The 55601-nt window shown below is 68.5% G+C and carries 57 protein-coding genes and 2 pseudogenes (2 of these 59 cut by a window edge); 32 read left to right on the top strand and 27 right to left on the bottom strand.

The features are described 5' to 3' along the window. From ACFVKT_RS06175 to ACFVKT_RS06125, 11 genes and pseudogenes are all read left to right on the top strand, one after another. Positions 1 to 206: the end of a sensor histidine kinase gene (locus ACFVKT_RS06175; protein WP_385727984.1), read on the top strand. 1099 nt of this gene lie to the left of the window's left edge; only the last 206 of its 1305 coding nucleotides appear in the window; its start codon lies off the left edge, out of view; the stop codon is at positions 204 to 206. Positions 207 to 291: 85 nt separating this feature from the next. Then, positions 292 to 855 (top strand): PepSY domain-containing protein, encoded by a 564-nt coding sequence (locus tag ACFVKT_RS06170; RefSeq protein WP_385727982.1) that lies wholly within the window; start codon positions 292 to 294, stop codon positions 853 to 855. Between the two features lie 357 nt (positions 856 to 1212). Then, a pseudogene (locus ACFVKT_RS06165) lies at positions 1213 to 2062 on the top strand (response regulator transcription factor). Next, complete coding sequence (locus ACFVKT_RS06160) at positions 2059 to 2376, top strand: hypothetical protein (RefSeq protein ID WP_385727980.1); 318 nt, start codon at positions 2059 to 2061, stop codon at positions 2374 to 2376. Before ACFVKT_RS06165 ends, ACFVKT_RS06160 begins: the two are co-directional and overlap by 4 nt. A 148-nt stretch (positions 2377 to 2524) precedes the next feature. Then, a complete protein-coding gene (locus ACFVKT_RS06155; RefSeq protein WP_385727978.1) occupies positions 2525 to 2827 on the top strand; it encodes a hypothetical protein in 303 nt (100 codons plus the stop codon). Positions 2828 to 2854: 27 nt separating this feature from the next. Beyond that, positions 2855 to 3340 carry a hypothetical protein gene (locus ACFVKT_RS06150; protein WP_385727976.1) on the top strand — a complete coding sequence of 162 codons (486 nt, stop codon included), beginning with the start codon at positions 2855 to 2857 and terminating at the stop codon, positions 3338 to 3340. 25 nt (positions 3341 to 3365) lie between these two features. Further along, complete coding sequence (locus ACFVKT_RS06145; RefSeq protein WP_385727974.1) at positions 3366 to 3551, top strand: hypothetical protein; 186 nt, start codon at positions 3366 to 3368, stop codon at positions 3549 to 3551. A gap of 26 nt (positions 3552 to 3577) precedes the next feature. Next, positions 3578 to 4216: a TetR/AcrR family transcriptional regulator gene (locus ACFVKT_RS06140; RefSeq protein ID WP_385727972.1), complete on the top strand. Its 639-nt coding sequence runs from the start codon at positions 3578 to 3580 to the stop codon at positions 4214 to 4216. 49 nt (positions 4217 to 4265) lie between these two features. Next, on the top strand, positions 4266 to 5528 hold the full coding sequence (locus ACFVKT_RS06135) for an MFS transporter (protein ID WP_385727970.1): 1263 nt from the start codon (positions 4266 to 4268) through the stop codon (positions 5526 to 5528). A 211-nt stretch (positions 5529 to 5739) separates the two neighbouring features. Further along, positions 5740 to 6129, top strand: a complete 390-nt coding sequence (locus ACFVKT_RS06130) for a VOC family protein (RefSeq protein WP_385727968.1) — start codon at positions 5740 to 5742, stop codon at positions 6127 to 6129. Between the two features lie 362 nt (positions 6130 to 6491). Further along, on the top strand, positions 6492 to 6830 hold the full coding sequence (locus ACFVKT_RS06125) for a transposase (RefSeq protein WP_385727966.1): 339 nt from the start codon (positions 6492 to 6494) through the stop codon (positions 6828 to 6830). Positions 6831 to 7754: 924 nt separating this feature from the next. Here ACFVKT_RS06125 and ACFVKT_RS06120 read toward each other — a convergent pair. Continuing rightward, the gene (locus tag ACFVKT_RS06120) at positions 7755 to 9719 is read right to left on the bottom strand and encodes an RICIN domain-containing protein (protein WP_385727964.1); all 1965 of its coding nucleotides are present in this window, start codon (positions 9717 to 9719) and stop codon (positions 7755 to 7757) included. A 370-nt stretch (positions 9720 to 10089) separates the two neighbouring features. Between ACFVKT_RS06120 and ACFVKT_RS06115 the strand changes: the two genes are divergently transcribed. The 3 genes from ACFVKT_RS06115 to ACFVKT_RS06105 all read left to right on the top strand — a co-directional run bounded on the left by ACFVKT_RS06115 (position 10090) and on the right by ACFVKT_RS06105 (position 11373). Beyond that, positions 10090 to 10422: a thiamine pyrophosphate-dependent enzyme gene (locus ACFVKT_RS06115; protein WP_385727963.1), complete on the top strand. Its 333-nt coding sequence runs from the start codon at positions 10090 to 10092 to the stop codon at positions 10420 to 10422. Beyond that, complete coding sequence (locus ACFVKT_RS06110) at positions 10419 to 10607, top strand: hypothetical protein (protein ID WP_385727962.1); 189 nt, start codon at positions 10419 to 10421, stop codon at positions 10605 to 10607. The genes ACFVKT_RS06115 and ACFVKT_RS06110 overlap by 4 nt, the downstream gene beginning before the upstream one ends. Positions 10608 to 10854: 247 nt before the next feature. Beyond that, a complete protein-coding gene (locus ACFVKT_RS06105; RefSeq protein WP_385727961.1) occupies positions 10855 to 11373 on the top strand; it encodes a hypothetical protein in 519 nt (172 codons plus the stop codon). 586 nt (positions 11374 to 11959) lie between these two features. Here ACFVKT_RS06105 and ACFVKT_RS06100 read toward each other — a convergent pair. Next, on the bottom strand, positions 11960 to 12175 hold the full coding sequence (locus ACFVKT_RS06100) for a DUF6243 family protein (protein ID WP_385727960.1): 216 nt from the start codon (positions 12173 to 12175) through the stop codon (positions 11960 to 11962). An 863-nt stretch (positions 12176 to 13038) separates the two neighbouring features. Then, a complete protein-coding gene (locus tag ACFVKT_RS06095; RefSeq protein ID WP_385727959.1) occupies positions 13039 to 13590 on the bottom strand; it encodes a hypothetical protein in 552 nt (183 codons plus the stop codon). 123 nt (positions 13591 to 13713) lie between these two features. Between ACFVKT_RS06095 and ACFVKT_RS06090 the strand changes: the two genes are divergently transcribed. After that, on the top strand, positions 13714 to 14061 hold the full coding sequence (locus ACFVKT_RS06090) for a DUF6924 domain-containing protein (RefSeq protein WP_385727958.1): 348 nt from the start codon (positions 13714 to 13716) through the stop codon (positions 14059 to 14061). A gap of 50 nt (positions 14062 to 14111) precedes the next feature. Here the strand turns inward: ACFVKT_RS06090 and ACFVKT_RS06085 are convergent. Beyond that, positions 14112 to 14345: pseudogene (locus ACFVKT_RS06085) on the bottom strand (IS630 family transposase); the annotation flags it as partial. A gap of 254 nt (positions 14346 to 14599) precedes the next feature. After that, entirely contained in the window at positions 14600 to 15133 is a 534-nt protein-coding gene (locus ACFVKT_RS06080) for a TetR/AcrR family transcriptional regulator (RefSeq protein ID WP_385727955.1), read from the bottom strand. A 100-nt stretch (positions 15134 to 15233) separates the two neighbouring features. Here ACFVKT_RS06080 and ACFVKT_RS06075 point away from each other — a divergent pair, with 100 nt between their 5' ends. The 3 genes from ACFVKT_RS06075 to ACFVKT_RS06065 all read left to right on the top strand — a co-directional run bounded on the left by ACFVKT_RS06075 (position 15234) and on the right by ACFVKT_RS06065 (position 18545). Next, positions 15234 to 16196, top strand: coding sequence for an NAD-dependent epimerase/dehydratase family protein (locus tag ACFVKT_RS06075; protein WP_385727954.1), 963 nt, complete (start codon positions 15234 to 15236; stop codon positions 16194 to 16196). A gap of 601 nt (positions 16197 to 16797) precedes the next feature. After that, positions 16798 to 17967 carry an MFS transporter gene (locus tag ACFVKT_RS06070; RefSeq protein WP_385727952.1) on the top strand — a complete coding sequence of 390 codons (1170 nt, stop codon included), beginning with the start codon at positions 16798 to 16800 and terminating at the stop codon, positions 17965 to 17967. Further along, on the top strand, positions 17964 to 18545 hold the full coding sequence (locus ACFVKT_RS06065) for a TetR/AcrR family transcriptional regulator (RefSeq protein ID WP_385727950.1): 582 nt from the start codon (positions 17964 to 17966) through the stop codon (positions 18543 to 18545). The genes ACFVKT_RS06070 and ACFVKT_RS06065 overlap by 4 nt, the downstream gene beginning before the upstream one ends. Positions 18546 to 19112: 567 nt before the next feature. Here ACFVKT_RS06065 and ACFVKT_RS06060 read toward each other — a convergent pair. Further along, positions 19113 to 19682, bottom strand: coding sequence for a dienelactone hydrolase family protein (locus tag ACFVKT_RS06060; protein WP_385727948.1), 570 nt, complete (start codon positions 19680 to 19682; stop codon positions 19113 to 19115). A 58-nt stretch (positions 19683 to 19740) separates the two neighbouring features. Here ACFVKT_RS06060 and ACFVKT_RS06055 point away from each other — a divergent pair, with 58 nt between their 5' ends. Further along, the gene (locus ACFVKT_RS06055) at positions 19741 to 20322 is read left to right on the top strand and encodes an ArsR/SmtB family transcription factor (protein WP_385727947.1); all 582 of its coding nucleotides are present in this window, start codon (positions 19741 to 19743) and stop codon (positions 20320 to 20322) included. A gap of 243 nt (positions 20323 to 20565) precedes the next feature. Here the strand turns inward: ACFVKT_RS06055 and ACFVKT_RS06050 are convergent, their stop codons facing one another. Further along, positions 20566 to 21423, bottom strand: a complete 858-nt coding sequence (locus ACFVKT_RS06050) for an alpha/beta fold hydrolase (RefSeq protein ID WP_385727945.1) — start codon at positions 21421 to 21423, stop codon at positions 20566 to 20568. 100 nt (positions 21424 to 21523) lie between these two features. On the opposite strand from ACFVKT_RS06050, the gene ACFVKT_RS06045 reads away from it, so the two are divergent. After that, positions 21524 to 21934 carry a winged helix-turn-helix transcriptional regulator gene (locus ACFVKT_RS06045; RefSeq protein ID WP_385727943.1) on the top strand — a complete coding sequence of 137 codons (411 nt, stop codon included), beginning with the start codon at positions 21524 to 21526 and terminating at the stop codon, positions 21932 to 21934. A gap of 486 nt (positions 21935 to 22420) precedes the next feature. Here the strand turns inward: ACFVKT_RS06045 and dmpG are convergent, their stop codons facing one another. From dmpG to mhpD, 3 genes are read right to left on the bottom strand one after another with little or no spacing between them, the layout of a single operon-like run. Beyond that, positions 22421 to 23425 carry a 4-hydroxy-2-oxovalerate aldolase gene (gene dmpG, locus ACFVKT_RS06040; protein WP_385727942.1) on the bottom strand — a complete coding sequence of 335 codons (1005 nt, stop codon included), beginning with the start codon at positions 23423 to 23425 and terminating at the stop codon, positions 22421 to 22423. Continuing rightward, a complete protein-coding gene (locus ACFVKT_RS06035) occupies positions 23422 to 24354 on the bottom strand; it encodes an acetaldehyde dehydrogenase (acetylating) (protein ID WP_385727940.1) in 933 nt (310 codons plus the stop codon). The genes dmpG and ACFVKT_RS06035 overlap by 4 nt, the downstream gene beginning before the upstream one ends. Next, positions 24351 to 25160, bottom strand: coding sequence for a 2-keto-4-pentenoate hydratase (mhpD, locus tag ACFVKT_RS06030; RefSeq protein ID WP_385727938.1), 810 nt, complete (start codon positions 25158 to 25160; stop codon positions 24351 to 24353). The genes ACFVKT_RS06035 and mhpD overlap by 4 nt, the downstream gene beginning before the upstream one ends. A gap of 74 nt (positions 25161 to 25234) precedes the next feature. Between mhpD and ACFVKT_RS06025 the strand changes: the two genes are divergently transcribed. Next, positions 25235 to 25957 carry an IclR family transcriptional regulator gene (locus tag ACFVKT_RS06025; protein ID WP_385728190.1) on the top strand — a complete coding sequence of 241 codons (723 nt, stop codon included), beginning with the start codon at positions 25235 to 25237 and terminating at the stop codon, positions 25955 to 25957. 332 nt (positions 25958 to 26289) lie between these two features. Here ACFVKT_RS06025 and ACFVKT_RS06020 read toward each other — a convergent pair whose 3' ends face one another. The 4 genes from ACFVKT_RS06020 to ACFVKT_RS06005 form a co-directional block, all read right to left on the bottom strand. Continuing rightward, a complete protein-coding gene (locus tag ACFVKT_RS06020) occupies positions 26290 to 26799 on the bottom strand; it encodes a hypothetical protein (protein WP_385727936.1) in 510 nt (169 codons plus the stop codon). Between the two features lie 110 nt (positions 26800 to 26909). After that, positions 26910 to 27485: an RNA polymerase sigma factor gene (locus ACFVKT_RS06015; RefSeq protein ID WP_385728187.1), complete on the bottom strand. Its 576-nt coding sequence runs from the start codon at positions 27483 to 27485 to the stop codon at positions 26910 to 26912. 254 nt (positions 27486 to 27739) lie between these two features. Beyond that, complete coding sequence (locus ACFVKT_RS06010) at positions 27740 to 28732, bottom strand: NAD(P)H-dependent flavin oxidoreductase (protein ID WP_385727934.1); 993 nt, start codon at positions 28730 to 28732, stop codon at positions 27740 to 27742. Between the two features lie 261 nt (positions 28733 to 28993). Then, positions 28994 to 30862, bottom strand: coding sequence for an AMP-dependent synthetase/ligase (locus tag ACFVKT_RS06005; protein ID WP_385727933.1), 1869 nt, complete (start codon positions 30860 to 30862; stop codon positions 28994 to 28996). 289 nt (positions 30863 to 31151) lie between these two features. Here ACFVKT_RS06005 and ACFVKT_RS06000 point away from each other — a divergent pair, with 289 nt between their 5' ends. Both ACFVKT_RS06000 and ACFVKT_RS05995 read left to right on the top strand, forming a co-directional pair. Next, on the top strand, positions 31152 to 31277 hold the full coding sequence (locus ACFVKT_RS06000) for a hypothetical protein (protein WP_385727931.1): 126 nt from the start codon (positions 31152 to 31154) through the stop codon (positions 31275 to 31277). Further along, positions 31274 to 31903 carry a TetR/AcrR family transcriptional regulator gene (locus ACFVKT_RS05995; RefSeq protein WP_385727929.1) on the top strand — a complete coding sequence of 210 codons (630 nt, stop codon included), beginning with the start codon at positions 31274 to 31276 and terminating at the stop codon, positions 31901 to 31903. The genes ACFVKT_RS06000 and ACFVKT_RS05995 overlap by 4 nt, the downstream gene beginning before the upstream one ends. A gap of 206 nt (positions 31904 to 32109) precedes the next feature. Here ACFVKT_RS05995 and ACFVKT_RS05990 read toward each other — a convergent pair whose 3' ends face one another. Then, positions 32110 to 32742 carry a TetR/AcrR family transcriptional regulator gene (locus ACFVKT_RS05990; protein ID WP_385727927.1) on the bottom strand — a complete coding sequence of 211 codons (633 nt, stop codon included), beginning with the start codon at positions 32740 to 32742 and terminating at the stop codon, positions 32110 to 32112. 281 nt (positions 32743 to 33023) lie between these two features. Between ACFVKT_RS05990 and ACFVKT_RS05985 the strand changes: the two genes are divergently transcribed. The 7 genes from ACFVKT_RS05985 to ACFVKT_RS05955 all read left to right on the top strand — a co-directional run bounded on the left by ACFVKT_RS05985 (position 33024) and on the right by ACFVKT_RS05955 (position 39500). Further along, positions 33024 to 33896 (top strand): alpha/beta fold hydrolase, encoded by an 873-nt coding sequence (locus ACFVKT_RS05985; RefSeq protein WP_385727925.1) that lies wholly within the window; start codon positions 33024 to 33026, stop codon positions 33894 to 33896. Then, positions 33893 to 34921, top strand: coding sequence for a VOC family protein (locus ACFVKT_RS05980; protein ID WP_385727923.1), 1029 nt, complete (start codon positions 33893 to 33895; stop codon positions 34919 to 34921). Before ACFVKT_RS05985 ends, ACFVKT_RS05980 begins: the two co-directional genes overlap by 4 nt. A gap of 540 nt (positions 34922 to 35461) precedes the next feature. After that, positions 35462 to 36427 (top strand): ABC transporter substrate-binding protein, encoded by a 966-nt coding sequence (locus ACFVKT_RS05975; protein ID WP_385727921.1) that lies wholly within the window; start codon positions 35462 to 35464, stop codon positions 36425 to 36427. Next, positions 36424 to 37197, top strand: a complete 774-nt coding sequence (locus ACFVKT_RS05970) for an ABC transporter permease (RefSeq protein WP_385727919.1) — start codon at positions 36424 to 36426, stop codon at positions 37195 to 37197. The genes ACFVKT_RS05975 and ACFVKT_RS05970 overlap by 4 nt, the downstream gene beginning before the upstream one ends. After that, positions 37161 to 37970 (top strand): ABC transporter permease, encoded by an 810-nt coding sequence (locus ACFVKT_RS05965; RefSeq protein WP_385727917.1) that lies wholly within the window; start codon positions 37161 to 37163, stop codon positions 37968 to 37970. The genes ACFVKT_RS05970 and ACFVKT_RS05965 overlap by 37 nt, the downstream gene beginning before the upstream one ends. 24 nt (positions 37971 to 37994) lie before the next feature. Continuing rightward, the gene (locus tag ACFVKT_RS05960) at positions 37995 to 38798 is read left to right on the top strand and encodes an ABC transporter ATP-binding protein (RefSeq protein WP_385727916.1); all 804 of its coding nucleotides are present in this window, start codon (positions 37995 to 37997) and stop codon (positions 38796 to 38798) included. A 9-nt stretch (positions 38799 to 38807) separates the two neighbouring features. Continuing rightward, positions 38808 to 39500, top strand: a complete 693-nt coding sequence (locus ACFVKT_RS05955; RefSeq protein WP_385727914.1) for a response regulator — start codon at positions 38808 to 38810, stop codon at positions 39498 to 39500. Positions 39501 to 39559: 59 nt separating this feature from the next. Here the strand turns inward: ACFVKT_RS05955 and ACFVKT_RS05950 are convergent, their stop codons facing one another. After that, positions 39560 to 40762 carry a sensor histidine kinase gene (locus tag ACFVKT_RS05950; protein ID WP_385727912.1) on the bottom strand — a complete coding sequence of 401 codons (1203 nt, stop codon included), beginning with the start codon at positions 40760 to 40762 and terminating at the stop codon, positions 39560 to 39562. A 434-nt stretch (positions 40763 to 41196) separates the two neighbouring features. Between ACFVKT_RS05950 and ACFVKT_RS05945 the strand changes: the two genes are divergently transcribed. Next, positions 41197 to 42756 carry a subtype B tannase gene (locus ACFVKT_RS05945; protein WP_385727910.1) on the top strand — a complete coding sequence of 520 codons (1560 nt, stop codon included), beginning with the start codon at positions 41197 to 41199 and terminating at the stop codon, positions 42754 to 42756. Positions 42757 to 42840: 84 nt separating this feature from the next. On the opposite strand, the gene ACFVKT_RS05940 is transcribed toward ACFVKT_RS05945, so the two are convergent. From ACFVKT_RS05940 to ACFVKT_RS05890, 11 genes are all read right to left on the bottom strand, one after another. After that, positions 42841 to 43692 carry a class I SAM-dependent methyltransferase gene (locus ACFVKT_RS05940; protein WP_385727909.1) on the bottom strand — a complete coding sequence of 284 codons (852 nt, stop codon included), beginning with the start codon at positions 43690 to 43692 and terminating at the stop codon, positions 42841 to 42843. A gap of 143 nt (positions 43693 to 43835) precedes the next feature. Next, complete coding sequence (locus ACFVKT_RS05935; RefSeq protein ID WP_385727907.1) at positions 43836 to 44750, bottom strand: alcohol dehydrogenase catalytic domain-containing protein; 915 nt, start codon at positions 44748 to 44750, stop codon at positions 43836 to 43838. A gap of 1 nt (position 44751) precedes the next feature. After that, positions 44752 to 45657, bottom strand: a complete 906-nt coding sequence (locus tag ACFVKT_RS05930) for an N-acetylglucosamine kinase (protein ID WP_385727905.1) — start codon at positions 45655 to 45657, stop codon at positions 44752 to 44754. A 163-nt stretch (positions 45658 to 45820) separates the two neighbouring features. Continuing rightward, a complete protein-coding gene (locus ACFVKT_RS05925) occupies positions 45821 to 46855 on the bottom strand; it encodes an SIS domain-containing protein (protein ID WP_385727903.1) in 1035 nt (344 codons plus the stop codon). Positions 46856 to 47107: 252 nt separating this feature from the next. Next, positions 47108 to 47878 carry a GntR family transcriptional regulator gene (locus tag ACFVKT_RS05920; RefSeq protein WP_385727901.1) on the bottom strand — a complete coding sequence of 257 codons (771 nt, stop codon included), beginning with the start codon at positions 47876 to 47878 and terminating at the stop codon, positions 47108 to 47110. 110 nt (positions 47879 to 47988) lie between these two features. Next, positions 47989 to 48960, bottom strand: a complete 972-nt coding sequence (locus tag ACFVKT_RS05915; RefSeq protein WP_385727899.1) for an NAD-dependent epimerase/dehydratase family protein — start codon at positions 48958 to 48960, stop codon at positions 47989 to 47991. Positions 48961 to 48968: 8 nt separating this feature from the next. After that, the gene (locus tag ACFVKT_RS05910) at positions 48969 to 49739 is read right to left on the bottom strand and encodes a sugar phosphate isomerase/epimerase family protein (protein ID WP_385727897.1); all 771 of its coding nucleotides are present in this window, start codon (positions 49737 to 49739) and stop codon (positions 48969 to 48971) included. Continuing rightward, the gene (locus ACFVKT_RS05905) at positions 49736 to 50476 is read right to left on the bottom strand and encodes a ThuA domain-containing protein (protein WP_385727895.1); all 741 of its coding nucleotides are present in this window, start codon (positions 50474 to 50476) and stop codon (positions 49736 to 49738) included. The genes ACFVKT_RS05910 and ACFVKT_RS05905 overlap by 4 nt, the downstream gene beginning before the upstream one ends. Positions 50477 to 50527: 51 nt before the next feature. Then, positions 50528 to 52177, bottom strand: coding sequence for an extracellular solute-binding protein (locus ACFVKT_RS05900; RefSeq protein ID WP_385727893.1), 1650 nt, complete (start codon positions 52175 to 52177; stop codon positions 50528 to 50530). Positions 52178 to 52189: 12 nt separating this feature from the next. Next, positions 52190 to 53086, bottom strand: coding sequence for a carbohydrate ABC transporter permease (locus ACFVKT_RS05895; RefSeq protein ID WP_385727892.1), 897 nt, complete (start codon positions 53084 to 53086; stop codon positions 52190 to 52192). After that, positions 53083 to 54096, bottom strand: a complete 1014-nt coding sequence (locus ACFVKT_RS05890; protein ID WP_385727890.1) for an ABC transporter permease — start codon at positions 54094 to 54096, stop codon at positions 53083 to 53085. Before ACFVKT_RS05890 ends, ACFVKT_RS05895 begins: the two co-directional genes overlap by 4 nt. A gap of 103 nt (positions 54097 to 54199) precedes the next feature. Here ACFVKT_RS05890 and ACFVKT_RS05885 point away from each other — a divergent pair, with 103 nt between their 5' ends. Further along, positions 54200 to 55601, top strand: the 5' portion of a protein-coding gene (locus ACFVKT_RS05885; RefSeq protein WP_385727888.1) for a beta-N-acetylhexosaminidase. The gene runs 275 nt beyond the window's last position; only the first 1402 of its 1677 coding nucleotides appear in the window; the start codon lies at positions 54200 to 54202; its stop codon lies beyond the right edge, outside the window.

Genomic DNA, 55601 nt, shown 5'->3' with positions numbered 1-55601 from the left:
ACGACGGCCCCGGCCTGTCGGCCGACCTGGTCCGGCGTGGTGCCAGCCGCGGCGGGTCAACCGGCCTCGGACTGGACATCGCCCGTCGCGTCGCCCAATCCAGCGGCGGGCGGCTGGATTTGGCGACCGGCCCGTCCGGCGGCGCCCGGGTGACGCTGGAACTGGGCCCGCCCTCGTCCGGCCCGGTCCGGGAGGGACAGCCTTAGCCCGCTCTTAGCACTGCCGCAGCGCGGCCCTATCCCGACTCGCGCGAACCTCCAAGCACCACACGGCATTCGTAGGAGGTTCGCCATGAAACGCACGTCCATGATCCTGCTCTCTGCGGGGGCGCTGGTTGCCGCGATCACCGGCACCGCTCTCGCTGGCGGCAACCGGGACGCAACACCCACCCAGAGCACATCATCGGCCCCGACCGTACCCGGGACATCCACCGAGATGCCGACGCCGGATGCGACGGCCGATGTGACGGTGAGTCCGACCGCGAGCGCGACCGCCGGCCCGACGGTGAGCAGCGGACGCGCCGGAGAGATCGCCCTCGCACACGTGGGCGGTGGAACGATCACAGAGATCGAATCGGAAGTGGAACACGGTCGTACAGCGTGGAGCGTGAAGATCCTCAAGAACGGCAGCCGGTACAAGGTGTACGTCGACCGGAGCAACGGCGAGATCACGAGGGCGGAGGGGAGTTCGGACGACGACGGGGCTGACGACCGCAACACCGGCGACGACGACAAGGGCCGCAGCAGCAGCGACGACAACGGCCGCGGTGATGACGACCGCGCCGGGAGCGACGACCATGGGGGCCATCACAGCGACGACGAGGCCGACGACCGCAGCGGTGGCAGTGATGACTAGGTCCTGCCTTTGGTTGCGATCATGATGTGGCTCCGCGGCTGCGGATCCAGATAATCGCTGCGCGTCAGTGGAAGGCGGTGAGGTGGCTTCGGGCGACTTGTCGTAGGGGGCGGGCGCGCGGCGCGGCGTTCGGCATCGTCGCCGCGCGGCGCGCGGCGCGCGGCGCGCGAACCGACCCGCAGCGATCCGTCGTCACCTCGCGTCGGGCCCGGCGACGCCGGTCTCCCGTCACCGCTGTGTCCCCCTGTCGTGAACGCTGCGTATCCGCCGTGCGTACCTGACAGGACACAGCGGACAGGCCCAGGCCCTGCCGTGGGCCGATCGGTGAGAAGGAAGACGGGTCGTACGGGCCTACAGGTGCTGCTCATCGAGGACGACGACACGATCACCGAGCCCCTGATCGAAGGACTGGAACGATTCGGTCTGTCGGTCGGCCGTGCCGCCACGGGCGCGGAGGGTCTCGCAGGGCCCTACGGAGACGTCGTCCTGCTCGATCTGGGGCTACCGGACATGGACGGCATCGATGTCTGCCGGGGCATTCGACAGGTCTGCGAGGCCCCATCATCATTCTCAGCACGCGGGGCGAGGAAGCCGACAGAGTGCTGGGGCTGGAGCTGGGCGCCGACGACTATCTGGCGAAGCCCTTCGGCATCCGTGAACTCGTTGCCCGCATTCGAGCAGTCTGCCGCCGCACCAGGCGTCACGACACAGCAGAGGACGGGCCGGACGCTCTTCTCGGCAAGGGCGCGCGAGGCGCGTCCGACGCATGGGGCATGTTCGACGTACAGGGCGGCCTCGATATATCGGTCACGCCGGCCCCGGCCTTCACCTCGTTCCCTCAGCCCGTCGCGCGAATGGCGCGGACTCTCCCAGGCCGCTGGTCGTGGACGTTCGCACGCGTCAGGTGTGGGTGGGCCGCACCCTTCTCGCCCTGACACCGAAGGAGTTCGACCTGGTGGCGTTGCTGTGTGAGGATCCGGGCCCCGTGTACTCGCGGGGTCAGATCCTCGATCGGATCGGGGACCCCCACTACCGGGGACCGACCAAGACGCTCGACACGCATGTGGGCGCCCTGCGCCGCAAGTTGGGGCATCCGGACTGGATTCAGACACTGCGTGGAGTGGGGTTCCGGCTTGCGGTGCATGAACCGTCGCAGTCACCGGGCGGTCCCGCCCGCGCGAGCTCCCTCGGGAGAGTTCTGCGGTGACCCGCCGCCTGTTGCTCAACCACCTGAGCATTGCCGTGCTGGTCCTGCTCTGCCTCGAATTGCCTCTGGGCTTCGTCTACTCACGAGCCGAACGGGACCGCATCATCGACGCCGCCCACGGCGAGGCCGCATCGGTGTCTGCATTCGCCGAACTGTCCTTGGCGGCCGACCGGGAGAAGCGGGACTTGCCCCGTCGGGTCGCCGAGTGTGCGCGGCGCATTGGAGGACAGGTGCTCGTCGTCAGCCGGGAGGGCGAGCTGATCGCCTCCTTCCACCCCATGTCCCAGACACAGCAGCGTGGGCGAGCACTCTGAGGTCGCCGAGGCGCTGGGCGGTCAGGCTCCACCGACATACGCACCTCCAGTATCGGTGGCGTGCAGTATCTCTCCGTAGCCGTGCCCGTCGGCCACGTAACGCCTCCCGCCGCCGTGCGGGTCACCGCTCGACTCCGTCGGCTACGAGGTGACGACGCGGTACGACGCGCTCGACCGGCTCGTCGAGCTGCGCTGCCCCGGCGACCGGCAGGGCCAAGGGCACCGGCCGGTGTTCCGCATGAGGTACGGCACGGGCGGTACTGTCACCGGCGTCACCGTCGACGGCGTGCCCTACATACACGAGCTGGCACACGACGCGCACGGCCGGCGGCTGCTCGCCCGGTATGGGAACGGCGTCCTCGTCCGATACGCCTACGACCCGGAAACCAGGCGGCTGACCCGGGTACGCAGCGAGGTAGGCACCCGCGCCACGGCTGCGGACGCACCCTGACCGGGACCTTGGACCGGGACCGGGGCGGTGCTGCAGGACCACGCGTTGTCCTACGACCTGGCTGGCAACCTCACCGGCATCGACGAGCGCGTTGTCGGATGCCGCGTCGCCGGCACGCCGCACGGGCGCGACAGCCTCGTCCGGTCCTTCGGGTACGACGCGCTCTACCAGCTGCCCGCCGCCACTGGCCGCGCCTGCGCCGTCGTCGCCGGCCCGCGCCCGATCGGGGACCTGCGCCGGTGCGGCGCATACGTCGCCCCGGCCGCCGCGCCCAGCCAGGCGAACGCCCCCGACCTCACCGAGCTCTACACCGAGGAGTACAGGTGGGACCCGGTCGGCAACCTCCTCGAGCTCACCTACCGCGGCGGCCGGACATGGACCCGCGGATGGGGGCTGGGTGGCCGGGCAACCCCGGGTTCGCAGAGCGCGCCGAACAACCGGGCCGCGCTGCTCGATGACCGCGCGATGGCCGTCAGGACGTGCTGGATGTGGGCCTTCCCCTGTCCTCGGTAGCGGCGACGTCGCATGCCATATCTCCATGGGCGAACTCGTTGACCGCGCCCTCCACTCCGGAGTGGACCGCGTAGCGGGTCTTCCACTCGAGCGTCTGCTGCTCGGTGCGGACGCGGAGTTGCAGGCGGCTCGCGATGAGGTGGAGATGCCCTCCGGCGATCCGCAGGCCAGCCGTCACCCAGCTAAGCTGAACGATCTGTTCAATAAATAGACGATTTCGTGCAGCGGAGAGCACTCATGGACACGGCAGGCGAGCGGGACGGGACAGTCGGCGGCACCCCGGCGCGCCCCGGACGTCCCCGCAGCGAAAAACGACGTGCCGCGATCCTGGCGGCAGCCGGCGACCTCATGATCGAAGGTGGCCTACGAGCGGCCACCATGGAGGCGATCGCCTCCCGAGCGGGGGTGGGCAAAGCCACGGTCTACAAGTGGTGGCCTTCGCGCGGGGCTGTCGCCCTGGAGGGGTTCATGCTCCGGGCGGCCAGCTCCTGGTCCCTTCCCGAAGACGCCACCGCGCCCGAGGCGTTGCGGATTCTCACGGTGGCCGCCGTGCGCCTGTTCACCCACTCGCCGGCCGGCCCTCTCATGCGCGCGTTGGCCGCGGACGCCCAGTCGGATCCCGAGATCGCCCAGGCGCTGCGTGAGCAGTGGCTCGGGCCGCGTCGCGCCGTGGCCGCCGAGATCATCCGCGAGGGCATCGAGCGCGGCGAACTGCGCGCGAACCTGGACCTGGCCGCCACCTTGGACCTGGTCTTCGCCCCCGTCTACTACCGGCTGCTCTTCGGTCACGAGCCTCTGGACGAGGCCTTCGCCGAAAGCTGCATCGATCAGGTACTGACAGGGATCGCCGTGAGCGGGAATACCCGGGCACAGTAGCCGCCTTATTCTGAACGCAATGTTCAGTAACTAGCTGCGGAGTGCTCATATGCGGCCTCACACCACGCCTGGCACCGCGACGCCCGACACCGAGCCGTCGGGCGGACCGGTGCGAGCTCGCTCGCTGCGATGGATCACCATCACCCTGGCGTTCGCCTGCGGGGCGAGCGTCGCCAACCTCTACTACGCCCAGCCCCTGCTCAGCCTCATCGGCCGCGCCTTCGATGTCGGCCAGGGCACGGCGACCATGATCGTCACGGCAACCCAGGTCGGATACGCGCTGGGCTTGGCCCTCCTGCTGCCTCTGGGCGACCTGCTGGAGAACCGGCGGCTTGCCTCCCGCACGCTTGTGCTGACCGCGGCCGCACTGGCGGTGGCCGCTTTCGCGCCCACCTTCTGGGTCTTCCTCGCCATGTCGGCCATAATCGGCGTGACGTCGGTGGTCGCGCAGATACTGATCCCCCTGGCCGCCCACCTGGCGCCACCCAAGGAACGCGGGAAGCTCGTCGGGCAAGTCACCAGCGGACTGCTGCTGGGCATCATGCTCGCCCGATCGGTGTCCAGCTTCGCCGCCGCTGCCTGGGGCTGGCGCAGCATCTATGCCATCTCCGCAGTCGCCATGCTGATCACTTCTTTCGCCCTGGCCAAGATGCTGGTGGTCCGCGAGCCCGCCCACACCGCCCGCTACGGGGCGCTCCTGGCATCGGTCATCCAGCTGGGCCGCACCGAACCGATCCTCAGGCGGCGGGCACTCACCCAGGCGTGCCTGTTCGGGGCCTTCACCGCGTACTGGACCGCCGTCACCTACGAGCTGGTCGAACGCCACCATCTGTCGCAGTCAGGCGTCGCCGTCTTCGCACTCGTCGGCGCGGCCGGAGCCGCCGCGGCCCCGATCGCCGGACGCCTGGGGGATGCCGGACACGGAACGGTGGCGCGCGCAACCGCCCTTGTCCTGGGTCTGGCGTCCATGCTCGTGGCCGGCTTGGGCGCCTCAAGCCTGATTGCGCTGGCACTGGGCGGAGTGCTGCTGGACTTCGCCGTGCAGGGTCACCAGGTCCTCAGTCAGCGGGACATCTACGCCGTGCGCCCGGACGCGCGCGCACGGATCAACTCGGTCTACATGACCAGCGTCTTCCTCGGCGGAGCCATCTCCTCGGCAGTAACCGGGGCCGTATTCACGCTCTGGGGCTGGAGCGGCGTCACCGTCATGGCGGCCGCGCTGATCGCCGTGGGCCTGGTCATCTGGGTTCTGGAGCGACGAACCGCACGCCAGGCGACGAGCTCCCCTGCCCCCCTGTGCACATCGACCTGATCAGCTGCCATGGTCGCGGGCCGGTTTCTGGGTATCCCAGCATGTCCGGGGCCCGACGGCACGATGGATGTCCGGGAGCCTCACCCCGCGGCCATCGTCACCGCGCAGGGCTGCAGCAGTGCAGTCGGCCGCTGCCGCCTTAGCGCCGGTTGGCATACCGAGCTGTTGGGCGTACTGTTCGAACAGCTGTCTGAGTGGGTAACGTGTGGGCATGGCGGTGTTCGAGGCTTTTCAGGTGAACCTGTGGTGCGACGACGTGGAACGCTGCGTAGCGTTCTTCCGTAGCCTCGGGATGCCGGAGAAATTTCGCTTCCCGTCCGACGGCGAGCTGCACCAGGTCGAGGTGGAGGCTGCTGGCGTCCGGATCGGGTTCAGCTCGGCCCGCGTGGGCAGCGAGCTTTTTGGCATCGCCACGACGCCCGGGGAAAACACTGAGGTCGTGTTGTGGTGCAACGATGTTGACGGCCTGCATCAGACCGCGCTCGCAGCAGGAGGAGAACCGCTGGCGGGTCCGACCGACTCGCCGGATGGACGTCTTCGATTTGCCTGGCTGCGCGATCCTGAGGGTCATCGCGTGAAGTTCGTGCAGAAACGCAGCTGAGTGACTGTTGTCGGTCCGATCTTGAGGGTGTGTCGAACGGGAGTCTCGATCGGGTGACCGCAGCCGGCCGCGTGTATGAGTACAGGGCCTCTTGGTAGCTCGGGGATGCGAAGCCGACCGAGATCCAGGAGACCCTGTTGCCGCAGTTGTACGCGCTCGCGCCGTTGGAGTTCAACTCGGCTGCACCGTCGTGTGATTGTGTCGCTCACCGGTTAGGAAACGCGGCCGATCACCCGGAACGTGTTCCGCGGTATCCCTCCGACATGACGGACGCGGAGTGGGCCGTGGTCCGGCCGCTGCTGCCGGAGCCGACCTGGCTGCGGGGCCGGGGCGGCCAGCCGGAAGCGTAGTGCCACCGGGCCATGCTGGACGCGGTCCGCTACCTGGTCGACAACCGGATCAAGTGGCGGGCGATGCCGGCCGATTTCCCGCCGTGGGACCGGGGCTACGCGTTCTTCCGCCGCTGGCGCGACCACGCCCTGGTCAGGGAGGGGTCAGCAGAGGCTCCTGCTCACTTCCCGCCGAAGCGTCCTACCCCGGCACGCCGCGCAACGGCCGCCACGGTCGTCGTACGAAGCGGCCCGAGCTCGCCACCGAACTCGACGCCGGTTGGCAGTGGTCTGGTCGACGCGGCCAAGTCCGTCACCGCCCGACGCGATGCGAGGCGGCCGGCAGCCACCGCTCCCGCGTCCGCCTCCTGAAGGACGTAATGCTGTGCTCGGCAAAAGACCTGCCGTAGTGCTCCGCGCGACGTCATCACAAGAGGACGACATGGACAAGCCCGAGCGGGCGGCAGCACAGGCGGCATCCCAGATCTCCGGTTCTCTCCTGGTCGTCGACGATGAACCCACCGTCCTGGAACTCCTGCCTGCGGCTAATCGCTCCTGGGAACAGACACGGCCGGAGCCTGCAGCATCCGTTGGCATCCGACCCAGTCGCCCCAGATCAGCGCCCTGCACGCGACGATCTTCGCTGTCGAAGGACAACTACCGTTTTCAGCGAAGCAAGCCGCTTTAAGCGACTGGGATGTCCGACAGGCGACCTTCCCCAGCGGCGCTCACAGCCGCTACTGGACGGAAGGGCTTCGGGGTCGAGTAGGAACCGCGACGAGAGTGCAGTTTGGTGTCACCTTTTTTGACACCGCCAGCGCGACCGCTCTCGGATTTCGTTCGGCAACGATCCGAACCGATGCACCGCTGGAGCTCGTCCCGGCAGTCGAAGGGTGGGCCGCCCGCCGACTAGCTCCGATCGATGGCAAGGCTCATCCTCAGATCGAACTGGCCCGTCCGCCATCAGTTCTCTATCGGGAACTCGATGCAAGGCGGACTTGCCCATACCTGAACCGCATCGATGTGGGGTGGCGCCCGCGTGCCCCCTCCGGGATCCATCTGGTGGCTCCCTCAACGTTCCTGGAGCACCTCGGCTGCCCGTGCCATGCGATCACTGTCTGTTCGTTCGTTGCCAAACGGGTGGCTCAACGTCGTCTCCACGTCGTTCGAAAGCCGTCCGAGCTCCCTTCGCTCTTCCGCCCGTGCGGCAACTCGTTCGATGGCGCACCTGTAGTGGCGCTGCCCGGCGTCCTGCGCCACCGTGGGTGCCGGACGCTGGGCAGCGCCGATCCGGGCCTACTGAGGGGTGAGGGTGAAGGACTGGGCAGTACCGCCGGAGCAGGTCCACTGCTGGAGCCGGGCGCCGTCGGTGGTGGAGGCATCGGTGACGTCCAGGCATTGGGCGGGATTACTGCGTGGCGTCAGGGTGTACGTCCCGCCTGCCTGAGGAACCGCCTTCCACTGCTGATTGGTACCGCCGCCGTAGGCCCAGAGCTGGATCTTCGCTCCGTTGCCGGCGCCCGTCCCGCCGGTGACGTCCCAGACGGCGTTGGCCGCGTTACGGCTGACGACCTTGTAGTAGCCGCTGTCGGTGGGCTGGAACTGCCACTGCTGGTTGGTGCTCCCGGACACGCAGGTCCACTGCTGTACGGCGGCGCCGTTGGCGGTCGAACCAGCCGCGTCGTCAGCGCACTTGCCGCTATTGGCGTTGGCGACCGTGTACCACTTCGTCGGGTCCACAGGCCCGCTGGTGCCCCCGCCGACGTCGGGCCAGATGTACGTGCCCACCGTCTTGGCGGGCAGCGTGCTGCTGACCTGCTGGCCGCCGGCCCGCAACGTGAAGGGCTGGTTGGAAGCTGTCTGGTTGACCACGACGGTCACCAGGCTGCCGTCGGGGTTGAGGAAGGCGACGTTGGTGACATTGCCACTGGTGCCGTTGTTCGTCTGGACCCGGGTGGCGCCGCGGGCGATGAACTTCGAGAACTGGCCGACGATGTAGTACTCGGGCAGTGCCCAGTACGTGTCCGGGTTGCTCGGCGACTGGATGAACATGGTCGGGTCGGGTGCACCGGACCACTGCTCCGGGCTGCGGTTCTGGTCGAGCATGGTGACCCAGTCCTGGTACATGATCGACTGATTGCGGAAGTACTGGACGATCCGGTCCGCGCCGGCGGTGCCCCACACGGCGCGCTCGGTCATGGCCACGTCCTTGGTCGGGTAGCTCGACTTGACCTGTCCCATGGCGGTCGGATCCCCGCCGTAGTCGTGGAAGGCGACGCCGTCGACCGAATTGAACGCGCTGCTGGGTGAGCCGGGATTGCCGAGGACCCCGGCGGTGTAGGACGGCCCTTCGCCGAAGTTGTGATCGAAGGCCCAGATCTTGGTCGCCGACGCGCCGTTGCCGTTCAGCTCCGTGCGCAGCGCGGTGGCAACCCTGCGTTCCTGGTCGGCGGTGAGCGTCATGCCCGGGTAGTCCGGCGGCGAGAACAGCGGTTCGTTCTGCATCGTGACGGCGTACAGCGGCAGTCCCTGGCCTGCGTAGGCGGTGACGGCCTTGCGCAAGTAGGTGGCGAGCACGGGGATGTTCGCGTCGGGAAGCGTGCCACCGATCAGGCTGTTGTTGTTCTTCATCCAGGCCGGGGGGCTCCACACACTGCCGAACAACAGCAGGTTGGGGTTGATCGCCTTCGCTTCCTTGAGGACCGAGATGATCTTGTAGTCGATGTCCTTCTGGATGGAGAACCGCGACAGGCTCGGGTCGGCCGCGCCGTCGTCGTAGGTGTAGAACTGCCGCGAGGTGAAGTCGCTCGAACCCAGCGGGATCCGGGCGATGTTGAACCCGGCACCGTTGACCGGATCGACGAGCTTGCGCAGCGCTGCGGTACGCGCGGAGGCACTCATCCGGGACAGGTTGTAGATCGTGGACTCCTCCAGCGAGGAGCCGACGCCCAGGACGGACTGGTAACGGGTGGCCGTGTCAGCGGTGATGGTGGCCGTGCCCGACGCGGTGACCGCGGTGAGGTCGGACTGTCGCGACAACTGATACTGGGTGGAGGCGAGCCCCGCCGCCGGGTTGGTGAACCAGTTCGCGTTGGCCGGGCCGAATCCCGAGGCGGTCGACTCCGAGCTGAAGTACACCTGAACGGGAGCGCCGACTGCTTGGGCCGACGGTGCGTTCACTGTGGTCAGAGCGACGGGTGCGAGCAGCGCGCCGACCGCCGTCGCCGTCAGCGCGAGCGTGGCCCGACGGCTGCGCACCACGGGACTGGCGGTCCGGGAGCGCGGTCGCCACCAATGTGGGTGTCTCAGAGGCACGGGAACTCCTGATCGGGTGGGGGATGTCGCCTGTCACTAGGTGTGAGCCGGTGAGACTCGCTCGTCCGACGCCGGGCGTGCGGTGCGGGCGCTGGATCGGGCGGGGCGTTCCGAAGGCGGGAGGCTGATGCGGCTGCGGCTGCGGCTGCGGCTGCGGCTGCGGTGGACGATCAGTGGGGTGACACAAGGGATTCACGACTTTTTACAAGCCGTGAACTTAGAGGGGTGCTGAAGTACCGTCAACCCTCGCGTCTCAACGGGCGTATCAGGTGTGGTGTCTCGGGACTGGTCGGTCGCTGTCGCCATGCGTCGCCCGGTGTCTGTGGGACAGCGCACGCTACTGGGGGCCGCCTCGGAGCGCGACGGCCGCCACGGCGCCGGTTTCCGCGATGTGCTCGCGTCGGTGCGCGACGTACGCGGCCCGTCAACACGAACCAGCCTGCGCCGCATCCTCGGCTCGTTCCGGCACGGCACCATGGCCCACGCACTGCCGCACTCCATCGTCACCGCGTTCGCCGAGCCCGGCCGGCAGATCGTGTCGATGTCCGACGACGGTGGACTGACCATGCTGCTCGGCGAGCTGCTCACCGTCGCCGAACACAACCTGCCGATCAAGGTGGTGGCGTCAACAACGGCTCACTGGGGATGATCCGGCTCGAGATGATGGTGGCCGGTTACCCCTCGGTCGACACCGACCACGGCGTCGCCGACCTCACGGACGGTCCGCAGTTCACCCTCTGGCAGCAAGTTGCGATGGTCGGGGTGGTCACGGGAGAGAACGTGGAGCATTCTGCCGTGGGCCTTCCGGGGGATCGGGCAACGCGCGGCCCGTAGGTGGGCGATCCAGGCCACCTGCTGCACCGCTCGTCTGTGACCATCCAGAAGCACCGGAAGAGAACGGCAGTGCCCGGAAGCGGCGCAGGTCGAGCTGATCGCCGGTCCCCGGGCAGGAACCCACCCGGGCCGTCACGAATGATCCGGATTAGGGAAAGAAATGCTTGATCCCATTGTGAGTTGGCACGCGCGGCCTGGAAACTCTGCTGGCGCGTCTTCGACGGTCGAGTCACGTGGTGGAGGGGTCATGAACTCAGCGGGCACCGTGCAGGTGGCGGTCAGACACATACTCAGTGACACGGTTTCGGGCGGGGTGATCAAGCCCAGGACGCGGACCATCGCCTGGTCCGACGGCCTTTACCAGCTGAAGCGCCCGGCCAAGGGCAAGCACACCGTGGAACTGGAGTGCCCCAACTGCTCGGCGTCCCTACTGGCCGAGGTACGCGACCAGACGTGGACTCGCATGGTCGGCACGGTGAACCACGTCCTCGCGCTGCTATGTCTGGTTCTCTTCGTCTCCGCCTTCGCCTACGCCGTCCACGAGGGCGGAAAGACCCTGCCTGAGGGGCAGTCGCTCCCGACTCTCTTCACTGTCAGCATCATCACCATCGCGGTGACGTTCGTAGCCGGGCCGCTGTTCTTCATCAGCCGGGCCTACAACGGCGTCAGCATGCTCGACGCGCCCAAGCCTCGCCGCCAGCACAAGATCACGCCGGTTCGAAAGGCCAGGCCGGTCACCCCCGGCGCGGCGGCCGGTCGCCGCTGATCGCGACCGGACTCGACGAACCGAAAGCTATACGCGGCCGCTCAGTTGGTCCGCCAGACAGGCCAGGTACATGGCCATGGCGGACCGGTGGTCGCGCAGACGGCATACGTCTTTTGTGAACCCGCAGGTCTGTGCTGGTGGGCCCTCCCTCCAAAAGAGCTACACCCAACTCAATCTGGCTGACCCGGACTCTCGTCATCGGGGCCCGATGCACCGACTGGTCCCACAACCGGGCCAGCTCGGACGAGTCCTGGCCGGATGGGCCGGGGAAGCAGCACCCAGGGCGTCGGCGTGGGGCGAGCTGAAGCGCACGGACCAGGCCGCGCCCCCGGCTGACCATCGAAGGTGGCCTGCAGCACCGTCCCTGCTGCGTACTCGTCGTTCTTGCTGTCGTCGGCGAACCGCGCGCAGTTACGGAAGCGTGTCGGGTTGCAGCCCGGCCAGTTCTTCTCGAAGGGTCGGGTTCGGCAGGTGGTCGGCCGAGAGCTGAGCGGGACCGGCCGCGCCCAGCACGGCAGTAGGGCCCGGACCGCGCGTCGCGGTCCGGGCCCTGCCCCATGCGGTGCCGCCCTGCGGCGGCGGTGCGTCAGCTCTGTGCGGCGTCGTCGCTCGTCCGTCCGCCGCCCTCGGCTGCGCCTACCTTTTCGCGCATCTTGCGCACCAGCTCCGCCTTCTGGTCGGCAGCACCCTGGCGGTCGAGGTTGCGGTGCGGACCGTTGTTCTGCCGTTCGGCGCGGGACAGCTTCTTGCGCTTGCCGCCGCCCATGCCCACGGGGTTGTTGATGTTCTTGCTCACGGTCACGGGTTCTCCCGGTAATGATGTCAAGTGATCTACGGATTCATCGGTGAGGGACGGGCGCGGCGACTTCGAAGGACGTCAGCAGTGGCCCATCACGCTCACTCGTAAATCAGCGTCTGGAAGAACATGACCATGACGTTACCCGGTGCCGTCGGCCTCGCACACCAGTTTTTCGCCGCCCCGGCGTTGACCCGGCCTTCAGCGAGCACCCGGGGTCAGCCGATTCCTTCCAGTCAGCCACCGGCCCATGCCCCCTCACATCACGGAGCCCCGCCAGATGGAGGGGAGCCAGCTGGGGTTCTGCAACTCCATTCCGGTCACGTCTGTCGGTAGCGGCTGAATCGTGGACCGTGGGCCTGGGTCTGCCGGACGGAGGATGGTGTCCCGCTGAGTGGTGCAGTCACCGGCCGAGCTGATCCGGTTCCTCTTGTGGAGGAAGGTGGTGGTCGTCTGGCGGGCGACGGTCGGCTGGAGCCGTCGGGCACGTGATCACCGGGCACGCACCGGTCCGTCCGCCGGTAGAGGTGAACGCGATCAGGACGGGAGCATTCGCCCCGAGCGGGCTCACGGCGATGAGGTCCCCGCTGTCCGGCATCCGCATCCACGCCATCACCGTGTCCAGGCTCGCCTTGTTGAGCCGAAGCACGATAGATGTCACCGGTGAGGGGCGCTGATCTGCGTCTTTGTGTCAGGTGCAGCAAGGCAGAGTTGTTACTGGATTTGCACGCTACTTGTCATCGGCGAGGGGCGAGGCAGGCTTGCTGTCACCGGATACGTCGCAGCCGGCGAGGGGTATGAGTCGGGTCGTTCGGGGGCCCGAAGCCGGCCGATCTGTCAACGCCGATTTTGGCTTGCCCAACGCCACTTCACAGCTGGTACGGGTCGGTGAGTCCGGTCACCGGGATACCGGAACGCCGGGAGATCAGTCCGGCGAGCTCACCTACGTCGCTGTACGTGGTGTTGAACCTCCACACAGCTTCGTGGCCGGTCACCCGCGCCGTGAACGCCACCTCGTAGGCGAAAGCGCTGCCCGCCGGGAGCGAGCCAATGGCGAACTGCGTCATCTCTCCCTCTATCGACCGGATTTCCGACCACGCCACGCTGACCACGCGTCTGCCGGCGGCATCGACGAAACCCTCCGAGAACAGGTAGAGCCCGCCACGCATGCGCTGAAACCAGACATAACCCCATGTGATGACGATCAGCAGGCCGACCACCACAACACCGCGGCCCCAAACGTTCTCCGGACCGTTGACCAGGAAGTTCATGACGACGACGAGGATCACCAGACACGCCGCCGCCCCACCGAGGCCGGGGCGGCGGCGCACCCGGTGCTCGAACTCGCCGAGGTTCGCGCGGGCGGCTCGGGCCAGCACGCGAAGCGCTGGCGTATCGGTTGGCTTGCTCGTCCCGGCCATCGGGCCATGCTAGTGCTGTGACCGGATTGGTTCTCCGGGTTGGCGGTACTGTCCGCGCATGATTCAGCCCCCCTGCACTTTGGAAGCGCTCGTTGTGCGCACCGACTTCTCGTCAGACGGTGCGTGGGGGACGCTCTGCGGGCGTCGCTGTTATCGCCCAACAAGGACGGTGTCTTCGCCAACGTCGCAGTCGTCGATGACCGGAGATACGAGGGTTTGGCATCCGACCAGGTCCTCGACCTGATCCCCGCGGAGTACTACCATCCGCTTCTTGTCTTAGCGGACTCTGAAGCCCTCGCCTCGCATGAACGGCCGCTCCGCGTGATGAACCTGCGGGGTGAGCGTGGGCATTGTGTCCGCGTTGTGGCAGCCCAGCTGTGGAGCATCGAGAACAACCTCTCGGGCGCGAACAGGGACTTCGAGGAGTTCGTCGGCGCCGTCGACGAGGACGGCGTCTTCCGAGGCTTCTGAGTCACTGGCCGCCAGGTGGTGTCAGGCTGCGGCGCGCTGGGGCGTCCACCTCAGCGGATGCCCTTCCCGATTCGGACGCGGGCGCGTTCCTGGCGTTCGGCGGCCAGGACGTCGCGGTGGCGGGCGTTGGCGTTGCGCCACCGCAGGCAGGCGTGCAATGCCCAGGTCTGCACGGTGTGGTTGGGGTGGTGGGAGTTGACGATGGTGAACTGCCGCAGTGGTCCGAAGTGGGCTTCGATCAGGTTGGCCCAGGAGGCGTAGGTCGGGGTGAAGCACAGTTGAAGGCAACCCCGTGGACCGTGGCACTGATCGCCGTGGGCGGCCTCGGATACGCGACCTACCTGAAGCGACGCGCGCCGGAACGGTACGCACTGCTGGGGCGGACGGTGCTGGAGGAGACGAAGGAGCATTGACTTGGTCTCCCTGCTGAAGGCAGGGAGATTCTGGCCTTCCGGTCCGGTGCTCTGCCTCTACGCGGCGCGAGCACCGGATTGGATTCCGTGGCTTCCTGCTTCATCGCGCTGCAGTCAGCGGCCGCTCATTCGGGGAGCAGGGGGAGGAGGTGGGGCATGATCTGCTGGAAGGGGTCCAGGGACTGGTGGGCGCGAGCGAGGATCGCGGCGCCTTCCCATGCGCTGAGCAGGAGCGTGGCGAGTCCGCGGGCCTGTTCCGCGGAGGAGACCCCGTAACCTTCCAGACCCTTTTGCAGGGCCGACACCAGCGACTCGTAGCCCTCGCGGCAGACCGCGGTGAGTGCGGTGGAGCCTGGCACCGAGTCGAGGGTGACGGTGGTGATCGGCATCCCCTCGGTGAAGCCGCTGTCCTGCAGATTGCGTGAGCAGTTCTCGAACAGCGCGGTGACCCATTGCCGGGCGGTGTGGCTGGCCTGGCAGGTGGCGTCGATGAAGGCCACCGAGTCCGCCGTGGCGATCCGGACGGCCTCGACCGCGATCTCCTCCTTGCCGCCCGGGAAGAGGTAGTAGACCGATCCGCGGGGCGCTCCGGACTCCTCGATGATCTGCGCCAGTCCTGTCCCCTTGAAGCCCTGGCGGCGCAGCAGTAGTTGCGCCACGCAAAGGATCTTTTCACGTGAATCCGACTTGGGTCTCGCCATGCCCGTAAGTATAGTGACCGACATAGCTATACCGATCACTATAGTAAGGAGCCTTGCCATGGCTACTGCCTTCGTCACCGGCGGTTCAGGGTTCGTCGGGAGCCGGCTGATCACGCGCTTGATCAAGCAGGGGTATGCCGTTCGCGCACTGGCGCGAAGTGACACCGCGGCCGGGAAGGTCGAAGACCTGGGCGCCGTCCCGGTGCGGGGGGACCTGACAGACGTGGCCGGACTGCGTGCCGCCGCAGCGGGAAGCGAGCTGGCCTTCCATTCCGCAGCCCGCGTCGCCGGCCCGGGCACCCGCAAGCAATTTTGGACCGACAACGTGGACGGCACCGCCAACCTCGTGCGCGCCGCTCACGAGGCCGGAGTGCGACGACTGGTCCACGTTGGTACCGAGGCAGCTCTCATGAACGGCCAGCCGCTGGTCGATGTGAACGAGTCGGCCCCGCTGCGGCCGGACTCGCGCGCCCCCTACGCCGCGTCCAAGGCGGCCGCTGAACAGATCGTGATCGAAGCCAACGGCAGTCTGGAGACTGTCGTACTGCGTCCGCGTTTCGTCTGGGGCGCGGGAGACACCTCGGTGCTGCCCGCGCTGGTGGATGTCGTCAACAGTGGCCGCTTCGCATGGATCGACGGTGGCCGGCACCTCACCGACACCACGCACGTCGACAACGTCGTGGAAGGGCTGATGCTCGCGGCCGAGCGTGGCCGCCCCGGCCAGGCGTACTTCGTGACCGACGGGACGCCCGTCGTCTTCCGCGACATCCTCACCGAACTGCTGGCCACCCAGGGCGTCTCCGCGCCGACCCGGTCGCTGCCCTACGGCGTCGCCAAGACGGTTGCCGCAGCCGGCGAAACACTCTGGCGCAGCCTGCGGCTCAAAGGCGCGCCCCCGCTCGACTACATGAGCCTTTGGGTGTCCAGCCGCGAGTGCACCATCGACATCACCAAAGCACGCACGGAACTCGGCTACCAGCCCATTAAGACCCAGGAGGAGGGACTGGCCGAACTGCGCTGACGCCGAACAGGAGTCAGAGGTGTCACTCAAGCGACTGCTGATCAGCACCCTGGCACCGCCCCCGGTCACCGGCCGCTGATTCCGTTGGGTGCAGATCTCAGTTCCCTGCGGGTGATCACCGGCAAGCTGGGAGCAGGCAAGTCGGCGCTGCTGAGCGTACTGGTGCGTGCGGCGCAGCTGCTGTTGCGCAGCGAGACGGAGAAGTGTGGTGGCGGCTGCCACACATACCGGCTGAGAACCGGCGCCCGGCGGTGGTCCACCCACGGCGGCGGAGCCTGGCCGAGATCGCGTACTCCCTGGCCCGGCCGGACAGCGGTGCGTCAAGGCCGCCCGCGAGGGTGCTCCCCGCTCTCGCGGGGACGGCCCCTTGCCGGAGCCGACCACACCGTCCTCGACTTTGATACGAACCGGTTTCACGGCTGTGGGGTCCCCGTACAAGGCAGCTCGTCCGGCCCGCCCGAGCGCGCTTTCCGCGCGGGCGAACCAAGCTTGAGACAGACCTGTCTGTTTCGAACAGACAGATCTGTCTCATCCGGGGTACGCTGTGGACATGACTGCAACGGACACTCGACCAGGCTGGGCAGTGTCAGCACGTCCCGGCGTGACGGTGCATATCGCGCTGCTGACCTCGATCAGCGCGATGTTCCTCGCGACCTCCAGCGCCCCGACACCGCTCTACGGCGTCTATTCCCAGCTGTGGGGTATGTCGGCGGCGGCGACATCGGTGGTGTTCGGCGCGTACGCCCTCGCGTTGCTGCTGGCCCTGCTGGTGTTCGGTCGGGTCTCCGACCACATCGGACGTCGGGCGGTCATCTGGCCTGCACTCCTCGTGCAGGTGGTGGCGATGCTCGTGTTCGCCACTGCTCAAGGAGTCGGCGAGCTGCTCGTGGGGCGTGTGCTTCAGGGTCTGTCCACGGGCGCAGGTCTCGCGGCGGTGGGGGCGGCACTGCTCGACACCGACGCCGAGCGCGGCCGGATCGCGAACTCCGCAGCGCCTCCGATCGGGTCGGCAGTCGGGGCTCTGGGATCGGCCGTGCTGGTCACATTCGGGCCCATGCCGACCCGCCTGGTGTACCTGGTGTTCGCCATCCTGCTGGTATTGCAGATCGTCGCGGTGTCGCGGTTGCCGGAGACCGCGCCGCGCACACCGGGAGCGCTGCGTTCCCTACAGCCCAGGCTGCACGCACCGCGCCGAATACTGGCGCTGCTGGGCGCCGCCGTGCCCGTGCTGTTCTCCGTCTGGGCCGTATCGGGTCTGTTCGGGGCGTTCGGCCCGCACCTCGCCGCCCTGCTCACCGGTTCGTCATCCCCCATACTCGGCGCCCTGCCCATCGCGATCGTCGGGGCGGTGGCCCCGGTGGTCGCGTTCTCCACCGCCGGGCTGGCCGGGCGCAGGTCGCTGGCATACGGCATCGCGGGCCTGCTGATGGCGGTCGTGATCACCGCGTTCTCGCTGCTGTTGGACCAGATGTGGCTCCTGCTGGCGGGTGCGGTGGTGGCGGGCACCGGATTCGGCTTCGGCTTCCGCGGGGCTATGGACCTGGTGCTGCCCGCCGTCGACGAGTCCGAGCGCGCCGGCACGTTGTCGCTGCTCTACGTCGCTTCCTACCTCGGGTTCGGCGTACCGGCCATCGTGGCGGGCATCGTGCTGCAGAGCACCGGAAACCTGACCGCGACGACGCTCGGCTACATCGCCGTCCTCGCGCTGCTCGCCGTGACGGCGGCCGGCGTCCTCCGCCTGACCGGCGACAAGGAAGGGACGAACTCGTGACCACTCGCATCACCGGCAAAGCGGCGTCGCACTCCCCCCGCGAACGCCTGCTTGCCTCCGCCGACGAACTCTTCTACAGCGAGGGTGTGCACGCCGTCGGCATCGACCGCGTGATCGAGCACGCCGGGGTGGCCAAGGCATCGCTGTACCGCCTGTTCGGTAGCAAGGAGGAGCTCGTCGTCGCGTACCTGGGCGCCCGGCACGAGCGGAATCTGGCCGAACTGCGCACCGCCGCCGGACGGCTCTCGGATCCTCATGACGGCATCCTCGCGGTGTTCGACACGCAGGCGCACTGGCTGCGGCGCCGTACGTATCGTGGCTGCGCGTTCGCGCGGGCCAGCGCCGAGCCCGCCACGGGCGTGCAGGTCCAGCGGGCCACCGACGCCTACCGTGCCGCGGTCCATGAGCTGTTCACAGAACTGGCCACCCGGGCAGACGTGCGGGATCCCGAGATGCTCGCCGCCCAGCTGGACATGCTGTTTCACGGCGCCGGTGTCGTCGTCCTCAGCAGCAGCAGGCGCAGCAGGCTGATCGCCGCCACACGAGCCGCCGCCGAAACGCTCATCGGCGCCGCCTAGCGTCGCCAACCAAAGGTCATCGGGTGCAGATCTTTGAGCCTTGGCCCACCTGCGATTTCGTATGGATTGAGTCCATCGTTGTCACGGAGCCATCGCGGCCGACCTTCCGGCCTGTCGTCGGCATCTGGCACGAGCGTGACCTGCGGGTTCTTGATTCACCACGGCTACGAGCGCGCCGGTCGTGATGATCCGGCGTCGGGACGACGCACGCCGACCCCTGACCAGGCCGAGCGCCCCACTGTTGTCAGGAGCCTGGAGGGACGTTCCGCAATGTTCGTGCGGAACGGACTCGGAGGCAGTCGTCAACCGGCGGTTGTCGACCCGCGCCCGCTGGGAGGAGCAGGGAATGTAGGGCAGTTCCGACACCGCCCGTGGGCCGCCGGCTTCGATACAGCACGCCATGTCCGCAGAAACGAAATCGAGCGGCTGATCAACCAGTTGAAGGCGAACGGGGCGGCGGCCACGCGTTTCGACAAGAGAGAGTACGTCAAGAGAGAGTGCGTCTCCCGCGGCAGCGTGGCCGTCGCATCCCGGCACCTGTGACTGTGCGCAGGACCCGTCGACGACCTAGCGCGAGCCGAGGAACTCGATCGTCCGCCGGGTCAGGAGCTTGGCGGCGTCCGGGTCGTAGGACGGCAGCGAACTGTCCGTGAACAGGTGCTGGTCCCCGGGGTACAGGAACAACTCCGCGTCGGCGCCGTCGGAGACGAGGGCGCGGGCAGCGTCGATGTCCTCGGCGAAGAACGGATCGGCTTCCTTCGCATGCACCTGCACCGGCACGCCGTTGGGCCAGGCCACGCCGAACTCCGAGACGGGGATGCAGGCCTGGAACAGGAGCGCGCCCTGTGCGCCCGCCCGCGTCTGCGCCAGCTTCTGGGCGGGCAGCACACCGAGTGAGAAGCCGGCGTAAACGGCGTCCTGCGGCAGGAGTTCGGCCGCGCGGACGCCACGCTCAATTATCTCGCCGAAGCCGAGCTCCTCGACGTAGCTCTGGCCCTCTTCGAGGGAGTCGAAGGTGCGCCCGTCGAAAAGGTCGGGCGTGTGGACCGTGTGGCCGACCGCGCGGAGCTCGTCGGCGAAAGCGACGACTCCCGCTGTCAGCCCCTGCGAGTGATGGAACAGTACGACCTCTGCCATGGCCCAAACCCCTTGCTGGTGGGTAGCGAATGATCCGGAACTCTAGAATAATCGAAGAGTGTCGAACAATCCCAGCCTCCCCGACTACGACCTCTCCGACGTCACAGATGTGACAGCCCCGGCCCAGCTCCGCGCGCTGGCCAACCCCCTGCGCAACGCCATCCTCGAGCTGCTCCTCGAACGCGCCGCGACGGTGACCGAACTGGCCTCCGCACTCGGCCGCCCCAAAAGCACGGTCGCGCACCACGTGAGCGCCCTGATGGATGCCCAGCTGCTGAAAGTCGTACGGACCCGCCGGGTGCGGGCCATCGACGAGCGCTACTACGGCCGCACCGCACGCATCTTCCGTGTCGGCGCTGTCAGCCCGACCGAGGAGGGCACCGCGCCGTACTGCAACAACGATCTCGCCACGGCCGCGGTCGAGTCGGCCCCCGCGCACCAGGCAGACGAACTCTCCTCGATCATGCGGCATGTGCGGATCCCGCGGGAGCAGGCCCACGAGTTCTGGGCGCGAGTCCTTGAGCTTGCCAACGACTACGCGCAACTGCCGCGCGGAGGCGACGTGGTGTACGGCTTCGCCGCCGGCCTCTACCCGACCGACCATCCGGCGCTGCCAGAGGCCGAGTCCGCGGCGGACTGACCTGCACTGCAGGTCGTGCCGTCCGGAGCCAAGGCCTGCAGCGGCCGGCCTTCACCACCGTGGCCCCAACTCAGACAGCAACCCCACCCTTCGAGCTGGACGTATCCGTCGTGCCGTGACGGCGATATACGTGCTGGACGGCACCCAGGCGAGGACGCTGGAGCCTGATCCGGCGGTCCTGGACAACTCACCGCTGGGACGAACGCCCGAACCGCCGGCCGTGATCCTTCGGCCCCGCTCCGTTCACTTCGGCAGATCGGCGGAGAGGAAGGGAGCAAGGAGCGCGAACAGTGCGTCGGGGCGGTCGAGGGGGATGATGTGGCCGCAGTCCCGGAGGTGGTGTCCGACCAGGTCATCGGCGATGGGACGGAGCTGGCGTTCGAGGCCGGTGCCGACGGGGTGCGAGCCGACAGCCATGGTGGGCATCGTCAAGCGAGCCGTCGCGACGGCGTCCTGTATCTGCTGCGCGCTGGTGGGCAGGGCCCGGTAATAGGAGAACGCGCAGCGCAGGGCCTCGCTGCCGGTGAACGCGTGGACGAAGGCCGCACGGATATCGTCGGGTACTCCTCGTCCGAGCGTCCCCGAGTCGAGGAACCAGTCGATGTACGGGGCCTCGTTGCGGGCCAGGACGGTCTCGGCGAGGCCGGGGACGGCGTGGAAGCCGAACCACCACGGGGCGCCGCCCGCGATGACGTGTTCTGCTCCGGGCAGGCGGCCGAGCAGTGCCTCCATCACGACGAGGCGCCGGACGAGGCCGGGGCGGCGCAGCGCGAGCAGGACCGCGGGGGCGGCGCCCGCGTCGATGCCCACCACTGCTGCCGAGGGCTCGCCGAGTGCGCCGAGCAGCCCTTCGGCGTCGACGGCGAGGGTGCCTGCGTCATAACCCTCGACGGCTCGTGTACTGGCACCGAAGCCTCGCAGGTCCGGGGCAATGACCCGGTACTGCCCGGCCAGTCGGCCCATGATGCCGCTCCAGAGTTGCCAGGTGTGCGGGAAGCCGTGCAGCAGGAGAACCGCAGGTCCGTCCCCGGCGATTGCGACGTTGAGCTGGATTCCGTTCGTCGCGATGCGGCGCAGTTGGTGTGCGGTGGTGGCGGGCATGACGACTCCTCAGACTGGTTACCATTGGTGACCACCGCACGATAGGTAACCGTCCGACCGCTGCCTAGACGGCACTTTCAGGGAAGGTGGTGAGCCGCAGGTGACCACCCAAGGAGCCCGGACCGCCGGTCGCGGGGTGCGCGGCGATCTGTTCGATCCCCAGTGCCCGACGCGGCAGTTGCTTGACCGCATCGGTACGAAGTGGATGTCCATGGCCGTCAAGACGCTCGCCGATGCCGCACCGGACGAGGTGCGCTTCGCGGAGCTGAGACGCCGGATGCCCGGCGTCTCCCAGAAGATGCTGTCCGTGACACTGCGAAACCTGACCCGCGACGGGCTGGTGTCGCGCCGGGTCGAACCGACCGTGCCGCCGCGGGTCTTCTACCGACTCACCCGACTCGGGCTGTCTCTGGAAGTCGCCCTTGCGGGGCTGCGGACCTGGGCGGAGGAGCACATGACCGAGATCGACTGCGCCAACGAAGCCGCCGACCAGGAGGTCGGCGAAGGATAGGCAGGCCGGATCCGCGCTCACCAATGGCGACTCGGCAGTCGATGCAGCCGGAGTCGCCGCCCCTGGTACCACGTAGGCGATGGGGGGGCTGTCGCCAGCACAGTGGCCGGCGGCGAAGGAACTGGCGAAGGACGACGGGGAGATGGCGTTCGAGGAACCGGCCGCCGGCGCCGGGCCTGCGGCCGCTGCGCGACCCGCACAGCGACGACGAGACGCACGACGGCGAGGACGGGCAGCCGCAGGCCCGTACCAGCGAACAGCGGTCCGGCCCGGAGCCACACCCACGCCTGCGGGCCGGACCGTTTGTACGAGTCAGGCTCAGCCAGTGGGCAGGATACGCAGGCGCGGCCTGCCCGAGTCGACGCCGATGACCAGGCAAGGAGCGGGGCGCGCCCGCCGCGGAACGGGATCCGGAACGTTCGACGTCCGAGCCGACGCGCACCGACCGGCTGCGGTCCGTCTGACAAGGGTGGCCGTCGTCGCGCGTCAGCTCCCCGCGAGGTCCAGGGCAATGTCCGTGATCATGTCCTCCTGGCCGCCGACCAGCTTGCGGCGACCCACCTCGACCAGGATCGCCCGGGTGTCCAGTCCGTACCTGCGGGCGGCGGCCTCGGCGTGCCGCAGGAAGCTGGAGTAGACGCCCGCGTAGCCGAGAGTGAGGGTCTCGCGGTCGACGCGGACCGGGCGGTCCTGAAGGGGGCGTACGACATCGTCAGCGGCGTCCATCAGGGGGAACAGGTCGCAGCCGTGTTCCCAGCCCATCGCGTCGGCGACCGCGACGAACGCTTCCAGTGGGCAGTTGCCCGCCCCTGCACCCTGTCCGGCGAGGGAGGCGTCGACGCGGGTGACGCCGTTCTCGACGGCGACGACCGAGTTGGCCACGCCCAGGGCGAGGTTGTGGTGGGCGTGGATGCCCAGTTCCGTCGCCGGGTCCAGGAGGTCGCGGTAGGCGCGGACGCGGTGACGGACGCCGTCCATCGTCAGTCTGCCGCCGGAGTCGGTGACGTACACGCAGTGGGCGCCGTAGGACTCCATCTGCTTGGCCTGACGGGCGAGTTCGGCGGGCTCGGCGAGGTGGGACATCATCAGGAAGCCCGCCACATCCATGCCCAGCTCTCGCGCGGCGGCGATGTGCTGGGCGGAGATGTCGGCCTCGGTGCAGTGGGTGGCTATCCGCACCGAGCGGACGCCCAGGGAGTAGGCCTGCTTGAGGTCGTGGACGGTACCGATGCCGGGCAGGAGGAGTGTGGTGGGGATCGCCTGACCTACGGCGCCCACGACCGCCTCGATCCACTCCCAGTCGGTGTGCGCGCCGACGCCGTAGGTGACGCTGGAGCCGGACAGGCCGTCGCCGTGGGCGACCTCGATCGCGCGGACTCCGGCGGAGTCCAGGACGCCGGCGATGGTGCGGGCCTGGTCGAGGGTGTAGCGGTGGCGGACGGCATGCATGCCGTCCCGCAAGGTGACGTCCTGGACGTACAGACGAGTCATCGGGACGCCACCTCCGGGGCGCGGCGGGCGGCGATGCGCTCGGCGGTGCACAGCGCTGCCGAGGTCATGATGTCGAGGTTGCCGGCGTAGGCGGGCAGGTAGTGGGCGGCGCCCTCCACCTCAAGGAAGACGGACACCTTCACGGCCTCGTCAGGGACGAGGGTGCGCAGCGGGTCGTCTGGGGCCACCCGCTCGAACTGCACCTTCTGCTTGAGACGGTAGCCAGGGACATACGTCTGGACGCGAGCGACCATCTCCTCCACGGAGTCCGTCACGGCCGCGTCGTCGCAGTCGCCGACCAGGCAGTGCACGGTGTCCCGCATGATCAGAGGCGGGTCGGCCGGGTTGAGCACGATGATCGCCTTGCCGCGGGCCGCGCCGCCGACCTTCTCGATGGCGGCGGATGTGGTCTCGGTGAATTCGTCGATGTTGGCTCGGGTGCCGGGGCCCGCCGAGCGGGAGGAGATCGAGGCGACGATCTCGCCGTAGTGGACCGGCGTGACCGCGTGCACGGCGGCGACCACCGGGATCGTGGCCTGGCCACCGCAGGTGACCATATTGACGTTCGGGGCGTCCAGGTGGGCGTCGCCGTTGACGGGCGGGACGACGTACGGGCCGAGGGCGGCCGGTGTGAGGTCGACGACCGTACGGCCGAGGCCGCGCAGCACCTCGTCGTGACGGCGGTGAGCGCCGGCGGACGTGGCATCGAAGACGATCGAGACGTCCTCGAAGGCGTCGAGCGCGACCAGTCCCTCCACACCCTCGTGGGTCGTGGCCACCTTGAGGCGGCGGGCTCGGGCCAGGCCGTCCGAGTCCGGATCGATGCCGGCCATCGCGGCGATCTCCAGGGATTCGGAGAGCCGCAGGATCTTGATCATCAGATCGGTGCCGATGTTCCCGGACCCGATGACGGCTACCTTCGTGGTCATGCTCCGACTCCCCCGGTGGCTTCGCCTGCGAATACGACCCCGACCGTGCCGAGGCCCTCGATGCGTGCGGCGAACTCGTCGCCCTCGGCTGCGACGGCCATGGGGCCGAGCGCGCCGGTCAGGACGATGTCGCCGGCCCTCAGCGGGTCGCCCAGGCCAGCCAGGGTGGCGGCGAGCCAGCGGGCGGCGGTGAGCGGGCTGCCCAGGCAGTCGGCGCCGGTGCCCTGGGAGACGGTCTCGCCGTTCTTGGTCAGGGACATCCGGACGCCGCGCAGGTCGACGCGGTCCAGCGAGACGGGTGTACCACCGAGGACGAACAGTCCACAGGAGGCGTTGTCGGCGACGGTGTCGACGATGGTGATGTCCCAGTCGACGATCCGGCTGTCCACGATCTCCAGCGCGGGCAGCGCGAAGGCGGTGGCACGCAGCAGGTCGGCGACGGTGGGGTCGTGGTGCGGCAGATCGGCGTCCAGCACCAGAGCTACCTCGGCCTCGACCTTGGGCTGGAGCAGCCGCCCGGCCGCGATCGGCGTACCCTCGCTGACCGCCATGTCCGCGAACAGTGCCCCGAAATCGGGCTGTGCGACCCCGAGTTGGCGCTGCACTGCGGGTGAGGTCAACCCGATCTTGCGGCCCACGAGCCGTCGGCCGGCGATCACGCTTCGCTCGACGTGGAGCCGTTGCACCGCGTAGGCGGTCTCGATGTCGCCGTCGGGGAGGAGGGCGCGGACGGGGGCGCAGGGGGTGCCGGTTCGGGTGGCTTCGGCCAGGACGTCGGCCACCTTGGTCACGAGATCGGTGCTCATGCCCACAGGTATAGGCGCCCGGTTCGGTGTGCGGCAAAATATGTTCCATGACGCGGAACAGCTCTCAGGGCAATATGCTCGACAAGGCAGTGTCTGTGCTGGACTGCTATCGGCCGAACGGTGGGGCGTTCCGCCTGACGGAACTCGCCAGGCGAACCAAGCTGCCCAAGACCACCATGTTCAGGCTCTGCGCCGACCTGGTCAGGCTCGGGCTGCTGGAACGGGACGCGGAGACCTATCGGCTCGGCGGTGTCCTCTTCGAGCTGGGGTCGCTCGTGCCGCGTCGGCACGATCTACGCGAAGCCGCGCTGCCGTTCCTCCAGGACCTCTTCGAAGCTACGCACGAGACCGTGCACCTCGGGGTGCGCGAGGGCCACGAGGTGGTCTACGTCGAGCGCATCCACGGCCACGACGTGCTACAGCTGCCGTCCCGGATCGGCGGTCGGCTCCCCCTCACGTGCACCGCGGTCGGTAAGGCCCTCCTGGCATTCTCGGGCACCGATTTGGTCGAGGAGGTGCTGGCCGGGCCGCTGCCGCAGCTGACGCCGCGGTCGATCACCGACCCGGCGAGGCTTCGGACGGCCGTCGAGCAGGCACAGGTCGCGGGCCTGGCCTACGAGGAGGAAGAGGCCGCGGCGGGGGTGAGCTGTATCGCGGCGCCCGTTTTCGACGGGCCGACCGCAGTGGCCGCGCTGTCGGTGGCGCTGCCATGCGCGCGGTTCCGGCCGGCTCAGCTGGCACCGGCGGTGAGGACGGCGGCGCTGGGGTTGTCGCGGGCTTTGCGGTCCGGCCGGTGAGCTGCTCGGGTGGGGGACGTTGGCCCAGGAAGGTGCGGGTTCCCCGTGTACGGCGGGTGCAGGTTGCCTACGGTTGCGCGGGCCCGCGCAGGGCACTGGCCGAGGAGATCAACTTGCATCACAGGCCCGTATCCACGTGGCCAAAGGCTCGCCCTGGTGCAGACCTACCTGGTGAGACGGGCATCGACTGATCCCGCCGCAACGGGTACGCGGTCTGAGCCGATTACGCGGCCGGCAATGCTTCGCAAGTCATCCCGAGCACCACGACCATGTCGTCGCAGTGCTCGGAAAACCTCATTACTCCAGCGCAGAAGAGAGCTGAAGCCCTGGCGTTATTGTCCGAGTACCTGGCTGTACTCCCTCCAGGTCTCGTCCGAGGCCGCGTTCGCGCCGCACGCGGGAATGGTGCCGTCCTTGTCCGCGGCCACGATGTAATGCTGACCGACCGTGAAGGTCAGCTGTTCCGGAAAGTCGGAGTCGCCGCTCACCAGGACCGTGTCCGTACCACCACCGCGCAGCCAGTGATCGACATGGAAGGAGACCAGGAACCCCTTCACGGAGGTGGCCGTCCCGTAGAAGAGCGTCGGGTACCCGGCCAGCTGATCGGGAACAGGTGCCTGGCACTTGGGGTAGGAGCCCCCTGCCACGGTGAGAGTCAGCGGGGCGCCGTCCGCAGTCGAGTGACCATTGCCGGAATTCGCTGTGATTCCCGCGGCGATGCCCCCGCCGATAAGCAGAGCGGCGGCCGCCGCGAGCCCGGAGAGACGTCGGCGTCCCCTTCCCGCGGTGACCTTCGCTGCGCGAGTTGTGGGGTCGATGGCGGTGCTTTCCGATTGGAGCACGGAGTCGGTTTTCAAGGCAGCCTCCACAAGACGATTGATGTCGGGTAGCGGAGCTCGTGAGGTCAGTGCCGGATCCCCAGCCCTCAGCAGGGCCAACAACTCGTCGTCATTCACTGAATGCTCCTTCCTTCATCCATCTTGTGTCCGGGGCGCTCGGCATTCTTTCGCCCCGGCTTCAGCTGATCGGCGAGTTTCTTTTTCGCCCGGTGAAGCCGCAAGCTCACCGCATTGGACGTCAGCCCGGTCACCTCCGCGATCTGCCGCGGCGCCAGCCCCTCCCAAGCCCACAGCCGCACCACCTCGCGATCCAGTTCCCCGAGTGCACCGAGCGCGGCGTGCAGGTCGCCGTGATCGACGGCCACTGCCGCAGGGGGCTGCTGAGCGAGCATCAACCGCTCCACCAGGCGGAGTCGGCGTCCATCCGCCCGGCGGGCATTGGCCAGACAGCCCCGTGCCACCCCGTAGCACCAAGGGAGTACCTCATCGCGATCGGGCAGGGAACCCGTTCCGAGCCCAGGTACATGGTCGATGCGACGCCACAGCACAAGCATCGTCTCGGACAGGACGTCCTCGACCATGTCAGGGGCCGTTCGCCGCAACAGATACCGGTGCACGGGTTCCGTCACCACGTGCGCCAGGCTTTCGAAGCGCGCGCGCCGCTGCCGACGCGCCTCCTGTTCCGTCATGGATTCCACGACCCGTCCGTGTCCGGCACCGGCCAACTCCTTTCATCAGCAGCGTGCCAGTCAGACATCGGGGCGGCGCGCGTCCCGCAGGACCCACAAGGAGCCTCTTGTCCCGGCAGGGAGATTCGATGGCATTCGGGGCGTGAGGGGTCCGGGGTGCTGAGGCGAGAACGCCCGATGCGGAACGTGCGCCCCTAACTCGACCTATACGGCATCACGAGCCGAGGCACGTCTGAGGGGTGGTTCGCTCAGGCTCAGTGCGTGGTCACGCCGCGCGTGCGTGTCTTGGTGTCCAGGGCGAACTGTGCGTCGTCGTACTGCTCCTTGAGCGTTGCGACGAGGTCTGCGACAGTCGTGCTCCGTTTGACGGCACCGATCCCTTGGCCTGAGCCCCAGACGTCCTTCCATGCCTTCGGCTTCGCGGTGTTGCTCGTGCCGAAGTCCATGGCGGTCGGATCCGACTCGGAGAGGTTGTCCGGGTCGAGTCCGGCGGCGGAGATGCTGCCGCGCAGGTAATTGCCGTGGACACCGGTGAACAGGTTGCTGTAGACGATGTCCTTCGCGGCGCTGTCGACGATCATCTGCTTGTACGCGGTCGAGTTGTTCGCCTCAGTGGTGGAGAGGAATGCGGAGCCTACGTACGCGAGGTCCGCGCCTGCGGCCAGCGCGGCCAGGATGGAGCGGCCGTGGGCGATTGCGCCCGACATCAGCAGTGGACCGTCGAACCATTCCCGGATTTCCTGCACAAGGGCGAACGGTGACTGCGTGCCGGCGTGGCCGCCGGCCCCTGCGGCCACCCCGATCACACCGTCGGCTCCCTTTTCGATGGCCTTGTGCGCGAACTCGTTGCTGATGACGTCGTGGAGCACGACGCCTCCGTAGGAGTGCACAGCGTCGTTGATCTCCGGCCGCGCACCGAGCGACGTGATGACGATCGGCACCTGGTGCTTCACGATCACGTCCATGTCCCGCTCGAGGCGGTCGTTGGAGCGGTGCACGATCTGGTTCACCGCGAACGGGGCGACGACGGCCTCCGGGTGCGCGGCTGCGTAGGACGCGTTCTCCTCTGTGATGCGGTCGAGCCAGTCGGACAGGAGCGAGGCGGGCCGAGCGTTGAGGGCCGGAAACGAGCCGATGACCCCGGCCTGGCACTGGGCTATGACCAGTTCGGGGCCGGAGGCGATGAACAGCGGCGAGCCCACGACGGGAAGCGTGAGGGGCAGCGAGAGAACAGGGGGCAACGACATGGCGAGTCCTTCAGCGGGTTGGGGGTCAGCCCTGTGGCGGGCGTGGCTCTCTGCGTCAGCCATCGGGTTCCGGACGTAGCTCTCTACGTCGGCCATCGTGTTCCGGGCGCAGCTCTCTACGTCGGCCATCGGGTTCCGGGCGCGGGTGCAGAGCGGATTCAGAACGCCGCCCGAGCACGACCTTCACGGCATCACGGGCCGACGTCCCACCCGCCGGTCTGCCCCGAAGTTGCTCGGAGGCCCGGGCCGAGACGCGCCGCTTCAAAGGCTGCCCCGCACAGAGTCCTCTGTGACGGGTCCCGTACGGATCAGGCCGGTGCCGGCGCTGACGCCGGTGGTTGCGGCTGCGGCGTGCTCGGTGTACATCGCGTCGATCTGCGAGGCGTAGTGCTCGCCGATGGGGCCGCGGCGGGTTTTGCGGGTGGGGGTGACGAACTCACTGCCGGGTTGCCAGTCCTCGGTCAGCACGATGTGGGCGCGGACCTGTTCGGGACGGGACAGGACAGCGTTGGCCGCGGCCAACCCCGTCTCGATCGCAGCGCGGACCTCGGGGTGCCGGCACAGTTCGGCGGGTTCGCCGTCGAGGCCGAGGCGTGCGGCGAAGGCGTTGACCGCCTCGGGATCGGGCACCAGGAGAGCGGTCACGAAGGGGCGGGCATCGCCGATCACGACGGCGTGCGCGAGCAAGGGAGTGTGGGCGAGGACGGCTCCCTCGATGACGGAGGGCGACAGGTTCTTGCCGCCCGTGCTGATCATCAGGTCCTTTTTGCGATCCACCACGGTGATCGCGCCGGTTGAGTCGATGGTCGCGACATCGCCGGTCCGCAGCCAGCCCTCGGCGGTAAACGCGGCGGCGGTCTTCTCGGGGGCGCCCCGGTAGCCACGCATGACGATCTCGCCGCGGACCAGCAGCTCGCCGTCCGCGGCGATCGAAGCTTCCACGCCCGGCAAGGGACGGCCCACCGAGGCGGCCGGGGCCTCACCGGGAGGCGAGTATGTCGCCATCCCCGACAGCTCGGACATGCCGAGGCCACTGCTCACCGGGATACCCAGGCCGCGCAGGTTCAGCAGCAGGCTCGGCGCGATCGGCGCGGCACCCGAGGCCGCCACCCGCAATCGGTCCAGGCCGAACCGCTCCCGCAGCGGCGCCAGTTCCCTGGAGTCCAACGCCGCCCAGCGGTCGGCGAGTTCGGCGGTGAGCCGGCCACTCTCGGCGGCCTCGGCGTAGCGCAGGCCGAGACCGGGTGCCTCGGACAGCGCCTGTCGGCGCACCTCGTCGGGTTCGCTGTCCGCTGCCTGTTCCAGGGCCGCGCGGAGGCCGTTGTGGAGGCGTTGCCAGATCTGCGGCACCGCTCCGAAGACCTGGGGGTGGACGTCGGCGAGGGCGGCGGCGATGTCACGGGGCTGGTCGACGGTCGTCAGCTCGGTTCCCGCGGTCATCTGTGTGTAGTGCGAGGACCAGCGGTCGGCGATATGAGCGGAGGGCAGGAAGGAGATCATCCGATCGCCGGCGTTGATGCCGAGCCGCTCGTTCGCGGCCGCGCACTGGGCCAGTTCGGCCCGGTGCGTGATCTCGACGCCCTTGGGCTGCCCGGTCGTACCAGAGGTGTAGATCAGCGTGAGTACGTCGTCCGGACACACGGAGCGCCAGATCGCCTCGAAGTCGAAGCCCTCGACCGTGCGGGAGGAGACGTCGTCCAGGGCCAGGGTCCCGGGGAAGACGCCGTCGACGGTGATGACCGTCGCGTCCACAGCGCGAGCCGGATGGTCGAGCACGGGCAGGAAGCACTCCTCCGTGATCACCAGGCGGGCCCCCGAGTCCGTGAGCAGGTGGGCGACCTGCTGGGGCGAGGAGGTGTTGTAGACCGAGAACGGGATGGCTCCGAGATGGAGGACGGCCGTGTCGGCGACGTGGAATGCGGGCCGGTTGCGCAGCATGAGCGCGACCGTGTCGCCATGGCGTACCCCGAGGGCCGTGAGCCCCCGGGCGAGCGCCCGGACCCGGTCGGCGTACTCCGACCACAGCAGCGTCGTCTTGCCACCGACGGTACGCAGGGCGACCTGGCCGGCCTGGCGCGCGGCGGTCCGCTGGAACGCCTCACAGAACGTGCGGGGGGCGGTCGGCAACACCGGGCAGCTCCTTTGCTGTCAGGGGAAACGGGCTTGATCGTGCGGGCGCCGAGCGAGGCGGCGGGGCGCGGTCAGGGGACACCAGCGGCCCTTCACGGAGCAGTAGGGCAGGCCGACTCTCCGCGACTCCCGATGTTGCGGGGTACACACCGGGCGCCGGACACGGCAACACCGTCGCCCCATTATTGGCGATCCGTCAATAGCTCCCGAGTGATTTCGTTCCAGTTTCTTGACGGGTCGCCAATAAGAGGCGCTCCGCCCGGCAAGGGCGAGCGAGGCGCCGGCACCTGTGGCCACTTACGCCCGCTTCGCCCCGGTCGCCCTGCGTGATCCCGTGGTGCCGGAGGCGGCGCCCGGTACGCTGCGGCTTCCGCCGACCGTCGTCGACGAGGGCCGTGAAAAGATGCAGCGGTGACAGCCTCTTCCTCCGCCGAAGGCCGGCCACGGATCCGGATGGAGCCGGAAGCCCGCCGTGACCAGATCATCACCTGCGCACGCCGCGTCTTCGGCGAGAAGCCGTACGGCGCAGTGTCACTGGCGGACATCGCACGTGAGGCCGGCGTCGCCCGAGGGCTGGTCAACCACTACTTCGGCGGCAAGCGGGAGCTCTACCTGGAGGTGCTGCGCGAGATGGTCGCCGTGCCTGACTCCGTCCTGGAGCGGCTGCCCAAGGGCACTGTCCAGGAGCGGGTGAGCGGCGTCGTCGACCGCTTCCTCAGCGTCGTCGACCGCAACCGCGGCATGTGGCTCGTCACCGTCGACGCGCTCTCGCACGGCCATGACCCCGACGTCGACTCCGTCATGCGGGAGGCGGAAGAGGTGACCGTCGACCAGACCCTGCGCGCGCTCGGCATCGACCCGGACACCGAGGCGGACGAACCGCTGCGCGGCATGTGCCGGGCCTTCGCCGCGATGACACGCTCCGCGACCAACGAGTGGCTCAACCGCGGCACCCTGAGCCGGGAGCAGACGTTCGCCCTGCTGGAGCGCACCCTTCTGCTGATCATCACGGAATTTGGGCCGGAGAGCCGCGGGGAGTGACGGGCGGAGGGCACGCGGCCTGTGTCGCCGCCCGGGCCGCATACCGGTCACCCCACAATTCGACGACGAGCTGCGCGGCGAGCATCTCAGGGCGGGAAGTGTGGTCGAGAGCCACACGGAATCCGCGATCCGGGAGCTGCTGTACGTGAGCAGGACGCAGTAACGCAAAGGCTGCTTCGTAGCGGAAGACTCGGACACTCTCGCGCTCAGCGGGCTTCGCCGGTCGCCATCAGGCGTGCCGCCTCGTGCACCAGCCGGGCGTGCAGTTCGAACAACGCCACCAGGTCGACGGAGTCCCCGCCGGTCTCACGCTGCACGAACAAGCCGTCAGCGCCTGCGAGGCCATAGATGGTCAGCGTCCGGATCGCGTCCTCGTCCAGCTCCGGGAAGAGGGTCCGCGCCGCCTCGGAGATCCTAAGGCGGGCAGTCTCCCGGACCTGGAGGAACACAGTCCTGCCCCGCGGCTCAACGGGCCGTCGCTCCAGGGCGAGCATGAGGCCCAGGCGCAGAAAGTCAGGGGCGTCGACCAGCGACTTCGCCAGGTTCGTGGCGAAGACGGTGATCCGCTCCAAAGTCGTGCCCGTTTCCTCACCCGGCAGCTCCATCGCGGCCAGCCACGTGTCGAAGCTGCGCTCGATGACAGCGGCGATCAGGTCGTCCTTGTCCTTGAAGTGCCAGTAGATCGAGCTGGCGGGCAGCCCGCACTTGACGCTGACGGCCGCGATCGAGGTGCCCTCGTACCCGCGCTCACCCGCGATCTCCACGGCGGCGTCGAGGATGCGCTGCCGCGATTCGATGCCGTTCGCGCGCTTCTTGCGAGTGACCTCGGACCTGGCCATGAGTACTCCCCTCCTGATCACGCCGGCTCTTGACTGCATCCGGCATCACGATTACCGTAGCACTCATTCCAATTGGAGCGATCACTACGGTAACCGGAAGATCGCAGCCCACGACCACGGCGCCGAGATCTCAGCGCGTGCCCGAGCCGTCTCCGTGGATCGAGAGCGCCCCGGCACCCACGCCGCCGCGCCCGTCGCGCGCAACTCCACCGCCGCCGACAGGCCCCACCCCGACAACAGCCCTTCGCCGACCCGACCGTCACAGCAAAGCGAGGAACGACATGACCACTCCGACCGTCCTGCCGACGATGCAGGAGACGACGTATGACGTCGACGGAAAGAAGATCTTCGTTGCGGAGACGGGCGACGGCCCGCCGGTCGTGATGCTGCACGGCGGCGGCCCGGGCGCCTCCGGTGTCTCCAACTACGCCCGCAACATCGCCCGGCTGGCCGAGAATTACCGGGTCATCGTGCCCGACATGCCCGGCTACGGCCGCAGCAGTAAGGGCGTCGACAGTGCCGACCCCGTCGGGTACCTCTCCCGCCACATCCGCGGCCTGCTGGACGAACTCGGCCTGGACAAGGTCCACCTGGTCGGCAACTCCTACGGCGGCGCCTGTGCCCTGCGCCTCGCCCTGGACACTCCCCACCGGATCGACCACATGCTGCTGATGGGCCCCGCCGGCGTCGGCACCACCCGCACCGTGCCCACCAAAGGCGCGAGGAGCCTGCTCGGCTACTACACCGGCGACGGACCGTCCCGGCTGAAGCTGGAGACGTTCATCCGCAACTACCTCGTCTTCAACGCCGCCAGTGTCCCGGACTCCGCCATCGAAGACCGCTACCAGGCCAGCATCGACCCCGAGGTCATCGCCTCCCCGCCCACCAGTCTTCCCTCCGGGCCCGGCGCACTTCGCACCCTGTGGAAGTCGGACTTCACCCGCGACCCGCGCCTGAGCCGACTGTCCGTGCCCACCCTCGTGCTGTGGGGTGCCGAGGACAAGGTCAACCGCCCCTCCGGTGCCCGCATGCTGGCCGACCGCATGCCCAACTGCGACCTGTACATGGTGGCCAACACCGGGCACTGGGTGCAGTTCGAGCGAGCCGAACTGTTCAACCGTATCTGCGCCGACTTCATGGGAGGCCGTCGATGAACACGTATGACACCCATGAGGGGCACGACGCCCCGTCGGTCTTCGGAGCCGTCCACCTCGGCTACATCATCATCGAGACCAACCGCTTCGCCGACTGGCGCCGCTTCGGCGTCGACGCCGTCGGCATGCATCACGACGCACTTTCCCGCGACCTGATGCGCTTCCGCCTCGACGACCAGGAGTGCCGCTTTCTGCTGCGGCGCGGCCCTGCCGAAGACGTCGTCACCACCGGCTGGCACATCGACGACCATCGCTCTTTCGAACAGATCGAGGCCCGCATCCGCGCCCACGGCGTGCCCCTCGTCGTCGGAAGCGACGAAGAAGCCGCCCTGCGCGGCGTCGAACGCCTGCTGCGCTTCCCCGGCCCCAAAGGCATCACCCAGGAGATCTACACCACCCCGGTGAAGTCCGCCGAGCCCCTGCGCATGCTCGCCTCCGGCTTCGTCACCGGTGATGCCGGCATGGGCCACATCGCCCTGACGTCCACCAGGCCGGCGCAGATCCGCGGCTACTTCAACACCGTCTTCGACGCCCGCCTGAGCGACTACATCGACGAGACCATGAGCGGCGTCAAAGTCAAGATCCGCTTCCTTCGCGTCAACGAACGCCACCACACCATCGCGGTGGGCAACCCCCTCATCCTGCCGTTCGACCCGATCCGCACCCGCGTGCAGCACCTCAACATCCAGGCCGACACCCTCGACGACGTCGCCCTGAGCTACCAGCGCGTCCGCGAACTCGGCTTCGGCTCGCTGTCCGTCGGTCAGCACACCAACGACCGCGAACTCTCCTACTACGCCCGCACGCCCTCCGGCTTCGACTGGGAAGTCGGCTGGAACCCCATCGTCGTCGACGAGGCGACGTGGGAACCCAGCACCCATCAGGGCATCAGCGTCTGGGGACACCTCCCGGTCGGTCAGACCATCGTCGACAAGCTCGCCCAGTTCCGGGCCGGCGCCCGCTCCCTCGCCCACCCGGAGAACACCGTGCCCGCCCTCAGCGGTGCCGGTATCGCCGACGACTGACAAACCCACCCCACCGTTCCGGCGCGGGCCGCCACACCGGTACGACTCCCCCGGATCCGCAAGGCCTGCGCCGCTGTGCAACAACCGTCGACGAGAGCACATCCGGTCCGCCCAGCCGCGAGCCCACACCAACCCAACTGACAACCAATGGCGCGCTGTCCACCGCGCGGGCACCGATCGAGCGCTGGGTCGCACGACCGACCAGCGGAGCCGAAGTCGTCGTACGCCGTCAACCAGCGCAACGCCGCTTGGCCCTCCAGAGACCGCGGACGACTGCGACAGCCTGTGGAGCGGGCGCGGCCACCACGGCGATCCGCGGGCCTGGCCCGGTACGGCTGTGATCGTATCCGTCACCCGTCGTACGGCAGGCGCCGTACAGCCCATTGACGGTGCCGGGGGGATGTGCGGATGGAGCGCGCAAGACACCTTTGGCACGTCGAATTCGACGCCATGTCTTGCCCCTTCGTCGTCTCCCCACCAGCTTCCAGTGCGCGCGGACCGGCCGGAACAGTACCGGTGCGGCCCGCGGGAGGACAGAAAATGCAGCGCCATCTATTCGGCATCGCCGCCGCCTCCCTTCTGTTCGGGGTCACGGCCTGTGGATCGTCCGGAAATTCGGACGGCTCCGCGTCGGACAGCGGCGGCCTCACCAGCGTCAAGGTCGGAGTCATTCCGATCGTCGACGTGGCCCCCGTCTATCTCGGCCAGCAGAAGGGGATCTACGAGAAGTACGGTCTCAAGGTCTCGATGACCACGGCGCAGGGCGGCTCGGCCATCGTGCCGGGCGTCGTCAGCGGCCAGTTCCAGTTCGGTTTCAGCAACACGACGTCGCTGATGATCGCTCAGAGCAACGACATACCGGTGAAGGCCGTCTCCAACGGCGTGGCGACCACCGGTGTGGACGGCCACGACTACGGCGCGCTCGTGGTCAAGAAGGGCAGTTCGCTCAAGTCCGCAAAGGACCTTGAGGACAAGACGGTTGCCGTCAACACGCTGAACAACATCCTGGACACCTCGGTCCGGGAGTCCGTGCGCAAGGCCGGAGGCGACGCGTCAAAGGTGAAGTTCGTGGAGCTGGCTTTCGACCAGATGCCCGCCGCCCTGGAGAAGGGCCAGGTGGACGCCGCGATGGCAGTCGAGCCCGCGCTGACCACCATCCTGAACGCCGGGGGCGTGGAGATCGCGTCACCCTACGTCGACGTGGCCAAGGACCTCACCGTCGCCATGTACTTCACCTCGCAGACGTACGCGACGCAGAACCCCCAGGTGGTGACCAACTTCCAGAAGGCCACCGCGGAGGCGCTGGCCTACGCGAACAGCCACCCGGAGGAGGCACGCGACGCCGTCTCCACGTACACGAAGATCCCGTCCTCCGTCCTGTCGAAGGTGACACTGCCGAAGTGGCCGGCGGACATCAGCCGGTCCTCGGTGGAGACCCTGGAGAAACTCGGCGAGCAGGACGGCCTGTTCAAGACCGCCCCGGACCTGGACGCGTTGCTGCCGTGAGGAATCCGAACACCGCACTCGGGGCGGCGGGGCTCGCGGCCTTCCTCGCCCTCGCCGAAGCCGTGCCGCGGCTCGGCCTGGCCGCCGCCGACTACTTCCCGCCCCCGAGCAGGACCGCCGGCGCGCTGGGCGACGAACTCACCGACGCCGCCTTCTGGTCGGCGCTCGGGGACACGCTGACCGGCTGGATGATCGGCCTGGGCATCGCGTCAAGCGCCGCCGTCCTGTGCGGCCTACTCATCACCGTCGTGCCGTTTCTGCACCAAGTGACGGCGTCGACCATCGAGTTCCTGCGTCCCATCCCGTCGGTGGCCCTGATCCCGCTGGCAGTACTGCTGTACGGCAGTGAACTGCGCTCGGTGCTGCTGCTGGTGGTGTACGCGTCGTTCTGGCAGGTGCTCGTCCAGGTGCTGTACGGCGTCCAGGACGTGGACCCCGTCGCCGACGAGACGGCACGGTCGTACGGGCTCGGGACCTGGGCACGCATCCGGCATGTGATGTGGCCGACGGCCCTGCCCTACGTCATGACCGGGATCCGGCTCGCCGCGGCGGTGGCCCTGGTGCTGACCATCACGGCCGAACTGGTCATCGGAGCACCAGGACTGGGCTCGCTGATCGCGGTGGCCCAGGCGTCGCAGGCCGTGCCCGAGATGTACGCGCTGGTCACGGTGACCGGAGTGCTGGGGCTGCTGATCAATGTGGGGGCCAGGGCGGTGGAGCGGCGTGCGCTGGCATGGCATCAGTCCGTACGAGGGGAGGCCGCGCTGTGAGGGCGTACGCACGGCAAGTGCTGTTCGCGGCCGGCCTGCCCGCGGTGCTGCTGGGGCTGTGGTGGGTCGCGTCGGACGGGAGCACCGACCCGTTCTGGCCGCCGCTGCGCACGATCTTCCGGACCTTCTCCTCGGTGTGGACCGGTGAACGCCTGCGCACGGAACTGCTGCCCAGTGTGCTGCGCCTGACCTGCGGCTACGTGCTCGCGGGTGTCGTGGGCGTCGGCCTGGGCACCCTCATCGGCTCCCACCGTGGGGTGCGGGCCTTCTGCGAGCCCGTGCTGGAGTTTCTGCGGGCCGTGCCGCCCCCGGTGCTGGTGCCGGTGATCATGCTGTTCGCGGGCATCGGCGACACGATGAAAATCGTGGTGATCGCGAGTGGCTGCGTCTGGCCGATCCTGCTCAACACGGTCGAAGGCGTCCGCGCGGTCGACTCGGTGATGCTGGAGACGGCGCGTTCGTATGACATCCGCGGTGTCGGGCGGCTGCGCCACCTGGTGCTGCCCTCGGCGAGTCCGCAGATCGTCGCCGGCCTGCGCCAGGCCCTCTCCGTCGGCATCATCCTCATGGTCATCAGCGAGATGTTCGCCGCGAACAACGGCATCGGCTTCACCGTGGTGCAGTTCCAGCGCAGCTTCGCCATCCCCGACATGTGGACCGGAATCCTCCTCCTTGGCCTGCTCGGATTTCTGCTCTCCCTTGCCTTCCAGTTCGCCGAGCGGCGGGTGCTCGGCTGGTACCACGGCCTGCGCGCGTCCACCCGGCGGTCGTGAGTGAACATTCCGAAAGGGCGAACCATGCTCGACGTACGTGGTCTGGGGAAGACCTACGAGGGGTCCGGCCGACGCGTGGAGGCGGTCCGCGATCTCACCTTCACGGTGAAGGAGGGTGAACTCGTCTGTCTGGTGGGCCCGTCGGGCTGCGGCAAGACGACCCTGCTGAAATGCATGGGCGGACTGCTCGACCCGTCCGTGGGACAAGTCCTCCTCGACGGCGAACCGGTGACCGGTCCGCCGCCGGGCATGGCGATCGTCTTCCAGGAGTACGGGCGCAGCCTCTTCCCCTGGATGAAGGTCGGCGACAACGTCGGTCTGCCTCTGAAGCAGAAGGGGACGCCGAAGGCGAAACGCCGGGAGCTGGTCACCGACGCCCTGCGGTCGGTTGGGCTTGCGGACGCCGCCGACGCCTATCCCTGGCAGCTGTCCGGGGGCATGCAGCAGCGCGTGGCGATCGCCCGCGCGCTGGCCTATGAGCCCCAAGTCCTGCTGATGGACGAGCCGTTCGCGGCGGTCGACGCGCAGACCCGTGCGGACCTGGAGGACCTGGTCCGAGCGTTGTGGCAGGAGCGCGGGATCACCTTCCTGTTCGTCACACACGACATCGACGAGGCGGTCTACCTTGGCGAGCGGGTGATCGTTCTCTCCGCCTCGCCGACCGTCGTGCAGGACGAGCTCCGCATCGATCTGCCCGACGAACGGGATCAACTGCACACCCGAGCCACCCCTCGCTTCACCGAACTGCGGACTCATGTCTACGAGCAGATCCAGGCGGCGAAACGAGCCGTGCGGATACCCGGAGACGGGACCTCCGTTTTGCCGTAGGGTGACCGCATGAACGACGCCTCGATCCGGGTGGTCATCGCTGATGATCAAGCTCTGCTGCGGGGCGGATTCCGCATTCTGATCGACTCGGCGGACGATCTGGAGGTGGTGGGAGAGGCCGAGACCGGCCGCGAAGCGATCGAGGTAGTCCGCCGCACCACACCGGATGTCGTGCTGATGGACATCCGTATGCCGGAGTTGGACGGGCTGTCGGCCACGCGGGAGATCGCCTCGGATCCGGACCTGGACGGCGTCCGCATCGTAATCCTCACCACCTACGAGGTGGACGAGTACGTCCTCCAGGCCCTACGGGCCGGGGCGTGCGGCTTCCTGGGGAAGGGGATGCGTCCCGCGGAACTGCCGGAGGCCATCCGCGTCGCGGCGCGCGGCGACTCTCTGCTGTCACCCAGAGCCACGCAGACGTTGATCACCAGATACCTCGCGCTCCCCGACGGACCACTGCCCGTCCCGTCCGGGGAACTGGCCAAACTCACCGACCGCGAACGGGAGATCGTGGCACTGGTGGCCGAGGGACTGCCCAATGAGGCGATCGCCGACCACCTGGTCATCTCCCGCCAGACCGTCCGTACCCATGTGCACCGCGCCATGGCCAAACTCGGAGTCCGGGACCGGGCACAACTCGTGGTGATCGCGTACCAGACCGGACTCGTCCGCTCCGCGGCCACGGCCACCGACCGGTAGCCGGACCACGAACGCACTCCCCCGGCACGGTCTTGCGGCCAAGGGGCCGGAGCCGCGCTTCAGAGTTCCGTCCGGGACGCGGGAAGGAGCGTGTCCACGCTGAACTCCTCGCTGCTCTCCCGGATGTCGAGGCGACCTCCGACGGAGGCGGCCCGCTCGCGCAGGCCCAGCAGACCACGACCGGTGCCCCGGCGCTCGGGGAGTTCCGCCGAGGACGCCTCGGCGGAATTCCGCTGGGCCTGAACGCGGGTCACCGGGTTGACGACCGAGATCCGCAGCCGGTGAGCGGCGAAGGACAGGCGGACCGTCGCGGTCCGGGGCGTGGCGTACTTGAACGCGTTCGTCAGCGACTCCTGGATGATGCGGTAGCCGGCCATGCTGACGGCCGGACTCAGGCTGAAGGCCGTTCCGCCGCGCTGTATGTCGATCGCCAGGCCGACGGCCCTGAAACCGTCGAGGAGATCGTCGAGACGGTCAAGGGTGGGCATGGGCTCCGGAGGGAACGGCTCACCGACGGGCTGGCGCAGAACGGTCAGCATCGTGCCGAGTTCGGCCAGGGTGCTGCCGCTCGCCGTGATGACGTGCTCGATCGCCGCTTCGGCCGCGTCGGGCTCTCGGCGCAGTAGATGTGCGGCCGCTCCGGCCTGGAAGTTGATCACCGTGATGCTGTGGGCCACGATGTCGTGCAGGTCGCGGGCAAGCCGCAGGCGCTCCTCGGCCACTTGGCGACGCGCCTCCGCTTCCCGGGTCCACTCCGCTCGCAGGGCACGGTCCTTGATGGCCTGAATGTAGGCACGACGGTTCCTTGTGGCATCGCCAATGGCGGCGGCCGCGCCGAGCCATGCGATCAGGATGAGATTGGGCGCGTCGAAGAACTGACTCCCCGTCACCACAAGCGCGGAGACCGGGATGATGATCGCGGTGACCGTACCGATGATCAAAGCGCGGGGACGCGGAGCTGCCACCGCCGCGGAATAAAGGGCCACCAGACAGCACACGATTCCAGGACCCGGTTTCCCCATCCACAGCAGGGCGACAAGGAATACGGCGGTTGTCGCCACGAGTGCGCCCAACGGCATACGCCGTCGCACCGTCAGCGGCGCTGCTGAAAACAGGGTGAGCAGCATCGGGGCGAACACCGGAAGGCCCTCGCCGAGGAATCCCTCCAAAACGACGACCGCGCAGACGGCGGCAAGCAACCCGTCGACGAGGAAAGGGTTGCCGAGCGTGCGGCTCCGTATTCGGTCCGGCACACTTGTCATCGCCCGGCTCCGGCCGGTTTGCGCCCGCGGCAGAACGCGCCCACACAGTTCACCCCGTTCACGGTACGCGTCTCAACGGCCCGCGACACGCCGCCCGTCTCAGCGCACCGCTGTCGCCAGCCTGCGGCGTCCTCCCCATTTCCATGGGCACGACCTGCACCTTTGCGATATCCAGGGGGTCCGGCCGCCGGTTCGTCCTACGCCGGCACGCGTACGCGCGCAGCAGGATACGGCGGACGCCGTATGTGCGAGAGACGGCATCCAGGGGACGCGGGAACCGGTTTCGAGACGGCAGTTTGAACACGCCGCATCCCCCACGCGACAAGGCCGTTGTGTCTGGTTCGGTCTCCACCCATGTGCCGGGGAAGCTGCAAATACATCGGGACCCGCCGCCCAAAGGGCGCACAAACCCGCACTCCGACAAAGGTGATGATGTGAAGCGTCGAATCCTCCTTTCCGGCATGGCCGCCACCGCAGCCGGCGCGGCCACCGTCTGGTATCGCGGCGGGACGCAGAGCGCGGCTGCGTCGACCGGCAACTCGCTTGTATTCCCCAGGGATTCGCACACGACGAAGACCAAGACCGTCACGACGGCCGACGGCACCGAGAAGAGCGTCACCTACCGGTTCTGGGAGAACATCGTCTACGTCGCCAATCCCGTGGACGCGACCTACCAGTGTCTCAACGTCGAGGAGCCGGTCGAGATCGACGGGAGGGCCATCGACGCATCCCACGCTCCGATCTTCTTCTCCATTCCGCTCGGTGGTTTCCTGTCCGGCACGCCCGCCGGCCGTGGCGTTCCCGGCCCGAGCCCGACCACGAGCGACAGCGCCTCGCCCGATCCCAGCGCCACCCCGACCCCGTCGCCCACGACCAGGCCCCCGCTGCCGCCCGGGGCGGGCGACCAGGGCGACAACTCGGCACTGGCCCTCGCGGCCGGCTACGTCGTGGTCACCTCAGGCGCCCGCGGACGGGAAAACGTCAAGGACGGCAAGTACTACGGCAAGGCTCCCGCAGCTCTCGTCGACCTGAAAGCGGCGCTGCGGTACGTCCACAAGAACAGGGGCGTGCTGCCCGGCAACCCCAGCAAGATCATCACCAACGGAGGCAGCGCCGGCGGCAACTTCTCCTCCATGATGGGCGCCTCAGTGGGCAGTTCGCTGTTCGATCCCTATCTCCGGGAGATCGGCGCGGCCGAGGCGAGCGACGCGGTGTTCGCCTCCGCCGTCTTCTGCCCCATCATCGACCTCGGCAACGCCGACAAGGCCTACGAGTGGATGTTCGGCTCGGCCGAGCTGAACGGCGAGCTGGTCGACCAGACGGCCTCGAAGCAGCTGACCGCACAGTTCGCGGAGTACCAGGCGTCCCTCGGCCTCCATGGCGTGGGCCGGTTCGGCCGGGTGACGGCCGCCAACTACGACCGGTACCTGCTGGAGAAGTACGTCCAGCCGGCCGCGACCAGCCATCTGCTGGCCCTCTCCGAGGCCGACCGGACGACCTACCTGACCGCGAACCCCTTCATCAAGTGGGCGGGCGATAAAGCGTCCTTCTCCTGGGACGGATACATCGCGCACATCGCCCGGTCCCGTCCTGTGCCCGCCTTCGACGACAAGGCCATGGCACAGCCCGAGCCTGGCTACTTCGGCGACGAGACCCATGTCTCGCGGCACTTCACCACCTTCGGCCTGCGGTACGCGACCGGTGACAAGACCGCCACGGTCGACCGCGACATCCCGCACAAGGTCAAGCTGACCAACCCGATGACCTATCTGGAGGAGCGCAACCCGCGGCGGGCGAGGCACTGGTGGCTGCGGATCGGCACCAGCGACACCACACACTCCCTGACCGCGATCACCAACCTCGCCCTCAAGACGCAGAACCTCGGCGACGACGTCAACCTCAAGATGTACTGGGACGGCGGCCACGGCGCCAACGAGGACCCGGGCGATCTGATCAAGTGGATGGGCGATATCACCGGCTACACCGTCGGGTAGCACTACGGCGGCGAAAGCCAGCCGTACGCCTACGAACAACACCACCACCGGCCAGGCCATGACTCCAGGGGTCCGGGAGTCGCTCTACCGGCGGACCGCCGAGATCAGTCCGCCGGACCGCTCCTCACGCTGCGGCGGGGTGCTGATCGGGCGGCCGTAAGCGGCAGCGCGCTCGCGCAGGGTGTGGCTGTCGGCCTCCCAGCCGTGCCCGGCCAGCCAGCCCACCGGGTCGTCGGGCATCTCCGAAACCCACATGGACGCCGCCGATCCCAGCGCGGCGTCCGCGCCGAAGCGCTCGATCACGCCGCGCGAGCCCAATGTCAGTCCCAACCGACTGCCTGCCGCCGACTGCGTGCTGATCTGGGCCAGCAGCAGCTCCACCGCATCCTCCGGCAGATAGATCAGTAGCCCTTCGGCGATCCACGCGGTCGGCAGGGACGGGTCGTGCCCTGCGGCAGCCAACCCGCCTGGCCAGTCCTCACGCAGATCCACCACGACGGTGATCCGCTCGCAGCGGGCGACGGCCCGCTCCTGGCGCAGCACCGAAGCCTTGAAGTCCAGTGGCGCGGCGGTGTCGACCTCGAACAGGCGGGTGCCCTCGGGCCAGTCCATCCGGAAGGCCCGGCTGTCCATGCCGGCGCCGAGCAGCACGAACTGCCGGACCCCGGACGCGGAGGCCTGATGCAACAGGTCGTCGAGGAACTTCGTCCTGATGACGACGGAGAACGACACGGCCGACCGACGGCGGCGTGCGGCCGCGTCATCGGGCAGCGGCGACGAGGAGGGCCACAGGCCGCCGGCGGTGGCGAAGGCCTGTGCCAGTGGGTCGCGGAACAGCGCGTTCTCCCGCTCGGTCTCCAGCGCCCGCACCCCGGCCACCCCCACTGCCGTGGCCCACACTCCCGACGGCTGCACCCGCTCCTGCTCATCAGTCACCGCACCGGCCTAGAAGACCGATACACACTTTCTGGGGCGGGCAGGGTAAGGCGAGCAACGGCCGTTCATGCCTGGCCGGTTGGCATGGCGGGCACTTCACCCATGGCCGGTCGACCACAAGGGAGTACCGGTCTGCGCGAGGTTCAGGCTCCGGGCCGTACGACGCACTTCACGAACCCGGCCGGTCTTTCGGCGAGTTGGCGGAATCCCTCGTCGAGGTCGTCCAGTCGTGCCTCGTGGGTCAGCAGCGGCTCCAGGGTCAGCCGCCGGGCGGACATCAGGTCCAGGCCGTCGCGTAGCGCCTGGAGCTGGCGGTGGCGCTGCGGGGTGAAGCCGTTGACGATGGTGACGCCTCGGTACCAGAGCTCGATGTCCAGTGTGCGTGGGCCGTGGTGGTGGTAGCCGGCGACACACAACGTGCCGTGTTCCGCCGTGAGTTCGCCGGCCTGCCGCAGCCCTGCCGCCGATCCCGTGAACTCGACGACGATGTCGTACGAGCCGGGTTCGGCATCGGACGGCGCACACGCCTCGTGCGCGCCGAGACCGGTCGCGAGGGCACGGGCCTCGGTCCGCGGATCGACGCCCACGAGATGAACCGGCGCGGCGGCCGCGGCCACTTGGACGGCGATCAAGCCCATGAAGCCCAGCCCGACGACGGCCACCCGTCGCCCCGGAGTCCGCCCGCACCGGGACAGCGCCTCGACCACGCAGGCCACGGGCTCGCCGAGGACCGTGTCGGCGTTCAGGTTGAGCGGCAGCGGGAGCAGGTCCTTGGCCGGGACGTGAACGGTCTCGGCGAAGGCTCCCGAGGCGAATCCGGTGACCTGTTCCCCGACGGTCCAACCATGAACCCCCGGGCCGATCGCGCTGATCTCGCCCGACAGTTCGTGGCCCAGGCGCAGTGGCGTACCTCCGTCATGTCCTGTCCAGGCAGGCAGTTCGGATGTGCACAGACCGGACAGCGCCGTACGTACGACGACTTCGCCGGGGCGTGGCGGGGCGTCGGGGCCCTCGACCGTCTCACTTGTGCGGGCGGAGATCACCTGGGACCAGCGCATGTCAGTGACCTCCGTGAAGTGCCAGGTTCAGGGCTCCGCGTGCCGGCGGGGCGTCGAGCAGGTGCGGCGCGGTCCCTGGCAGATCGTGGGCGAGACGGTCGGTGACAGAGGTCCACAGGCGCTGCTGGGCGGTGATGACGCCTCCGGCGAAGACGACCGTGTCGGTGCGGGCTCCGCGCTCGGCCAGCCGTGTCACCAGGCCGGCCAGAGCGTTTCCCCCCTCCGCGATGACGTCACGGGCCAGTGCCGAGCCCTCGTCCGCCGCGGTGAACACCGCCTGGGCGTGACGCCCCCAGGTCTCCACGCCTCCGTCCCAGCTCATCGCGGCGGCCAGCCCGGGCAGGTCCGCTGCGCCGTAGGAGCTGAGCAGCGACTTCGTCAAGGGGTCCGCGGTGAGGTCGGTGCCGGTGTCGGCGTGGGTGAGGAGCGCGCGTGCTGCCTCGCGCACGAGAGCGGAGCCGGATCCCTCGTCGCCCAGGACCCAGCCCCAGCCTCCCGCGGACAGCCGGACGCCGGAGTCGCGATGGCGCCCGACAGCTATGGAGCCGGTCCCGGCGACGACTCCGATGCCGTGCTCGAACCCGGCCGCCGGGACGAGCAGTTCGGCGTCGTTGACGACGGTGACCGGAATGCCGCCCAGTGCGCTGCCCAGGGCCCGGGCGAGCAGTGAACCCTGCTCGGGCGTCTCGCACCCGTGGGCGCCGACGGCGACGCGGACGAGCTCCGCGTCGTCGGCGATGGCCCGCAATCGGGCGATGAGCCAGTCCGCCGCCCGGTGGAGGTCGCGGGTCTGCCAGCCGGTGCTCGGCAGGGTGACGTCGTCGGTCACGGTGTGGGCGACGGCGTCGGCGAGGAGGACCTGGGTCTTGGTTCCGCCGATGTCGACGCCAGCTACGACGGGCCTCATGCCGTGCTCTCCTCGGTCTCGGTGCAGCAGGTGCGGGCCTTGAACGGAGACGGAGCCGGAGCCGGAGCCGAGGTCGGGGTCGCAGTCGGGGTCAGGGTCGGGGTCGAGGTCGGGGTCGGGGTCGAGGTCGAGGTCGCAGTCGGGGTCGGGGGCGGGGGCGGGGTCATCCGACGGCCTCCTCCGTCTTGGTGTCGGCGTGGTGGAAAACGAAGTCCTCGATGTCGACGCCACGCGCCTGCGCCAGCGCACCCGCGAGTCGCTGCACAACGCTCGTCTGCAGGACCGTGCGGACCGGGAGGGAAAGGTGACCGGGGACCGGAGCGACGTACAGCAAGCCGACGCTTGTGACGGGGGCGGCTGTGAGAGCGAGGGTGGGGTGCCCCGCCTCGGCCAGCGTGCGGGCGAGGTCGAGTTCGCGGCCGTCTCCGACGGTGACATGCAGGGTTCGACCCGCCGACTCCATGGCGCCGTGCAGGTAGTTGCGGGTGACCAGCGCGGTGGCCGGGACCCGGCAGACCTCGCGCAGCAGAAGCGCTCCGGCCTCCGTGACGGATCCCGCAGCTCCCGAGGCGACGAGGTCCGCGGCGACCGTGTCGGCGGCTCGTGCCGCGAACTCGTCGACCGTGGTACCGATCGCCCGCTCCTGTTCCTCCATCAGCCCCGCGATGCCAGCCCATTCGGCGGTGATCTGCGCCGAGGATCGGCCGGCGAGGGCTCGGGCGAGCATCGTCAGCGCGATGAGCGTGCCCGTGTAGCCGACGGTGGAGGCGTAGCTGTCCGGTTCGCTGCCGAGGTCGATGCGAAGGGCCGCGCTCTCGGCGAGCGGGGAAGGGGCCGCGTTGACCAGGGCGGCGCGGTGTTCGGGTACGACATACGCGAGCGCGTCGAGCGTCTCGGTGCTGCGGCCGGACTGGGACACCCCGATGACAAGGTCCGCATCGGCGAAAGCCGTCTCGGGTACGAGGTCACCGGCGAGTGTGCGGCGGGCGGGCAGTCCATGCTCCTCCAGCAGTCGTACGGCCAGAGCGAGCGCGGCATGGCTGGCGCCGATGCCCGTGAAGACGGGACGTCGCGCTTTCAACACGCTGCCCAGTTCGTCGAGTTGAGCGGCGACGTGGGGCACGATCCGTTCCAGGGCGGCGGGCTGAGCCGCTCGGCCCTGGGCGTACGGAATGGTCCCTTCGGGAGCTGCGGGCACGGGAGTTCCTTTCGTGGGGGACGCCGGTGTAGGCGCCGGGATGTGGCTGCGGACGACGCCGGAGGCGCGGGAAGCGGCGGGGGTGACTGGATGTGAGTACGAGACCTGCGGCCGGCGGTATGACATGTACGAGGAGACGGACACGGGGGAAACATCCGCTCCACGCCAGGCGCACGGGTGCCCGGTGTCGGAGCGGGATTTCGGCCCCCGGCGCCGGACTCTCCGGCTCTCACATCCCGGGAGGGCGTCGCCTCAGGCGGACCCGCCCCGTGCGAACGATGTCCGCAGGCGGTACCGGTCACCCCGGTAGGTGATGGTGGTGATCAGCACGACCCGCCCCTTGGCGTCCGTCATCGCCGACTCCATGACGAGCACCGGCTCACCGGGAGCCATGTCCAGGTGCGGAGCCAGGTCGGCGGGACAGCCGCGCGACTCGACCATCGACTCGGCGTTGAGGGGTTCGGATCCGGCCGCGGTCAGCTCGTCCAGCATGGATGCGTGGGCGAAGTCGGTCCCGCCCAGGCTGGGCGCCAGGTTCAGCGGGACCCGCGAGGAGTCGACGCCGATGGGCAGCCCGTCGAGCAGCCGGACCCTGTCCAGACGGAAGAGTTCCGTCCCTGCGGCCACCCCGAACTCGTCGCCCTCGTCGAGCGTTGCCGGGCTGACGTCTGCGCTCAGCACCAGCGAGGAGGGCGTCAGCCCCTTGCGGCGTGCGGTTTCGCTGAACGACTCCAGGAAGTTGGGCCATTCCCGGTCGGTGCCGCCGCGTTCCGCCACATACCAGCCGCGTCCGTGCGAGGAGCTGAGGACCCCCTTATCGACCAGATCACGCAGTGCGCGCCGCAGCGTGACGCGGCTGATGCCCAGTTGCGCGCACAGCTCACGCTCGGCGGGAAGGCGTCGCCCGGCAGGGAGCGAACCGTCCTTGACCCGCTGCTCGATCACCGCGACGGCCTGGACCCACAGGGGTTCGTGGTGGTCCGCGGCGATGGGCGCCAAGGTGTCCTCAGGCGTCGTGTTCACCGTGTCCTGACCTTCCCTTGTTCCTGCTGCATGTGGTGCGGTGTCGATGTGCGAGTGGGTTCCGGCCCGTTGTGCGGTTCCGGTCCATTGTTCCATTCGGGTGCCCCGTTTCATCCGGCCAGCCGGTCGAAGGCCGCGTCGAGTTCCTTGTCGGTGACCCGGCGCCCGGGCTCGGCGTCGAACCGGTCGACGATGCCGACGGCGCCCTTGCGGAAGGGCGTGCCCGACGTGAACTGCGGGAGCAGCCGGTGGAGTTTGCTGTTGTCGTAGATGAGGGAATGACGGAAGTCCTCCGTGAGTACGGTCCCCATCCAGGGGATCTCGCGGCCGATGTCCTCGCTGGAGCGGTGCACGAGCAGTGGCTCGATGCCTGCGGCGCGGGCGAGCGACGTGTGGATGCCGTCCCAGGTGAGGATCTCGTCCGAGGTGATGTGCAGGGACTCTCCGGTGAGGCGGTCGTCGCCGAGCAGCCCGGTAAGGGCGTGGGCGAAGTCGCGGGCGTGCATGAGGTTCCACAGTGAAGTGCCGTCTCCGTGCACGACGGCGGGCCGTCCGCGCCGCCAGCGATCGATGACCGTCCAGCCCGCGAGGAGGGGTATGACGGTCTCGTCGTAGACGTGGGCGGGCCGGATGATCACTGCGGGGAACCCGTCGCGGTGGTGGGCGCGTTCCAGGACCTCCTCGCACTCCAGTTTCAACCGGGGGTAGTCGAAGTTCCCGGCACGGCGGGCCGAGGACTCGTCCACAGGGAGGCGGGGTGCGGGACGGGCGTAGACGGATCCGGTGGAGATGAAGACGTACTGTCCTGTCCTGCCGGTGAATCGGGCGACGTCGGCGGCGACGTCGTCGGGGTGGTAGCCGATGAAGTTGACGACGACATCGAAGAGTTCGGTCCCAGCGACGGCAGCGCTCAACGCGTCGGTGTCGCGGACGTCCGCATGGAGGGCCCTGACGTTCGGCGGGACCGGTCGCTGCGTGTCACGGCCGCGCGTGACGATCGTCAACTCCACATCCTGCTGGGCGAGTTCAGATACACAGGCGGCGCTGAGCACTCCGGTGCCGCCGAGAAAGAGGACGCGCATCGTGGGACTCACCTCTTTCCGCGGGCCAGTTCGCGCCCGACCAGGTGCGTGTAACTCCGGCCGAGCAGCTGGTACATGTCGTGGTGGGACCGGTCCATCTCCACGATGTTCCAGCGCACGGCCGGGTTCGCGCGGGCAGCGGCCTCCACATCCACGACACCGTCGCCGAAGGGCACCATGTAGTCGTCCATGCCGCGCGCCGGCCCGTCCTTGAGGTGGACGGAGACAAGGCGGTCGCCCAGCGACGCGGCAAGTGCTGCGGGATCGACTCCCCCGGTGTGGGCCCAGTAGGTGTCGAGCTGGAGGAGTACGCAGGGTTCCAGCGCGTCGAGCAGGATGTCGTACGCGGTACGGCCGTCGAAGACGTTGCGGAATTCCGCGAAGTGGTTGTGGTACGCGATGGTCATGCCGTGTACGGCGGCATTCGCGGCAGCGCGGTTGACACGGTCGGCACCCTGGTAGATGGCATCGACGCTGGTGAACTCCTCGGGCTCCAGGCTCCATACGAGGGTGTCGGCACCCAGCTCCTCATACGCATCGAGGACGTTGTCGGCGTCCTCGTCGACGGGGAAGGGGGCGTGAGCGCTGCACAGTGCGAGGCCGAGAGCATCCAACTCGGCGCGCACGTGTGCCGGTCGGTGCCCGTACAGGCTGATGGTCTCGACGGCCGGATAGCCGAGAGCCGCGACCTTGGCGAGGACGCCGAGCAGGTCGTCGGCCGCCTCGCTGTGCAGCGACCACAGTTGCGCGGCGATCACGGGCGGGGGTGATGTCGTCATGTGCGGTCTCCGATTGTGCGCCCGTTGCCCAGCGGCCAGCGGGTGGACCAGCTCTCCACGGTGTCCACGTCGTCGAGCCCGGCGGCCCAGAGCGCGGCCTGGCGCACCAGCTGCCGGAAGCCCGGGTTGCCCCAGGCGCGCGGGTCGTGGCCGAGAGCGCTGTAGCAGACGCGGCCCGCGCCGTGCTCGCGTACGTACACGAGTGGTTCGGGGTAGCCGTCGGGTCGCTCACGGTCGGCGAGGACCCGTACGTCTCCGGCGTACTCGAGGACGTAGTACTCGTCGTCGATGGCGAAGTCGTCCACATGGCGAGTGACGGGGTGATCTTCGCGGATCCGGACGTCGAACCTGCCCTCGGAGCCCGCGTCGCCGTGCGAGAGATACCGGGACCCGATGAGTTCGTACGCCGTGCGGTCCGCGTCCAGGCCACCCTCGCCGAAGCCGAAGAGGTTGCTGGCGTGCAGCACGACGAGGCCCTTCCCGGCGGCCACCAGGTCGGCCAGTGCCTTCTGCTGGCGCGGATCGAAGACGGTCGAGGAGCGGTAGAGGACGTACACGTCGGCTTCTGCGGTGGCGGGCATCGGGTCGGTGAAGCGGTCGAGGCCGACGGCGCGTGCCGTGGACAGTCCGGCTTCGGTGACGATCTCCTGGAGCGCCAGGGCGGCGCCGATGAGGTCGTGGTGGAGGTCGGTTCCTTCCACCACCACCAGGGCCGAGGCGGAGCCTCGCAGTTTCATCCGGGTCCTTCCTGGGGACGGCCGCGTGCGGGGCGCGGCCGTGCGGTGCGGTTACGCCTGCTGTGCGGACTCGGCGTACTCCTTGGCCATCCGGTCGCCGCCGTTCTGCTTCCAGGTGCGCACGGCGTCCTTGAGGCTGGAGGCGGGCGAACGGCCCAGGGTGACGGCCGTGATGGCGTCCCTCATCTGCTGTTCCAGGGACGCGCCCTTGGTGTTGAACGTCTCGGAGTAGAGGTGGACGGCCGGGTTGGGCAGCAGCGCCGGGGCGGCCTTGCTCTGCCACTCGTGGTACATGCGGTCGACGCCGGGCGCGCCCTGCGGATCGCACAGGACCTGCGGTCCGCCCGCGATGTAGGCGAAGCCGAGGTCCTGTTCGCGCTGGCCACGCGTGGTGAGAACGGCGACCTCGTCCTTGACGGTGTAGTCCTTGTCGCTGCCCTCGACGCCATAGCTGAGGACGAAGGACTCCTGCGAGCCGAAGGGGGCGGCGAGGTAGTCGAGGACGCGCAGAAAACGGTCGATCTTCGTCTTGTCGCCCGTCTTCTTCAGCATCGTGATGGCATACGCCCCGGCACCCTGCCAGTGGGTTGCCTTGCCGCCGTCCTTCTCGAACGGATCGATCAGGCCGAACTTCAGGTCGTGGTCGTCCGCGACGATGCCGACACCGCGGACGCCGTCCGCGATGACGGCGATCTTCCCGGAACGGAACAGCGCGTCGCGCTGCACCTTGCTCATGGTCGCGGTGTCGGGGTGGAAGTAGCCCGCCTTCTTCAGGTCGGCGAGGGCGGCGACAGCGGGTATGAACTGCTCGTGGTCGTAGTAGGTGACGAAACTGCCGTCGCTCTTCTGCGTCCACCGGTTGGGCACGCCGAAGATCATCATCATGCATTCGACGGTCAGCATGTCGCCGACGCCGCTACAGAACGCGTAGATGCCGGCCCGCTTGTCGGTGACCGCCTTCGCCATCTCCTTGAGTTCGGCGAGAGTCTTCGGCGCGGGGTTGGCGCCGGCCTGCTGCAGTACGTCGGTCTTGGCGAAGAGCTGGCTGGTGAACGGCGGGTCCGACTTCGGGACACCGTAGATGCGGCCGTTGAGATAGCCGTTGAGCCAGTTCGCCTCCTGGATGCCGGCGAGGTTGGGATACTTCTTCACGGCGTCGCCCGACAGGTAGTCGCTGAGGTCGGTGAACTGGGCCTCGGCGAGCTGGGGCAGGCGGGCCACGTTCATGGCCATCGGCACGGACACGACCTCGGGCAGGTCGCCACCGGCGACAAGTGCGGGGAACTTCGTGGCGAAGTCGGCGTACGGCACCCTGAGCGGCTTGAGCTGGAGGTTCAGCTCCTTGTTGAGCAGCTGCCAGTAGACGTTCTCGTCCAGCGGCGGGGCGGGCTGTCCGTAGGTCATGACCAGGAACTCGAACTCCTTGCCGTCCCCGGGCGCCTCCTTCACCGTGCGCGGGCCGTTCAGCGGGAAGGACTCGTAGACCGCCATGACGCCTTCGGCGGTGGCGGGCAGCAGGGGCTTCGGTGTGTTCGCAGGCTCGACGTACGTGGGTACGGGAACCGCCTTGCCGGCGGGGGCGGAGCTCACCCCTGAACCGCCCGAACACGCGGTCAGCGCGGACAGCGAAGTGGCGCTCAGCGCGGTGAAGGCGGCGCTCTTGAACAGGGTGCGGCGGCTGAACTGTGGGTTGATCGGCATTCTGTCTGTCTCCTAGCCCTTGATGGCCCCGGTGAGCATGCCTTTGGACATGTGCTTGCTGAGGAAGGGATACGCGCACAGGATCGGAAGCGTGGCGACGACGACGAGGGCCATCTGCACGGACTGGGCCGGCGGCTGGTCCTGGACCACGGCGGTCGCCGAGGTCGTACTGACACTGCTCGCCAGCACGAAGTTCCGCATGACCAGTTGGAGCGGCCACTTGTTCGAGTCGTTGAGGTAGAGCAGCGGACCGAAGTAGTTGTTCCAGTAGCCGACCGCGATGAAGAGGCCGACGACCGCGATCACCGCCCTCGACAGCGGCAGCACGATGGACGCGAAGATGCGCCACTCCCCCGCGCCGTCCATCCGCGCGGAGTCGAAGAGTTCCTGCGGGATGGCCTGGATGAAGCCCCGCACGATCACGATGTTGAAGGCACTCACCGCGCCGGGAATGATCAGGGCCCAGTAGGTGTCGAGCATGCCGAGCTGCTTGACCATCAGATAGACGGGGATCATGCCGGGCGCGAACAGCAGCGTGATCAGTACGAAGGACAGCAGTCCCCGCTGGAAAAGCGCCCCCCTGCGGCTGAGGCCGTAGGCGGCGAGGACCGTGCACAGGAGGCTGAACGCGGTGCCCACCACGGTGACTCCGACGCTCACCACGATGGACCGGGCGACACCCGTGCCGTCGAAGATCTGCCGGTAGGCCTCGAAGGAGACGCTGGTGGGCCACAGCACGTAGCCGCCGTTGGCGTCGATCTGCTGCTTGGTGGCCAGGCTGGTGGAGACGACCGTGAGGAAGGGGAAGATCACCACGGCGGCGATCAGGACCAGTGCAAGGCCCTTGAGGACGAGTGCGATCGGCTTCGGCTTGCCCTGCCACACAGGGCGGTGGACGGAGGTGGTCATCGCCGGTAGATCCCTTCCTCTCCGAAGCGGTGGGCGAGCTTGTTCGCGGCGAGGACGAGGGCAAGACTGACCACGCCCTTCAGGAGGCCCGCCGCGGTGGCCACGCCCCAGTTGCCGTCCTGGACTCCGTTGAAGTACACGAACGTGTCGAGGACTTCGGCCGCTCCGGGTCCGACGGCGTCGCGCTGGAGCAGGATCTGTTCGAAGCCGACGGTGAGGGCATCGCCCAGCCTGAGGATCAGCATCAGGACGATGATGGGGCGCATGCCGGGCAGCGTGATGTGCCAGAACCTGCGCAGCGCGCCGGCGCCGTCCATGGCGGCGGACTCGTACAGCTGCGGGTCGATGGCGGCGATCGCGGCGAGGAAGACGATGGTTCCCCAGCCGGCGTCCTTCCAGATGGCCTGCGAGGTGAGCAGGAGTTGAAAGGTGCCCGGGTCCGACATGATGTCGAGGCCGCTTTTCCCGTGGGTGACAAGAATGCGGCTGATGACTCCGCCGCCGCCGAGCATCTGCTGGAACAGCGCGACGATGATCACCCAGGACAGGAAGTGCGGCAGGTAGATCACCGACTGCACGAAGTTCCTCACCGCCGGCATCGCCACCGAGTTGAAGAGCACGGCGAGCAGGATCGGCACCGGGAAGAAGAGCAGCAGTTGCAGGAAGGTGATCTCGAAGGTGTTGGCCAGGGCGCCCCAGAAGAGGTCGTCCTGGAAGAGGGCCGTGAAGTTGTCCCAGCCGACCCACTGGGACTGGGTGAAGCCGAGGAACGGCACGTAGTCCATGAACGCGACGACGCTGCCGAGCAACGGTATGTAGGTGAACAGCAGCAGGACCAGGACTGCGGGGGCCGTCATCAGCAGCAACGGCGAATCCTGCCGCAGGCGTGTGACGAAGGACTTGGCACGAGCCGTGCCCGGCTGCTTCCCGGTCTGCTTGTGCGGTGGTGGGTGAACCGGCCGTTCCTGCAAGGACTCGGCCGGGCGTTGCTGCGCGGCATTGACGGTCATAGGGACCTCTCGACAGTGGGAACTGCGCAGGTACCAGAAGAGTTCGGGGAACGTACCACTTGAACCAAAGCAATACAACAAGTAGCGTCGCCGCGGGACTTGAGTGACGAACCCTCCACACCGTCGACAGTTGGGACCCGTCTTGGACGCCTTTCGAGCTCTGCTGCCCCGCCCCCGACGCGCCCAAGTCAGCTCCGGTCATTGCAGGTTGACCGCCGAAACACCCATCTCCGGAACCCATTCCCCGCTGGCCGGAGCCATGCTGCGGAGCTTTCTCTCCGAGCTGCTCCACGGCTCAATGCCGGGCATACCAAGCAATACCACTGAGGACACACAGGTATTGCTCACAGACGGGGCGGAGGGGCATGCCCCGGGCGCCTACACCCTGCGCGTCTCGCCCACCCAGGTCGACATCACGGCGGGCGGCACCGAGGGGGTCGCGCACGCCCTCACCACGCTGCGCCAACTGCTGCCGGACGCCGTCCACCGGCGTGCGGCCGGTCCGCCGCCCGAGGGGTGGCTGGTGCCGTGTGGGGTCGTCGAGGACGAACCCGTCTTCGCCTGGCGCGGCGGGATGCTCGACGTCGTACGCCACTTCTTCCCCAAGCGGACGGTCCTGCGCTACGTCGACCTGCTGGCCGCCCACCGCTTCAACCGGCTGCACCTGCACCTGTCCGACGACCAGGGCTGGCGGGTGGAGAGCCGCCGCCACCCCGAACTGCACACCACCGGCTCCTGGCGCACTTCCACCCGGCTCGGCCCCGGCGGCCCCGACGACGGAACCCCGCACGGCGGTTACTACACCCTCGACGACCTCGCGGAGATCGCCGACTACGCCCGACTGCGCGGCATCACCCTCGTCCCCGAGATCGACGTGCCCGGCCACACCTCGGCCCTGCGTGCGGCGGCTCCCCAGCTCGGCCGCCCCGGCGAGCCGCAGGCCGTTCTCGACACGGTGTGGGAGGGCGGCACCTCGGTCGCCCCGGTCGCGCGCACCGAGGCGTATCTGTGGGACGTGCTCGAAGAGATCATCGAGGCGACCGGTGCGCCGTACGTCCACCTCGGCGGGGACGAGTGCGCGATGGACTGGTGGGCCGAGGATCCTGAGGTGGCAGCGGCGATGGCGGCGGCCGGATGCTCCGAACCACGCGAGATGCACGGGCACTTCCTGCGCTCGCTCGGCCGGTTCCTGGCCGGGCTCGGCGTACGGATGATCGTCTGGGACGAGGGCTATGTCACCGGAGGCGTGCTGCCGGACACGATCGTCATGGCCTGGCGCGGCGACGATGCCTCGGGCCGTGCCGCGGCCACCCACGACGTCGTACGCTCCCCGCTGTTCCCGACCTACTTCAACTTCGACCAGTCGGACCTCGACGCCGAACGCCGGTCGGAGGGCGGCCCGATCACCCTGACCGACGTGGCACGCTTCGCACCCGCCCCGACCGCCTGGTCCGAGGAGCAACGGGCCCACGTCCTCGGCGGGCAGTTCCAGATCTGGACGGAGT

Origin of the sequence: Streptomyces sp. NPDC127595 (assembly GCF_042671685.1) — a bacterium.
GTDB lineage: Bacteria > Actinomycetota > Actinomycetes > Streptomycetales > Streptomycetaceae > Streptomyces.
Note: the sequence above shows the minus strand (reverse complement) of the source record. Positions and strands in the feature narration are given on the sequence as shown.

What these genes read in the sequence shown, in the direction of transcription:
- ACFVKT_RS06145 (WP_385727974.1), top strand. Translation starts at nt 3,366, where the DNA reads ATGGGCGAACTCGTTGACCGCGCCCTCCACTCCGGAGTGGACCGCGTA.
- ACFVKT_RS06035 (WP_385727940.1), bottom strand. Translation starts at nt 24,354, where the DNA reads ATGACCACGAAGGTAGCCGTCATCGGGTCCGGGAACATCGGCACCGAT.
- ACFVKT_RS05965 (WP_385727917.1), top strand. Translation starts at nt 37,161, where the DNA reads ATGGCATCAGTCCGTACGAGGGGAGGCCGCGCTGTGAGGGCGTACGCA.
- ACFVKT_RS06015 (WP_385728187.1), bottom strand. Translation starts at nt 27,485, where the DNA reads ATGACGGAACAGGAGGCGCGTCGGCAGCGGCGCGCGCGCTTCGAAAGC.
- ACFVKT_RS05895 (WP_385727892.1), bottom strand. Translation starts at nt 53,086, where the DNA reads ATGACCACCTCCGTCCACCGCCCTGTGTGGCAGGGCAAGCCGAAGCCG.
- ACFVKT_RS05975 (WP_385727921.1), top strand. Translation starts at nt 35,462, where the DNA reads ATGCAGCGCCATCTATTCGGCATCGCCGCCGCCTCCCTTCTGTTCGGG.
- ACFVKT_RS06095 (WP_385727959.1), bottom strand. Translation starts at nt 13,590, where the DNA reads ATGGCCGGGACGAGCAAGCCAACCGATACGCCAGCGCTTCGCGTGCTG.
- ACFVKT_RS06125 (WP_385727966.1), top strand. Translation starts at nt 6,492, where the DNA reads ATGCTGGACGCGGTCCGCTACCTGGTCGACAACCGGATCAAGTGGCGG.
- ACFVKT_RS06060 (WP_385727948.1), bottom strand. Translation starts at nt 19,682, where the DNA reads ATGGCAGAGGTCGTACTGTTCCATCACTCGCAGGGGCTGACAGCGGGA.
- ACFVKT_RS06110 (WP_385727962.1), top strand. Translation starts at nt 10,419, where the DNA reads ATGATCCGGCTCGAGATGATGGTGGCCGGTTACCCCTCGGTCGACACC.
- dmpG (WP_385727942.1), bottom strand. Translation starts at nt 23,425, where the DNA reads ATGACTCGTCTGTACGTCCAGGACGTCACCTTGCGGGACGGCATGCAT.
- ACFVKT_RS06025 (WP_385728190.1), top strand. Translation starts at nt 25,235, where the DNA reads ATGCTCGACAAGGCAGTGTCTGTGCTGGACTGCTATCGGCCGAACGGT.
- ACFVKT_RS06010 (WP_385727934.1), bottom strand. Translation starts at nt 28,732, where the DNA reads ATGTCGTTGCCCCCTGTTCTCTCGCTGCCCCTCACGCTTCCCGTCGTG.
- ACFVKT_RS06075 (WP_385727954.1), top strand. Translation starts at nt 15,234, where the DNA reads ATGGCTACTGCCTTCGTCACCGGCGGTTCAGGGTTCGTCGGGAGCCGG.
- ACFVKT_RS05985 (WP_385727925.1), top strand. Translation starts at nt 33,024, where the DNA reads ATGACCACTCCGACCGTCCTGCCGACGATGCAGGAGACGACGTATGAC.
- ACFVKT_RS05890 (WP_385727890.1), bottom strand. Translation starts at nt 54,096, where the DNA reads ATGACCGTCAATGCCGCGCAGCAACGCCCGGCCGAGTCCTTGCAGGAA.
- ACFVKT_RS06050 (WP_385727945.1), bottom strand. Translation starts at nt 21,423, where the DNA reads ATGCCCGCCACCACCGCACACCAACTGCGCCGCATCGCGACGAACGGA.
- ACFVKT_RS05915 (WP_385727899.1), bottom strand. Translation starts at nt 48,960, where the DNA reads ATGCGCGTCCTCTTTCTCGGCGGCACCGGAGTGCTCAGCGCCGCCTGT.
- mhpD (WP_385727938.1), bottom strand. Translation starts at nt 25,160, where the DNA reads ATGAGCACCGATCTCGTGACCAAGGTGGCCGACGTCCTGGCCGAAGCC.
- ACFVKT_RS06135 (WP_385727970.1), top strand. Translation starts at nt 4,266, where the DNA reads ATGCGGCCTCACACCACGCCTGGCACCGCGACGCCCGACACCGAGCCG.
- ACFVKT_RS06105 (WP_385727961.1), top strand. Translation starts at nt 10,855, where the DNA reads ATGAACTCAGCGGGCACCGTGCAGGTGGCGGTCAGACACATACTCAGT.
- ACFVKT_RS05930 (WP_385727905.1), bottom strand. Translation starts at nt 45,657, where the DNA reads ATGAGGCCCGTCGTAGCTGGCGTCGACATCGGCGGAACCAAGACCCAG.
- ACFVKT_RS05935 (WP_385727907.1), bottom strand. Translation starts at nt 44,750, where the DNA reads ATGCGCTGGTCCCAGGTGATCTCCGCCCGCACAAGTGAGACGGTCGAG.
- ACFVKT_RS05955 (WP_385727914.1), top strand. Translation starts at nt 38,808, where the DNA reads ATGAACGACGCCTCGATCCGGGTGGTCATCGCTGATGATCAAGCTCTG.
- ACFVKT_RS05900 (WP_385727893.1), bottom strand. Translation starts at nt 52,177, where the DNA reads ATGCCGATCAACCCACAGTTCAGCCGCCGCACCCTGTTCAAGAGCGCC.
- ACFVKT_RS05905 (WP_385727895.1), bottom strand. Translation starts at nt 50,476, where the DNA reads ATGAAACTGCGAGGCTCCGCCTCGGCCCTGGTGGTGGTGGAAGGAACC.
- ACFVKT_RS05990 (WP_385727927.1), bottom strand. Translation starts at nt 32,742, where the DNA reads ATGGCCAGGTCCGAGGTCACTCGCAAGAAGCGCGCGAACGGCATCGAA.
- ACFVKT_RS05980 (WP_385727923.1), top strand. Translation starts at nt 33,893, where the DNA reads ATGAACACGTATGACACCCATGAGGGGCACGACGCCCCGTCGGTCTTC.
- ACFVKT_RS06140 (WP_385727972.1), top strand. Translation starts at nt 3,578, where the DNA reads ATGGACACGGCAGGCGAGCGGGACGGGACAGTCGGCGGCACCCCGGCG.
- ACFVKT_RS06170 (WP_385727982.1), top strand. Translation starts at nt 292, where the DNA reads ATGAAACGCACGTCCATGATCCTGCTCTCTGCGGGGGCGCTGGTTGCC.
- ACFVKT_RS06130 (WP_385727968.1), top strand. Translation starts at nt 5,740, where the DNA reads ATGGCGGTGTTCGAGGCTTTTCAGGTGAACCTGTGGTGCGACGACGTG.
- ACFVKT_RS05910 (WP_385727897.1), bottom strand. Translation starts at nt 49,739, where the DNA reads ATGACGACATCACCCCCGCCCGTGATCGCCGCGCAACTGTGGTCGCTG.
- ACFVKT_RS05960 (WP_385727916.1), top strand. Translation starts at nt 37,995, where the DNA reads ATGCTCGACGTACGTGGTCTGGGGAAGACCTACGAGGGGTCCGGCCGA.
- ACFVKT_RS05950 (WP_385727912.1), bottom strand. Translation starts at nt 40,762, where the DNA reads ATGACAAGTGTGCCGGACCGAATACGGAGCCGCACGCTCGGCAACCCT.